The following is a 56,872-nucleotide window of genomic DNA, read 5'->3' on the forward strand; positions in this document are numbered from 1 at the left end:
GTCCTCAAGGGACATGCACAGAACGGCGCTCGAAGCGCTTCTACGAGGCGACCTTCCCCGGCCACCATCGTTGACCGCGCGGCATCGTGAGGTCAATGCAAGAAAGTCCTTGACACCGGAGGGTGGATAGGGAATCACTGCTCCGGCCCCCACACGACGAACACGGGATTCTCGGCGGCCAGCCGCAGGCCGCCGACGGGCAACCGCTCGCCCCTGGCCACGCCGACCTGGACCAGCGACCCGAGCCGGTCGGCGGCCGCCGCGGCCCGGTCGAGGGCGGCATAGGTGGCCACCACCCGGCCGGCCGGCCGCAGGCGGGCGACGACGGCGTCGAGCACGTGGATCCCACCGCCGCCGACGAAGGCCCGGTCCGGGTCGGGCAGGTCGCCGAGCGCGCTCGGCGCCTCGCCCTCGGTGACGGTGACGTGCACGCCGTGGGCGGCGGCGTTGGCGCGGATCCGGCCGGCGTCGTCCGGCCGGCGTTCGACGGCGTGGACGCGCAGGCAGGGGCGGACGCGAGCGCATTCGACGGCCACGCTGCCGCTGCCGGCGCCGACGTCCCACACCACCCCGTCGGGGGGCAGGGCGAGCTTGGCGAGGACGACGGCACGAACCTCGGACTTGGTGATCATCCCGTCCCGGTGTTCGAAGGCGTCCTCCGGCAGGCCCCACCCCGGCGACGGGTGCGCAGCGACGCCGTCACCGGCCAGGAGCACCACCACCGACAGCGGATCCCACGTCCCCGCGGCCAGGCCGTCGAGGTCGGTCCGGGTGACGGACTCCGCGTCCAGACCCAGCCGCGAGCACACGGCCACCCGTCGTGGGCCCACACCGAGGCCGAGCAGCGCCTTGCCCAGCGCCTCGGGCGGGTCGTCGGGAGACACCAGCACCGCCACCTTGGCCGGGCCGGCGGCCAGGCGCACGGCGGCGTCGAAAGGGCGGCCGTGGGCCGACACGACGGTGGCGTCGTCCCACGGGAGGCCCAACCGGGCGAACGCCAACGACACGGCCGACGGCGCCGGGTGCACGTCGAGCGCCTGGGGGCCGAAGCGGGCGGCCAGCGCCCGCACGATCCCGAAGAAGCCGGGGTCGCCCGAGGCCAGCACGCACACCGGCCCGGCGCTGGCGGCCACCGCGTCGAGCACGCCGATGACGTCGCCCTCGATGGCCGCCGTGGCGACACCGGGCGGGGCCAGGGCCAGGTGTCGGCGGCCGCCGACGACCAGGGCGGCGGCGCCGAGGGCATGGCGCGCCGCCGGCGCAAGCCCGGCAGCGTCCTGGCCCCAGAGGCCGACCACGGCGATGGGCGCCCGCTCAGGCACGGGCCACCACCGCCTCGCCGTCGAAGTCGACCATGACGACCTCGACGGCCAGGGTTCCCCCGGCGTGGGCTTCGCACGCGGCCCGGGCCCGGAGGCAGAGCACCTCGAGGGCGCCGACGCTGCCTTCAGCCACGCACACCTCGAAGAAGTGCCGGGCGGTGGCGGTGGCGGTGGCAGCCTCCACCACCGCGGGTGGGGCGCCCGAGCCCAGGGCCGCCTCCCGCAACACGGAGCCGTCGACCTGGGAGCGGTGGAAGTGGGTCATCATTACCCCGGCGGCCAGCTTGGCGATCTTGCCGGCCATGCCCACGAACAGGACCCGCCCGATCCCCGCAGCCACTGCCCGGCGGAGGGCGATGCCGGTGAAATCCCCCACCTCCACGATGGCGACCTCGGGAAGGTCGGGGCGCAGCCGCACCGCGGCCCACTCGGACCGGCTGCCGGTGGCCAGGGCGAGGTCCTGCACGCCCTGGGCGGCGGCCACGTCGATCTGCTGCACGACCGAAGCCCGGTAGGCGGCGGTGGAGAACGGCCGCACCACGCCGGTGGTGCCGAGGATGGAGATGCCGCCGACGATGCCGAGTCGGGTGTTGGTCGTCCTGGCGGCCATGTCGCCTCCGCCCGGCACCGAGAACGTAACGCAGAGCGGGCCCGGCGTCACCTCGGCGAGGGCGGCCAGGATCATCCGGCGGGGCACCGGGTTGATGGCCGGGGCACCGACGGGGAGGCCGAGGCCGGGCATGGTGACCGTGCCCACCCCGGGGCCGGCGTGCAGCTCGGTCGGCCCACTCGAGGCCGGCTCCACCAGCGCCGTCACGCGGGCGCCGTCCGTGCAGTCGGGGTCGTCACCCGCGTCCTTCACCACCACGCACCGGTTCGGGCCTTCCGGGCCGGGCTCGGCGCCGAAGCGCACCCGCCGCCCATCGGGCAGGGCCACCTCGACCTCGTGCTGGGCCACGCCGGTGAGGAGGCCCAGGGCCGCCGCCTTGGCCGCCGCGCTGGCGCAGGTTCCCGTCGTCCACCCCGTGCGCAGGCCCTTGGTGCGACCCGCCACGTCGGGGGAGAGGGGTGGTTCGGTGGTCATCACGTGCGGGCGGCCCGGCCCTCGGTCGACCCCGACGCCGAGCGGCGCCGGAACATGTGCGCCCACTCGGGCGAGTACAGGTGGCTGCGGGGCGCGGCGCCGGCCAGCGCCGGGCCGACCAGCACCATGACGGTCGTGGTGGCGCCCGTGGCGGCCAGGTCGGCGGCCAATCGGCCGACCGTGGTCGTCACCACCCGCTCGTCCGGCCAGGAGGCCCGCACCACGATGGCGGCCGGCGTGTCGGGCGCGTAAGCCGAGCCGGCGGCCAGGAGGGCGTCCTGCAGCTCGGCGGGACGGGCTGCCGACAAGAACACGGCCATCGTGGCCCCGCTGGCGGCGAACGACGCCACCGACTCGCGCGCCGGCATCGACGCCGCCGTCCGCCCGGCCAGACGGGTGAGCACCACGCTCTGGGCCACCTCCGGGACGGTCAGCTCGCGGCGCACGGCGGCGGCGGCGGCGGACACCGACGTTACCCCGGGGACGATCTCGAAGTCGCGCCCCGACGCCAGGCACCAGTCGATCTGCTCCTGGATGGCGCCGTAGACCGAGGGGTCTCCGGAGTGGAGGCGCACCACGGACGCGCCGGGATCGGTCGCCTCGTAGACGGCCAGCACGTCCTCCAGCGTCATCACCTTGGAGTCGTGGATGCGGGCGCCAGGCCGGCAGTGCCCGAGCACCTCCCCGGGCACCAGCGACGATGCCCAGACCACGACCTCGGCGCCGGCCAGGCGGTCGCGGCCCCGCAGGGTGATCAGGTCTGCGGCGCCGGGACCGGCACCGACGAAGGAGATCACGCCCCACCCTCCGCCCGTGCCGGGGGGACGATCACCGTGGCCAGGTAGGCGGCCGGGCGGGCGGCGGCGTCCGCCACCGCGCCCACGCGCTGGCCGGGGAGGCCGAGCAGCTCGCCGAACACGGCCCCGTCCAGGCGGCCGGCCCGGGCCAGCCGCTCGGCGATGGCCGGCAGGTGACGGCCCCCCTTGTACACGACGAGTGCGGCGTCCGTATCGGCCAGGGCGGCGTGGAGCGGCCCGGGCCCGTCGGCCGCGCTCACCACGGCCAGGCGCTCGGCGCCGTCGACGACCACGACCCCGGCGCGCGCCGCGAGGTCCTGGAAGGCCATGATCCCGGCCACCGTCTCCACCGCCGTGCCCGGCCGGAGCCGCTGCACGGCCGAGGCCAGGTGGTGGAACGTGCTGTAGATGTTCGGGTCGCCGAGGGTGACGAAGGCGACCCGCTGGCCGGCCGCCAGGCACTCCACCACCCGGGCGGCGGCGAGGTCGTGGGCGCCGGCGCGGGTGGCGGCATCCCCGTTGACGGCGAAGACCACCCGCTCGACGGCGATGGCCGGGTCGGCCCCGCGCACGATCGACTCGGCCCGGCCGACGGCGTCGACAGCCAGGGAGGGCGCGAAGACGCGATCGGCCTCCCGCAGCACGCGCAGGGCCCGCAGGGTGAGCAGCTCGGGGTCGCCAGGCCCAACACCCACGCCGACGAGCACCGCTGGGGTCATGGGGTTGGATGGACGGGAGCTGATGACCGCAGCACCCCGTTCTGGCTTCCCGGCGGGCCGGGATCACAGTGGCGCTCAGGAGCGCCGCGCCGGACTCGCACCGGCTTGGGTCACGCGGGAGCGGCCAGCATAGACCCGGGCGGCCTCGACGAACCGGGCCGCCGGTGCCGGGTCTGCGCCCAGGTGGAGGTGCAGATAGCCGGCGAACAGCGAGAGCCCGGCGAACCCGGCCCGGCCCCGGCCGAAGCGGGAGGCCACCTCGACCGCGTCGCCGGGCGGATCGACGGCGGAGTAGTGGAACTCGTGTCCCCGCACCTCGGCGCCGGCGACGACGACCGGGTTGTCGACCCGGGGCGTGGCCCGGCGGTAGCCGAGGGTGAGACGGTCGGTCATGCGGGCGTCGGCCGGCACCACGCCCGCCAGCCGGTGGCCGTCGAGCGAGCGGGCCAGCCACACCAGGCCGCCGCATTCGGCCCAGGTGACGAGACCGTGGCGACAGCGGGCGGCGACGTCGTCGAGCAGTGGCCGGTTGGCGGACAGAGCCTCGGCGAACACCTCGGGGAAACCGCCGCCGGCGTAGAGCCCGGCGCACCCCTCCGGCAGCGATGCGTCGACGATGGGGTCGACGGCGATCAACTCGGCTCCGGCCGCCTCCAGGGCTTCGAGGTTGTCGCGGTAGGCGAAGGTGAACGCCGGCCCGGCGGCCACGGCCACCCGCACCCGGAGCCCGCCTGCCGGCGGGTCCGGCAGCGGCGGGTCGCGCACCTCGCTGCTGGGCGCGGTCGCGGCGAGCGCCTCGAATGCGCCGAGGTCGCAGGACGCGTCGATGGCATCCGCCAGGGCGTCGAGGGAGCGGGCCACCTCGTCGCGGTGCTCGGCCACCGGCACCAGCCCCAGGTGGCGGTCACGCCATGCCCAGGCGGGGTCGCGCCGCAGCACGCCGAGCACGGGAACGCCGAGCGGCCCGAGCGCCTCCCGCAGCATCACCTCGTGGCCGTCGCTGCCGACGCGGTTGAGCACCACGCCGGCCAGGCGCAGGCGCGGGTCGAAGGTGGCGAAGCCGTGGACGAGGGCGGCGACGGACCCGCTCATCGACGACGCGTCGACGACCAGCACCACCGGCGCGTCGAGCAGGCGGGCCACCTGCGCCGTGCTCGCCGTCCCCCCGTCGTCGGCGGCGCCGTCGAACAGGCCCATCACGCCCTCGACGATCAGCAGCTCGGCGCCGCGTCCCGCCCGCCCGGCGAGGGCGGAGACGGCCTCAGCGCCGCAGATCCAGGCGTCCAGGTTGCGGCCGGGCCGGCCGGTGGCCAGGGCGTGGTAGCCGGGGTCGATGAAGTCCGGTCCGACCTTGGCCGCCGCCACCCGCACGCCGCGGCGCCGGAAGGCGGCCATCAGCCCGGTGGCCACGGTGGTCTTGCCCACACCCGACGACGTGCCCGCCACCACCAGCCGGGGCGGCAACAAGGCGGTCACACCCTCACCGCGCCACCGACGTCAGTACTCGATGCCCTTGATGGCCTTGATGCCCGAGTCGAAGGCGTGCTTGACCTTGCGCATCTCGGTGACGGTGTCGGCCACCTCGACCAGTTCGGGGGCGGCGTCGCGGCCGGTCATGACCACGTTGGTCTTCGGCGAACGGTCCCGCACCGCATCGGCCACCTCGTCGGCCGCCACCCAGCCGTACTTCACGGCGTAGGTGACCTCGTCGAGGATGAGCAGCCGGTGCTCGCCCGAGGCCAGCTTGGCCTTGGCCACCTCCCAGGCGTGGCGGCCCTTGGCCGCCGTCTCGTCGAGATCGGTCGACTCCCAGGTGAACCCGTCGCCGAGGACGTGCCACTCGATTCCCAGCGTGTCGGCCAGCTTGCGCTCGCCCGTCTTCCACTTGCCGCCCTTGATGAACTGCACCACGGCCACGTTCCAGCCCCGGGCCCACCCCCGGCCCATCACCCCGAAGGCGGCGGACGACTTCCCCTTGCCGTGCCCGGTGTTCAACAGCACGACCGATTCGGCGCGGGCCCCCATGCACGGCACGCTACCGGCCAATACAGTGGGCGCCGTAGCGCAGGGAACCCGGTGTGAGTCCGGGGCTGTCCCGCAACTGTGACCGGGAAGCCGAACCCGACATGGCCACGGCCCGAGAGGGCGGGAAGGCCGGGTGAGGCGTCGATCCGGGAGCCAGGAGACCTGCCTGCCCGAGGGCACTCGGTCGACGCGAGGACGGACAGCCATCATGGACATGCAGCTACGGGTGCGCCGGGAGGGCGGGCGGAACCTGGCGGTGCTGGTGTGGCGTTTCGACGCCGCGGTGCGCGCCATCTCCACCGCCCCGCACGGGGGCGGGCTGGGGCCGCGGCGGTGGGTGGTCAACGCCGAGGTGCCGGCCAGCTACGCCCGCCGCGACCCGGGCGACCACCTGGCCAGGCTCGGCGTGTCGCTCGGCCTGCCCGGGCGGGGTGTCGGCCTGTTGACCGCAGCGGACGTGTCGGCCCGCACCACGGGCTGGGACGGGGGCGTCGAGGCCACCGCCACCGTCGGCCTCGGGCACCCCGTGCTGGCCGCCGCCCCCGACGAGGTGGGCCGGCCGTCGCTGGTCGGCACCATCAACCTGGTGGTGGCCCTCCCCGAGCGCATGGCCGACGCCGCCCTGGTCAACCTGGTGGCCACCGCCACGGAGGCCAAGGTCCAGGCCCTGCGCGACGCCGGCCTGCACGCCACGGGCACGGCCACCGACGCCGTGTGCGTGCTGTGCCCCGAGGACGGGCGGGCCCACGACTTCGGCGGGCCCCGATCGGCGTGGGGGGCACGCGCCGCCCGGGCCGTCTACACGGCCGTCGCCGCCGGGGCGCGGCCATGATCACCCTGGTGCTCGGCGGGGCCCGCTCGGGGAAGTCCGAGGTGGCCGAACGTGCGGCCGCGGCGGCCGGTGACGCCGTCACCTACGTGGCCACCTACGTGGCCACCGGCACGGCCACCGACGCCGAGATGGCCGCCCGCATCGAGGAGCACCGCCGTCGCCGGCCGGCGGGGTGGACGACGGTGGAGAGCGGCCCCGACCTGGCCGGTGCGCTGGTGGTGGCGACGGGGACGGTCCTGGTCGACGCCCTGGGCACCTGGCTGGCGCAGTTCGAAGACGTGGCCGTGGACACCGATGCGCTGTGCGCCGCCCTGGCCGGTCGCCGAGGGGACACGGTGGTCGTGAGCGACGAGGTCGGCCTCGGCGTCCACCCGTCCACCGAGGTCGGCCGGTGCTTCCGGGACGCGCTGGGGACGCTCAACCGCCGTGTGGCCGACGTGGCCGACGAGGTGGTGCTGGTGGTGGCCGGCCGGGTGCTGCGCCTGGACCGGACGTGAGCGGTGCCGGGGTGAGCGGTGCCGGGGTGAGCGGTGCGCGGTCCGCACTCGGGTTCCTCACCGTGATCGGCGGGGCGGAGGCCCCCTCGCCCTGCGCCCTGCCCTGGTTCCCGGTGGTGGGCGCCGGCCTGGGGGCGGCACTGGGGCTGGTGTGGATGGGCGCCGCCCACCTCTGGCCGGCTCCGGTCGCCGCCGCCGTGGTGATCGCCGTCGACCTCGCCCTGACCGGGCTGCTGCACGTCGATGGGCTGGCCGACAGCGGCGACGGCCTGCTTCCCCACCTCGACCGACAACGGCGCCTGGCCGTCATGGGCGAGCCGGACGTGGGCGCCTTCGGGATGGCCGTGGTGGCGGCCGTGCTGTTGCTGCGCGTCGCCGCCCTCGGCGCCCTCGCCGCGTCGGTACCGTTGCTCGCCGGGCTGTGGTGCCTCTCCCGCAGTGCGATGGCACTTGCCATCGCCACCCTGCGCTACGCCCGCCCCGAGGGCCTGGCCTCCGGCTTCGCCCGCTCGGGTGGGGCGGTGGCCGGTGGCGTCGGGCTGGCCGCCGCCGCCGGGCTGGCCGCCTGGTGGCGGATCGGGCCCGGGCTGGCGGCCGTCGCCGGTGGCCTGCTGGGGGCCGGTGCCGTGCTCTGGCTGGCTGACCGGCGCCTCGGTGGCTACACCGGCGACGTGCTGGGCGCGGCCGGGATGGTGGCCGAGACGCTCGGCCTGCTCGTGGCGTCGGCCCGCTGGTGACTACCCGGGCCCTCGCCGTGGCCGGCGGGCTGGCGGCCGACGCGCTGTTCGGAGAACCTCCGGCGCGGTCGCACCCGGTACGCGCGTTCGGCTCCATCATGCGCATCGCCGAGCGCCGGCTCTACCGCGACTCCCGGGTGGATGGGGTGGCCCACGCCGGCCTCGGGGTGGCGCTGGCCGTCGGCACCGCTGCGGTGGTGCGGTCCACCGCGGTAACCACCTATTTCGCCGTCGCCGGCAGGGCGCTCGGCGATACCGCCCTCGAGGTGGCGCGGGCGTTGGAGGACGGCGACCTCGATCGGGGCCGGGCCCTTCTGCCCGCCCTCGTCGGACGCGACCCCACCGGGCTGGACGAGGCCGAGATCGCCCGCGCCGTCGTCGAGTCGGTGGCCGAGAACACCGTCGACGCGGTAGTGGCGCCCGCCTTCTGGGCCGTCGCCCTGGGAGCCCCCGGCGCCCTCGGCTACCGGGCCGTCAACACCCTCGACGCCATGGTGGGGCACCGCGGCGACCGCTACGGCAGCTACGGGTGGGCAAGCGCCCGCCTGGACGACGCCGCCAACCTCGTGCCGGCGCGCCTGACGGCGGCGCTGGTGGCCGGCGCCCGCCCCCGGCGGGCCGGCGAGGTGTGGCACACGGTCCACCGGGACGCCCGTGGCCATCCCTCGCCCAACTCCGGCGTGGCCGAAGCGGCGTTCGCCGCCGCCCTCGGGGTCCGCCTCGGCGGGACCAACCGGTACGGCGACCGCCACGAGGTCCGGCCGTTCCTCGGCCGCGGCCGCCCGGCGGCGCCGGCCGACATCGCCCGATGCGTCCAGCTCTCCCGCCACGTCACCATCCTCTTTGCTGCCCTGTTGGTCGGCGGCGGCCTCGTGTGGACGTCCCGGTGAGCGCTGTCCTCCGCGCCGCCATGCCCCCGCCCGGGCCCCACGGCGGCGACGGCGCCCGGCTGGCCGCGGCCCTGGGCGTGGCCCCGGGCGAAGTACTCGACCTGTCGGCCAGCCTCAACCCGGCGGCTCCCGACCCCGGGCCCGTGGTGGCCCGCCACCTCGACGCCCTCGGCCGCTATCCCGACCCGGCCGCCGCCACCACTGCACTGGCCGGCGCCATCGGCGTCGATCCACGCCAGGTGCTCCTCACCAACGGCGGGGCCGAAGCCATCGCGCTGGTGGCGGCGGAGTTGGGGGGCCACGTCGTCGAGCCCGAGTTCGCCCTCCACCCGCGCGGCGCGGGCGAACCCCGATGGCGGTCGAACCCCCACAGCCCGACCGGGCGGCTGGCCGCAGGCGACGAGGTCGCCGGGGTCTGGGACGAGGCCTTCTACGCGCTGGCAACCGGCCGCTGGACTCGCGGTGACGCGGAGCACGGCGCGGTGGTGGTCGGCTCGCTCACCAAGCTCTTCGCCTGCCCGGGCCTGCGCCTCGGCTACGTGCTGGGCCCCGAAGGCGACCTCGTCGACCGGCTCCGGCACCGCCAGCCCCACTGGTCGGTGAACGGCCTGGCCGCGGCGGCACTGCCCGATCTCCTGGAAGGGGCCGATCTGGCAGGCTGGGCGGCCGCCGTCGCCCGCCTGCGGGCCGACCTCACCGGCCTGCTCGCCGACCACGGCCTCGACCCCCTGCCCTCCGACGCCAACTGGGTGCTGTGCGCCCGGGCCGGCGGGCTCCGGGCGCGCCTGGCGCCCCACGCTGTGCTGGTGCGCGACTGCGCCACCTTCGGCCTGACCGGCCACGCCCGAGTCGCCGTCCCTGACCACGCCGGCCTCGATCGCCTCGCCGCCGCCCTGGAGGCGACGGCATGAGGGCGACGGCATGAGAGGCGGGTTGATGGTGTGCGGCACCACCAGCGACGCCGGTAAGAGCCACGTCGTCACCGGCCTGTGCCGACTGCTGGCCCGGCGGGGCGTGAAGGTCGCCCCCTTCAAGGCCCAGAACATGGCCCTCAACTCCTATGTCACCCCGAGCGGTCACGAGATCGGCCGGGCCCAGGGCGTGCAGGCGCTGGCTGCCGGCGCCGAGCCCGAGGTGGCCATGAACCCGATCCTGCTCAAGCCCACGGGGGAGCGCACCAGCCAGGTGGTGGTGCTCGGTCGCCCCGCCGGGCACCTCAGTGCCGTCGAGTACCACGACCGCAAGCCGGAGCTGCTGGCCACCGTGCTCGACTGCCTGGCCGACCTTCGCTTCCGATTCGACGTGGTCGTGGCCGAGGGCGCCGGCAGCCCGGCCGAGATCAACCTGTTGGACCACGACATCGTGAACCTGCGGGTGGCGGCCGAGGCCGGCCTCCCCGCCATCGTGGTGGGCGACATCGACCGTGGCGGCGTGTTCGCCGCCCTCCACGGCACCGTCGCCCTCCTCCCGGAGCACTACCGCCGGCTGGTGGGCGGGTTCGTGATCAACAAGTTCCGGGGCGACCCGGCCCTCCTGGGCGACGGCCTGGCCGAGCTGGAGCGGCGCTGCGGCGTGCCCACGCTCGGCGTGCTGCCCTTCGTGCACGGCGTGGCCCTCGACGCCGAGGACTCCCTCGCCCTGGCCGGCCACCGCCCGGCGCCCGACCGCCCGGCGGTGGCCGACAGCCTCGACGTGGCCGCCGTCGCCTTCCCCCGCCTGTCCAACTTCACCGACCTCGACGCCCTGGCCATCGAGCCGGGCGTCGGCGTCCGCCTGGTCGACTCGCCCGCCGCCCTCGGCGACCCCGACCTGGTGATCCTCCCCGGCACCAAGGCCACCGTCGCCGACCTCGACTGGCTGCGGGGGCGCGGGCTCGACCTGGGCATCGCCGCCTGCCGGGAGCGGGGCGCGCTCGTGCTCGGCATCTGCGGCGGCTACCAGATGCTCGGGCGCACCATCTCCGACGAGGACCAGGTGGAGTCGGGCCGGGGCGAGGTGGCCGGCCTCGGCTGGCTCGACGTGGCCACCACCTTCGGGCCCGACAAGGTCACCCGCCAGCGGCGGGGCACGGCCATGGGCCGTCACGCAACCGGCTACGAGATCCACCACGGGATCACGAGCCGGGGCGACGGTGCCGCGCCGTGGGTGCACCTCGACGACGTGCACGGCACGGACGAGGACGGGGCGGTCGACCTCGGCGACGCCGGCGTCCTCGGCACCACCCTCCACGGCCTGTTCGAGCAGGACGGCTTCCGGGCCACGTTTCTCACCGAGGTCGGGCGCCGCCGTTCCAAGACCTTCGTGCCCGCCGGCGTCTCCTTCCCGGCCGCCCGCGAGGCGCAGTTCGACCGCCTGGCCGACCTGCTCGAGGCCCACCTCGACCTCGCCGCCCTCTTCTCCCTCGTCGAAAGCGGCTCCCCGTGATCCTCGTCCTCACCAACGCCGACACCGAGATCCTGGCCCTTCGCTCGATCGTGGAAGCCCTGCCCGGCGGCTTCCCCGCCGTCCGGGCGGCCAACCCGGCCACCCTCGACCGGCCGCCGCCGCTCGACGGCGTGGAGGCGGTACTGGTGCGCCTCCTCGGGGGTCGCCGCGCCTGGGAGAGCCCCCTCGACGAGCTGCGCCGCCGGTGCGTGGCCGAAGGCATCCCCCTCTTGGCCTTCGGGGGCGAGGCGGTGCCCGACGCCGAGCTGGCCGGTCTGTCGACGGTGCCGGGCGGCACCCTGGCCCAGGCGTTCGCCTATCTGGTGCACGGCGGGCTCGACAACATCGAGCACCTGCTGCGCTTCGCGGCCGACACCGTCCTGCGCCACGGCTTCGGGTTCGAGGCGCCGCGGCCGGTCCCGTCCGAGGGCGTGCTGGGCGAGGGCGACGGGGCCGCACGGCCCGTCGACCCGTCGCGGCCGACCGTCGCCATCGTGTTCTACCGGGCCCATCTGCTGGCCGGGAACACCACCTTCGTCACCGACCTGGCCACCGCCGTCGAGGCCCGCGGCGCCAACGCCCTCCCGGTGTGGTGCTACTCGCTGCGCCCGGATGGCGACGGGCGGGTGCGGGCCCTCGAGCTGCTGGCCGAGCGGGGGGTCGACGCGGTGATCACCACCGTGCTGGCCATGGGCTCGACCCGCGGCGAGGAGTGGGATGCCTCCGCACTGGCCGCCCTCGACGTGCCCGTCGTCCAGGCCATAGCGTCCACGGGGACCTCGGCGGCGTGGGAGGCGGGCAGCGCCGGCCTGGCGCCGGTCGACGTGGCCATGCAGGTGGCCATCCCCGAGTTCGACGGCCGCATCGTCGCCGTGCCGTTCTCGTTCAAGGAGACGGTGGACGACGCCGACGTCCTCGGCGCCCCCGTCACCGCCTACCGCACCCGGCCCGACCGGGTGGGCCGCGTGGCCGGCCTGGCGGTGCGGCAGGCGTCGCTGCGGCGGACCCCGGCGGGCGAGCGGCGCGTCGCCGTCGTCTTGTCCGCCTACCCCACCAAGCGCAGCCGGGTCGGCAACGCGGTGGCCCTCGACACCCCGACCAGCGTGGTCGCCCTGCTGCACTCGCTGCGCGACCGGGGGTACCGGGTCGACCGCATACCGGTTGACGGCGACGCCCTCATGGCCGAGCTGCTCGACGGGTTCGTCTACGACAACGACTGGCTCACCGAGGCCCAGTTGGCCCAGGCACCCGGCCGCTGGCCGGCCGGTCGCTACGCGGCCTGGTTCGCCACCCTGCCGGCGGCGACGCAGGGGGATCTCACGGCTGCGTGGGGCGACCCGCCCGGCTCCGTCCACCTCGACGCCGCCACCGACGAGCTCGTCTTCCCCGGCATCGACCTCGGCCACGTGCTGGTCACCGTGCAGCCGCCGCGCGGCTTCGGCGAGAACCCGATCGCCATCTACCACTCGCCCGACCTCGCCCCGACCCACCACTACCTGGCCTTCTACCGCTGGCTCGACGACGGCTGGGGGGCCGACGCCGTGGTCCACGCCGGAAAGCACGGGACCCTGGAATGGCTGCCGGGCAAGGGCCTCGGCCTGTCCGCCGGGTGCTACCCCGACGCCGCCCTCGGCGACATGCCCCTCGTCTACCCCTTCGTGGTGAACGACCCCGGCGAGGGGACCCAGGCCAAGCGTCGGGCCCACGCCGTCATCGTCGACCACCTGCTGCCCCCCATGACCAGGGCCGAGGCCTACGACGACACGGCCCGCCTGGAAGCCCTGCTCGACGAGCACGCCCGGGTGGCCTCGCTCGACCCGGCCAAGCTGCCGGCCATCCGCCGGCGGGTGTGGGACCTGCTGGTCGAGGCCGAGATCCACCGCGACCTCGGGCTGGGCGCCGCCCCCGAGGGCGACGCGTTCGACGACCTCGTGCTCCACGTCGACGGCTACCTGTGCGAGCTCAAGGACGCCCAGATCCGCGGCGGCCTCCACGTGCTGGGCTCCCCTCCGGCGGGAGAGGCGGAGCTGGACCTCGTGCTCGCCCTCACCCGGCTGCCCCAGGGCGCCGTCCCGTCGCTGCGGGCCGAGCTGGCCCCGGACGCGCCGCGGGACGAGGTCGACCGGGCCGAGGCGGACAACCGCGCCGTGCTGGCCGGCCTCCAGACCGCCGGGTGGGCCTACGACGGCGACCACCCGACCCTGCGCTGGGTGTGTGACCGCCTCGTGCCCGCCCTGGCCCGCACCACCGACGAGCTGGCCGGCATCGCCGCCGCCCTCGACGGCCGCTTCGTGCCCGCCGGCCCGAGCGGCGCCCCCACACGGGGGATGGCCCACGTGCTGCCCACCGGCCGCAACTTCTACTCGGTCGACCCCAAGGCCCTGCCGTCGCCGCTGGCCTACGAGGTGGGCACCGCGCTGGCGGACAAGCTGATCGAGCGCCACATGCAAGAGGAGGGCCGCCCGCCCGCCACCGTGGGACTGGTGGTGTGGGGCACGGCGGCCATGCGCACCATGGGCGACGACGTGGCCGAGGCCCTCGCCCTGCTCGGGGTGCGCCCGGTGTGGGCGGCCGAGTCGGGCCGGGTGACCGGCCTGGAGCTGGTGCCTGACGACGAGCTGGGCCGGCCCCGGGTGGACGTGGTGCTGCGCATCTCCGGGTTCTTCCGCGATGCCTTCCCCCACCTCGTCGAGCTGCTCGACGACGCCGTCCGCCTGGCCGGCTTCGGTGACGACCCCCGCATCTTCGGGGCCAAGCCGGGGGCGTACGGCTCGGGCATCCTGCCCCTCCTCGACTCGGGGGACTGGCGCAGCGACGACGACCTGGCCGCCGTCTACGAGGCATGGGGCGGCTTCGCCTACGGCCGGGCTGGGATGGGCGTGCCGGCGGTCGACGCCATGCGCCGGCGCTTCTCGACCATCGAGGTGGCGGTGAAGAACCAGGACAACCGTGAGCACGACATCTTCGACTCCGACGACTACCTCCAGGACCACGGCGGCATGGTGGCGACCATCCGCGCCCTCACCGGCGCCCAGCCCAAGGCGTGGTTCGGCGACTCGGCCGATCCCGCCCGGCCCCGTGTGCGCAGCCTGGCCGAGGAGGCGGCGCGGGTGGTGCGCACCCGGGTGCTCAACCCGAAGTGGATCGGCGCCATGCAGCGCCACGGGTACAAGGGGGCCTTCGAGCTGGCCGCCACCGTCGACTATTTGTTCGGCTACGACGCCACCGCCCAGGTGGTGGAGGACTGGATGTACGAGCGGGTGACGGCCGCCTACGTGGCCGATCCCGAGGTGCGCAAGTTCTTCGAGCTGTCGAACCCGTGGGCGCTGCGCTCGATCGCCGAGAAGCTCCTCGAAGCCGATGAGCGGGGCCTGTGGGACGCGTCGGCCGGGGCGCTGGCCACCCTGCGCGACGCCCTGCTGGAGGCCGAGGGATGGGAGGAGTCGCGATGAGCACGACCGACACGACCGGCGGGTGTGTGCGGTTCCCGTTCAGCGCCGTCGTCGGCCACGACGACGTCAAGCTGGCCCTGCTCCTCAACGCCATGGACCCCCGCATCGGCGGCGTGCTCCTGCGGGGGCAGAAGGGCAGCGCCAAGACCACGCTGGCCCGGGGCCTCGCCACCCTGCTGCCCGGCCGGGCCCCGTTCGTCGAGCTGCCCCTCGGGGCCACCGAGGACCGCCTCATCGGCAGCCTCGACGTGGCCGCCGCCCTCGGGGAGGGCCGCCGCCTCTTCCGGCCCGGACTGCTGGCCGACGTGGACGGCGGCGTGCTCTACGTCGACGAGGTCAACCTCCTGGCCGACCACCTGGTCGACGTGCTCCTCGACGTCGCCGTCAGCGGCGTGAACGTGGTCGAGCGGGAGGGCCTGTCCGAGTCGCACCCGGCCCGGTTCGTGATGGCCGGGTCGATGAACCCCGAGGAGGGCGACCTGCGGCCCCAGCTGCTCGACCGCTTCGGCCTGGCCGTCGACGTGGCCACCAGCGCCGATCCAGACGAGCGGGCCGAGGCGGTGCGCCGGCGCCTCGCCTTCGACGCCGACCCGGCCGCCTTCGCCTCCGCCTGGGCCGGTGAGGAGGACCGCCTGCGGGCCCGCCTGGCCGCCCACCGTCCCGCCGACCTGGCCCCCGGCCTGCTCACCCGCATCTCGGCGCTGTGCGCGTCGGTGGGGGCCGAGGGCCTGCGGGCCGACCTGGTGATCTGCCGGGCAGCCACCGCCCTGGCCGGCTGGGACGGCGAGGCCACCGCCACCGAGGAGCACGTACGGCGAGTCGCCCCCCTGGCACTGGCCCACCGGCGCCGGCGCTCCCCCTTCGACCAGCCCGGCGTCGACCAGCAGGCGATCGACGACGCCCTCCACGACCCCCCGCCAGACCAGCGCGACCCGCGCGACCCGAGCAACGTCGAGAGCCGGGACGGTGGCGGTGACGGCCGTCGCGGCCCGGACGGTGATGGCGCAGCCGGGAGGCGGGCCGAGGCGGACGCCCCGGGCCGGGTGGTCGCCGTGCGGGCGGCCCGGACACGGTCCGACCACGAGGCCGGCGGTCGCCGTTCCACCGTCGAGGGGCCCCGGGGCCGCCTCGTGGGCAGCCGCGTGCCCGGCGGCCCACCGACGTCGGTCGCCGTCGGGGCCACGCTGCGCGCCACCGCCGAACGAGTCGCCGTCGGCGGCGGCCCGGCCGCCACCGAGGCCGGCGACCTGCGCGAGGCGGTGCGCGAGCAGCGGGCCGGCAACCTGCTCGTGCTGACGGTCGACGCCTCCGGCTCGATGGGCGCGGCCCGGCGTATGGAGGCGGTCAAGGGCGCCGTGGTGTCCCTGTTGCTCGACGCCTACCAGCGCCGCGACCGCGTGGCCCTCGTCGCCTTCGGTGGCGAGGGCGCCGAGGTGGTGCTCCGGCCGACCAGCAGCGTCGAGGTCGCCTCGGCGCGGCTGGCCGACGTGGTCACCGGGGGTCGCACCCCGCTGGCCGCCGGGCTCGAGGCCGCCCTCGGTGTGTGCACGGCGGCGGCCGGAGGGGCCCACCGGCCCCTGCTCGTGCTGGTCTCCGACGGCCGGGCCACAGCCGCACCGCCCGGCGCCGACGATCCGTTGGCCGCCGCCCACCGGGTGGCGGCATCCATCGCCTCGCGTGGCCTCGACGCCGTCGTCATCGACGCCGAGGACGGACGGACCCGCCTCGGCCTGGCGCGCGGCCTGGCCGAGGCCATGGGCGCCCGCTACCTCGCCCTGCCCGAGCTGACCACCGGCGCCCTGAGCGGCGCCCTCCAGGCGGTACTGCCATGAAGGCCCTGCTCGACGCCGTCGTGTTCGACATCGGCGGCACCCTCGTCACCGAGGCTGACCCCGGCACCCCCGTCGGTGACCTCGTGGTCGAGGTCCGCCGCGGGGCGGTCGACGACCTGAGCGCCCTGGCCGCCGCCGGCCTCGCCATCGGCGCCGCCACCAACACGGCGGTCATGCCCGAGGCCGAGGTCCGGGCCCTGCTCGTCCCGAGCGGGCTGGCCGATCTCCTGCCGGTCATCGCCACGTCGTCCGACGCCGGCGCCGACAAGCCGGATCCGGCGGTGCTCCATCTCGCCCTCGAGCGCCTCGGCGTCGCCGACCCGGCTCGGGTGCTGTACGTCGGCGACCGCGACATCGACGTCACCGCCGCCGCAGCCGCCGGCATGCCCTTCGCCCCGATCGGCGACGGTCCGGTGATGGCTGCGGTCATGGCGTGGATCGACCGAGTGACCAGCGAGGTCATCGCCGACGCCGTGGTGGCCATCCGGCCGGTCGACGTCGAAGCGGAGCGGGCGGCCACCGAGCTGCAGGACCGGCTGACCAAGCCACGCGGCGCCCTCGGCCGGCTCGAATCCCTCGGCATCCGCCTGGCGGCGCTGGCCGGGGAGGTGCCTCCCCCCGTGCCCCATCCGGCGGCGGTGGCCGTGTTCGCCGGCGACCACGGGGTGCTCGCCCAGGGGGTGACCCAATGGCCCCAGGAGGTCACCGGCCAGATGGTCGCCAACTTCCTGGCCGGCGGCGCGGCAATAAACGTGCTGGCCGGCCAGGTGGGCGCCGAGGTGGTGGTCGTCGACATGGGCGTGGCCGGCATCCTCCCGGCTCACCCCGGGTTGCTCGACCGCAAGGTCCGGGCGGCCACCTGGGACCTGGCGGACGGGCCGGCCATGACGGTGGCCGAGGCCGGCCAGGCGGTGGCCGCCGGCATCGGCGTCGCCCGCCTTCTCGTCGAGCGGGGTGCCCGCTGCCTCGTCACCGGCGACATGGGCATCGGCAACACCACGCCTTCGGCCGCCCTGATCGCCGCCTTCACCGGTCGCCCGGCGGCCGAGGTGACCGGGAGGGGTACCGGAATCGACGACCCGACCCTGGCCCGCAAGGTGGCGGTGATCGAGCGGGCGCTGACCCGGGTGGGCCCCGGCGACGGGCCGCTCGCCGTGCTGGCCGAAGTGGGCGGCTTCGAGATCGCCGGGCTGGCGGGCTTCATCCTCGGTGGCGCGGCGGCCGGGGTGCCGATGGTCACCGACGGCGTGATCGCCATGGCCGCGCTCCTCACCGCCTCCCGCATCGCCCCGACGGTGCTGCCCTGGTGCATCGCCGGGCACCGCTCCGTGGAGCCGGGTGCCACCGTCGCCCTCGCCCACCTCGACCTCGAGCCCCTGCTCGACCTCGGCCTGCGGCTCGGCGAAGGCACCGGCGCCGTGCTGGCCCTGCCCATGGTGCAGGCGGCGGCCCGCATCCTGGGAGGGATGGCCACCTTCGACGCCGCCGGCGTGGTGGAGAAGGAGGGGTGACCTGGCACCGCCCGGGAGGCTCGTCCCTGGGCACGTTGCCGTGCGGGATCCCGCCGCGATGGTGCGCCCGTGATCCGCTGCGGTGAGGGGTGGGCGCCGGGGACCTGCGGAGAGCTGGTGCAGGGCGTCCTTGCCGACGGCACCGAGTTCCAGGTGTCACTGCCCATCGACCGGGGCGCCCGGGTGGTCGTGCACGTCGAGCCAGCCGACCGGTCGGAGGTGCGGGGCCTGCCGGCGTGGTGCACCAAGGCGACCCGCGCCGCCGAGGCTGCGCTGGACGTTCTCGACGTGGGACCGCACCTGGTGCGGGTGGAGCGGTCGAGCGACCTTCCCGTCGCCAAGGGCCTCGGCTCGTCCAGCGCCGACATCGTCGCCACGGCGCGGGCCGTGGCCGCCGCCTTCGGGCGCTCGTTCGCCGCCGACGAGCTCGCTGCACTGGCGGGAGCCATCGAGCCGAGCGACCCGGTGATGCACGAGGGCGTCGTCGCCTCCCGCCGTCGCGGCGGCATCCTCTGCCGCTGGGACTGGTCACCGACGTTCACGGTGGCCGTCCTCGTACCCGTCGCCTATGCGACCACCCCCGCCCGGGCCGCGTCACGTGACCGGCCGGTCGCCGACGACGACCTGCTCCACCTCCTCGAGTCCGGGGTCAGGGACCGCGACCCGGCGCCCTTCGTGGCCGCGGCCCGAACCTCGGCGCGGCGCAGCTCCCGGGCGGCCGACCCGATCGTGGAGCGGACCGCGGCGCACGTCGGGAGGCTCGGCGCGCTGGGGTTGAACGTGGCCCATACGGGTACCGCCACCGGACTGCTGTTCCCGGACACCGGAGCCGGACGGGCGGCGGCGGCGGCGGCCGTCGATGACGCCGTCCTCACCGCCGGCCTAGCGGCCGCCTTCGTGGCCGTCACGCCGGCCCGGTACGCCGTGAGTGGGCTCGCGTGAGCAGGACCGGGCGACACCCGCCGACCTCGACGAGACGATCCACCGCAGTCGCGACGTCCTTCTCGGGTGATCCCGCCGACACTGCGGCGCTCCGCCGTGTCGTCGTCGCCCACGCGGCACCAAGCGCGGGCCTGTCCCGGCCCTGAGACTTCATCCTCATCGACGACTCGCACGTGAAGCGTAGGTTCGCAGCGCATGTGGCCGAAGAGCGGGCCGAGTCCGCCAGGCCCCGCGGCGCCGCCAGGCCGGTTCCTTCGCCGGCATCAAGATCGACGGCGTGCTCGGATCGTCGCTCCGGCGGCCGTCACACCTCATCACCGGAACTGCCGGGCGTACACGCGAGGAGGCCCGCAGCACAGGGCTGCGGGCCTCCTGTACTTCGATCAGGAGATGACTACGGACGACCGCCAGAGGCCGGCGGGACCGACTCGGGCGTGTAAGCGACGGCGGGGGTGTCGCCGGCGGTGTCGGTGCCCGTCGAGCTCTGCGAGCCGGCGTCCGCGGGCGGCGTGGTGGCCGGAGGGCCCGCCGGTACCGACTCGGGCGTGTACCCGGCGGCCGGCGTGTCGCCGGCGGTGTCGAGGCCGGTGGAGCTCTGCGAGCCGGTGCCGGTCGGCGCGCTCGGTGCCGTCGCCGGCTTGCCGGCGGGGACCGACGTGGGGACGCGGCCGGCGGCCGGGGTCTCGTTGGCCTTGTCGAGGCCGGTCTGGCCGGGGGCCTCGGGGCGGCCGGCGTCGTCGGCACGGTTCGCTTCGCCGTTCTCCTTGGCCTCCTCGCTGATCACCTCGCCGTCGACGCCCCCGTCGGTGGCGTCGGTGCTCACCCGCCCGCCGAAGTCAGCCTTGTCAGAGGCCTTGTCCGGGAACGAGAACGGCGTCATCGCCTCGACGGCGGCCGACACCGCGTTCTGGGCCGGGTCGGGCAGGACGCCCGCCGCCCCGGCGGCGGTCACGCTGGCCGCCGCCATGGAAATGCCGAACGTCGCCTTGGCGGCCACGCTCAACCCTGCAAGGAACTCACCAATCATCTTTCTCTTCCTCCACTTCGGTAGTCCGGCCGCCTGCGGCGCAGGCCCGGGGACGTTGCTCGCTGCCGTCGCCGGCAGGTCGCCCTTTTCGGTGAAGAAGCCCTCCGCCAGCATCGCCGCCAGTGCCACCGAGGGCGTCGGGACCGACCCGGCGCCTCGGCCGTACAGCTCGTCGGTGAACACCGCCAGCTCGGCGAGCTCGGCGCCGGCGTCGCCGCCGGTGCAGAGCGCCTCGATGGCGGCGTCGTCGATGGGGGTGCGTTGGAACATCTCAGCGTCGTGATCGGATCCCGAGCTCACAGGGGTACGCCCTCGCGCTCGAAAATTCTCCGGAGGGCGGCGAAGCCGCGGCGCTGGAGGGCCTTGACGGCGCCGGGGGACTTGCCCACCACCTCCGCCACCTCCTCGACCGTCAGGCGGCCGAGGACGCGAAGGACGACCACGTCGCGCTGGTCGGGCACCAGCCGCTCGCAGATCTGGCGTACGGCGTCGTCGCTCAGGCGCCGCACGGCCTCGTGCTCGGCGCTCGCCGCCGGCGAACCCTCGACGACACCGTGCTCGGGGACGAACCGCTGCGGGCGGGAGCGAGCCCGGCGGCGCTCGTCGACGAGGCGGTGGTGGGCGATGGTGAACACCCACGAGCGGAACTGCGCCTCCGAGCCGGAGAAGGAGCCGATGCGCTGGAACACCGAGATGAACACCTCGCTGGTGACGTCGTCGGGCTCGGCGGCTCCCTGCACCCTGAGGTAACCGGTCACGGCGGGCGCCAGGGATCGCCACAGCCGTTCCGCGGCCCAACCCGTTCCGCACTGCGCGGCGGCGAGCACCGGGGCGAACTGCTCGCCCAAAGGGTCAGTGATGGGCTGGCGCGTTCCGCTCACGTGTAGGCATGTCGACCATGGCCGCCGTGGTCTGAATCGAATCCAAAGGACCATACTCCGGCGCCTCGTGGGGGAGCCGACCCGGCGACCGCCGATCACGCTGGTGCGCCGGCTCGAGCTCCACAGCGCCGACATCCGCCATGTGCCGCACCTGGAACGGCGTCACCGACTGGTCCTGCCGGTGACCGGTCCGTCCCTCAACGGGTCGGGGGCCCGCTCCGAGCGCTGGGCGCTCCAGATCTGACGTTCACCGCCGAGTGAGCCAACGATGCGTGACGCGCTGCACCACGCGGAGCCCAACTTCAATAAAGCCCCAGGCGCGAACTGCCGACGATGCCGGAGCGTGGCATCCCTTGACACTCGGCGTGGGCGGAACATCGGGTTCGGTTGTCGTCGGCGCGTTCGCGGCTTGCCCCAGAGGGCTGTGCCGCTCCGGCGCCGGTCCTCGGGTCGTTCACACTCCTGCGACCGAGGGTTGCGGCCGTTGGAGCGGGTGCGGAAGGAGGTCGGCGCGGTGACCAGTTACAAAACATGGTTCCGCAGAACCAAGCGCTGCGGTGACGAGCGGGGCGCAGTGCTGATGCTGGCCGTCCCCGGGCTGATCGTCGCCATGGCCGCCTGTGCGCTGTCGGTCGACATCGGACGCCAGGCGCTCGCAAAGCGCGGCGTCCAGTCGGTTGCGGATATGGCCGCCCTCGACGCGGCACGCGACCCGGCCAACGCGCAGGCGGTGGGCGAGGCGGCCGCAGCGAGGAACGGGTTCGACCTCTCCGTGGTCGGCAACTCCTTGGCCGTCGAGGTCGGCTCGGTGGATGCCGCCAACAACTTCAGCGCCGGGGTGGAGGCCTCGGCGGTGCGGGTCACCGTCGGCTCAGTGGTCGACTACATCTTCGCCCCCGGCACCCGGGCGGTGAAGGCCCGGGCGGTGGCCAAGATCCACGACCCCAAGCGGGCCGGCTTGATGATCGGGTCGTCGCTGGCGTCGGTCGACACCACCAAGGCGCCCCTGATCGACGCCGTGCTCGGCCAGATGATGGGAGGCAGCGCGGACGTCGTGGGCTGGCAGGCACTGCTCAGCTCCCATGTCACCCTCGGTGAGCTGCGAGGCGAACTTGTCGAGGCGGGTGTGGCGGCGGGCACGCCAGAGCAGTTGCTCGACGCCGATCTGACCCTGGCCCAGCTGGCTCAGGCCACCGCCGACGCCTTGACGGCCAAGGGCGACTCCAACGCCAGCCTCTACGGCGGACCCTACGGCATCGTGGCCCAGTCCACCACCACCACCAGGTTCAAGCTGGGCAGTTTCATGAAGCTCGACGTGGCCGGCGGGGACGCGGTGCTGGACGGCGAGATCAACGCCTTCCACCTGCTCACGGCCAGCGCCATGGCGGCCAACGGCACCAACACCATCTCGATCGCCGACGCCGGCGTCAGCGTGCCGGGGGTGACCACCACCGCCCTCAGCCTGCAGGTGATCGAGCCCCCCGTGTGGGTGGCGGGAAGGGCGGGAGTGACCGCCAGCACCGCCCAGGTGCGCCTCACCGTCACCCCGCGCCTCGATCTGCCCATCACCGTGGCGGGGCTGGTGCTCCCAACGCTTACCGGCGCTCTGCCCTTGAGCCTCGAGGCGGCGGGGGCGCAGGGGACGCTGAAGCAGATCACCTGCCCCGACCCCGCCGGCGGGATCGTGGTGGGGGTCGACACCAAGCCCTTCGCCGGCGACGCCTCGGCCACGCTGCGCGTCAGCGACGCCACCGGGCCGCTGCTCGACATCCCGACCACCGGAAGCATCCCGGAGACGACGCCGGCCGCCACCGATCTGGCGTTCTCCTACGACGACGAGTTCTGGCCCACGGCCGCCAGCAAGCGGGCGGGGTCGGTGCCCATCGGGCTCGCCGGGCTCACCAGCTTCAGCCAGGACGGCGACCCCACGGTGCTGGGCCTCTTATCGGTCCCGATCATCGACGTGGTCAACGGTGCCTACGCCGCCCTCGGTCCGGTCATGGGCGACCTGGACACCACCATCCTCAGCCCGCTCCTCGCCACCCTGGGAGTGACCATCGGGGCGAGCGACGTGACCGCCATTAGGAGCGACTTCACCGGCTGCGACAGCCCGCCCTCCGGTGCTCGTCGGGTGATGCCTTCCAACCGGCCACCGACGCGCTCGCGACGCCGCCCCACGCACCTCCGCTGCGCCCCAACATCGTCGTGACGATCGAGGCACCGCGGTATTCATCTCCTCCCCGTTGGAGATCGCGGTCGTAGCGGTTGTCGCGACCCTGGCCGCCGTCGTGCAGCCGATTGAACGGACGGGGGCCCGGCGCCGGCATCGCGACGACGACGTCCTGTTCCGACGTCGTCGAGGTCCTCGCCACGGCCGGCACACCCGGTGCGCCGCTGGGGAGCCGAAACAAGCGGGAACGTCCCCGATGTACGCGCTCGCGTCGATCGCCCACTCAACCCGGCTGTCCGGGATGCCGACGCCTGTCCGTGGCCCTGGAGGTACGGATGGGAAGGCTCGGCGTCCTCGCCGTCACGATCTGCGTGATGCTCGCCACCGTCGGGGTCGCTCCGTCGGCCGCCGTGGGAGTCCCCGGCCGCGCCGCCGTCCCCGCCGACGACGCCGGGCGGGGGCTCGTCTACCGCGGGCTGCGCCCCGCCGACCCGGCCGGGCCGTGCGGCAACGGCTTCGAGGTGGGCGGCCCGGGCAGCGGGCGCTGCACCCACGGCCCCGACCCGGCGCCCGCCGGCGTGGACGTCACCCGGCCGCGATCGCTCGCCGCCCTCGCCGCCGAGGAGCCGTCGAGCGTCGCCCAGGAGGGTGCCGGCTCCATCCTGTGCATCGACGACGGCACGTCGGGGAGGCGGGTGCAGGCCATCTACGCGGTGGCCAGCGACAAGGCCGACCGCTTCGCGAGCATCGCCCCGCTCATCCCGCAGTGGGCGACCACGGTGGACGGCGTGTTCAACGCCAGCGCGGCGCAGACCGGTGGCGTGCGCCACGTCCGCTGGGTGACCAACCCGGACTGCAGCCTGTCGGTCACCAAGGTCGTGCTCTCACCCTCGGGCGACGACTCGCTGTCCGACACCGAGGACGAGCTGTACGCCAAGGGATTCAACCGGGCCGACCGCAAGTACCTGGTGTGGACCGACGCCAACGTCTACTGCGGGATCGCCGGCATCTACGCCGACGACCGCCCGGGCCAGGAGAACCACAACAACGGCGTAGCGTGGGCGAGCCCGCTGGTCGGCCGCGTCGACAGCGGGTGCTGGGGCCGGAGCAACTCCGTCGAGGCCCACGAGCTGGTCCACATGCTGGGCGGCGTCCAGCGGTCCGCCCCGAACGCCACCTCCGGCTTCCACTGCAGCGACGAGTACGACCGAATGTGCTACATGGACGAGCCGTCGACCATCCTGTCTTACGTGTGCCCGAGCACCCAGGAGAAGCTGCTCGACTGCAACAACGACGACTACTTCTCGACCGCCCCGCCGACGGGCAGCTACCTGGCGACGAGGTGGAACACCGCGAACAGCGCGTTCCTGACGGCGGCGTCGGCGCCGGCGGCGGACATGACGCCGCCCGCCATCCCGTTCGGGCTGGCGGGTATCCCGGGCGACGGACGGGCGTCGCTGACGTGGTTCGCGGTGAGCGATGCCGACCTGGCCGGCTACCGGGTGTCGCGCAACGGCACGCCGATCGCCACCACCACCTCGCCGGCGTACACCGACACCGGCCTCACCAACGGCGTGCTGCAGATCTACACGGTCTCGGCGTTCGACGCCGTCGGGAACCGCTCGCTCGAGTCGATGTCGATCGCGCTGACCCCGTTCGGCCTCACGGCGCCGGCGGCGACGACCACCACGACGACGCCACCGCAACCTCCACCGCCCTCCGCGACCACGGTGAGCGCGCCGGGGGGCTACCGCCTGGTGGGGGCCGACGGGCAGACGTTCGTGTTCGGCGAGGGCGGCGCCACCGGCTCCACCGGCCCGCTGCCCGTCGACCCGGCCCGGCCCGTGGTCGGGGCCGCCGCCACGCCCCACGGCACCGGCACGTGGGCGGTCACGTCGAACGGCTCGGTGTACACAATCGGCTTCGCCCCGTTCCTCGGGACCGCCGCCGGGTTGACGCTCGCCCGGCCCATCGTGGGCATCGCCGCCACGCCCTCGGGCGGCGGTTACTGGCTGGTCGCGTCGGACGGCGGCATCTTCGCCTTCGGCGACGCCCGCTTCTTGGGCTCGACCGGCGCCATCAAGCTGAACCAGCCCATCGTGGGGATGGCGTCCACCCCATCGGGGAACGGCTACTGGCTCGTCGCCTCCGACGGCGGCATCTTCGCGTTTGGTGACGCCAGGTTCGTCGGCTCGACGGGAGCCATCAAGCTGAACAAACCGGTCGTCGGCATGGCGTCGACCCGGGGCGGCAGCGGCTACTGGCTCGTCGCCTCCGACGGCGGTGTCTTCGCGTTCGGTGATGCCAGGTTCTTCGGCTCGACGGGAGCCATCGCGCTGAACCAGCCCATCACCGCCATGGTGCCGACGCCGTCGGGCGCCGGCTACCGGTTCGTGGCCTCCGACGGCGGCGTGTTCTCGTTCGGCGACGCCCGCTTCTTGGGCTCGGCCGCCGACAAGCGCGTCACCGTCGCCGCCCTGGTCTCCGCCCGGTAGGGCGCGGGAGGGTGTTCCCGACGCTGGACCTGCAGACCGGGATCGCTGGTCACCCCCGGTAGTCCACGCGCAGTCCCTCGAGGCCCCGGCCTGGTAGTGGCACACGGTGATGCGGAACCCCGGCCCGGGGGCCAGGCCGGCGAGGTGCCACTTCGGTGTCCCTTGAAGTAGGAGCCAGCTCGGTCCGCCGACCCGCTCGACTCCCGCACTTTCAGATGCGCGCCCTAGTCGGTCCCGCCGTTGACGACTTCCTGGCGCTCTCGCAAGGGAGATCGAAGACAGTCGCCCGTGTCCCCGCTGCGCTCGACTTCCTCCGTTTCCCCCAGGCCCGGCGCACCACACCCGGCAGTCGAGCTTCCGGCATGGTGGCCACGATCTCATCGACATCTCGGGCCGCCATCCGCTCCAAGAGCGCGTCGAGTGGTTCACGGGCGCGCACCGTCGCCGGCCCCGGCTCCATGACCTGTTCCGCCCGTGCCATGGCCGGGTGATCGCCGGGGCGGACCGGCCGAGAACCACCCGCTGATCGTTGACCACCGATGCCGTCCCGGGAAGCGTGCTCACGGCGGCGTCGGGAGCGCAGGTGAGCGGTTCGCGATCGGCCACCTCCAATGCCCGGCGCTCGCCCGGCCCGGCGCCCACGGTCGGCATCCCGGCCGCCAGCAGTGCGCCTTGCCGCCGCGTGGTCGTAGATGTCGAAGCCGAATCGCTCGAGGTGCCACGCGACCGGGGGCTCAAGTCTCACCGGGCGTCCCAGCAGTACACGACGACCGGCCGCGCCCGATCGAGCACCGCGGCGCGCTCGGGGCTCAAGCACTTGAGCGCCAGATAAAGGGCATCGGGCAGGTGCTCCTCGTCGAACTCGTGGCGGGGCAGGGCCTCGACGAGGTGGGCTCCGCATCCGAGGAGCTCGAGGCTGGCGACCCTGCCATACCGGCCGCGGCGGCATCGTCGGCGGTTCCACTGGAAGGCCAAGACGCATGCTGATCGGGGAGGTGGCCCCGGCGCTCCGGCTTCAACGCCAAGACCTTGCGCTACTACGAGGACATCGGCGTGCTCGCCCGCCCACCTGGGGACCATCGGGGTACCGGGGCTACGACGAGCACGTCCTCGACCGCCTGCGCTTCATCCGCTCAGCGCAGGCCGTGGGCCTGTCCTTGGGGGAGATCCGCGGCATCGCCCTCGCGGACGACGGCCAGCCACGGTGCGGACACGTGCTGGCGCTCCTGCGCACCCGAGCCAACGAGGTGGAGCGTACCGCCGCGCAGCTGAGGACCCTGGGACGCGAGCTCACCCGCTTGGTCGAGCGTGCCGCCCATCTCGACCCCAAGGATTGCGACACCGACGCGCGTCTGTCATCTCATCGGCCCCGAACGATGACGGGGTCGACGACCGGAGTCACCCCCGACCAAGGCGCTGGCGGACGGCGGTCGCCCTCGGCGAAATCGCGGATCATCGGCACCCCGCGTGCGCACGGTAATGACCCCTTCCTGGACTCCGCAGCGGCCCGCCGACCCGACCGGTAGCTGGCGATCCCGGACGCGTTCGCTCGTCCGACCCCTCCGCCAACAGGCAGCGAGCGGTGACGCCCAACGCCGTGGTAAGCGGGAGGGGGAGCGACCGATGGCCGATCGTCCTCACGAAGCGAGGCCGAACGGCCCTACGCACCGCGACCCCGGCTGAGGGTCCTTTCCCAAAGGCACGACGGAAACGAAGGGATGAAGGCTCCATGGTTCTCGCACTCGGCCCATCCTCACTCGGCCGAGGCGCGGGGTCGAGGCCCTGACGACGGCAGCCGTCCGAGATCACGACGACGAGGAGGCCCAGATGCGCGCACTGGTGGTGTTCGAGTCGATGTTCGGGAACACGCGGGACGTCGCCCGCGCCGTCGCCGACGGTGTGTCGTCACGGCTCCCGGTCGAGACGGTGGAGGTGGGTACGACGCCCTCGGTGCCGGGAGACGACGTGGTGCTGCTCGTCGTCGGTGGGCCCACGCACGCGCTCGGCCTGAGCCGTGCCGGCACGCGTGCCGACGCCGCCCGGCAGGCGTCGGGGCCCCTCGTCTCCACGGTGGTCGGGATCCGGGAGTGGCTCGACGCCGTCGACGCCGTCGACGCCGGCTCGCGCCGGGTCGTCGCCGCCGCGTTCGACACACGCGTCGCCAAGCCGCGGCTCCCGGGCTCCGCGGCCAAGGCGGCGGTCAGGCGCCTTCGCCGCCTGGGGTTCCCGATCGTGGCGCCCGCCGCCAGCTTCTTCGTCGACGGGACGAAGGGCCCGCTGCTCGACGGTGAGCTCGACCGGGCGCGGGCCTGGGGAGCAGAGCTCGGCGCCGCCGCAGTGCGAGGCTCCACCGAGTGTTCGCCGGGGCGGCCATAGCCAACGGCGAACCGGGGCTGGCCGCGTACCACCACGACGCCGGGGACGCCGCAGCGAGGGCTACGGAGCGCGTCGCCGAGTGCCGGGGCGGCGGCCCGGTCAGCCGCCGCGAGCGAGCGCGGCGAGCGACCGCGGGCAACGTGACACCGCGATGCCGGCGTCCCACCCCTCGCCGCTCGACGAGCCGATCGGCGGTCGCCTCGCCGGCGCCCGTTCGGCTTGCCTGTACGATGCGCCGCCGTGCCGGCGTGGAGGGCGGTCGAGGAGGCTGAACCGGTGTTCGCCCGGCGGGTGCGGCGGCTGTTCGACGCCGGTCGCCACAAGACGATCGCGACGCTGCGCAAGGACGGCTCGCCGCGCATCTCGGGCATCGAGTGCGAGTTCGCCGACGGGGTCCTTCGCTTCGGTTCGATGACCGGCGCCCGCAAGGGCGCGGACCTCCGACGGGATCCCCGGTTCGCTCTGCACGGCCCTACCTTCCACCCCGAGGAGGGGAAGGAGCGCGACTGGCCGGGAGAGGCGAAGATCGCGGGACGAGCCATCCCCGTCGGGCCGGCCACGGACGAGGCGAGAGACCAACCGGACGGCGAGATGTTCGTCGCCGACGTCACCGAGGTCGTCATCACCCGACTCGACGCCGAGGCCACCGGGCTCGTGGTCGAATTCTGGACACCCGAGCGAGGACTACGAGCCGTCGACCGGGCGTAGAGGGAGGGACGCACCCCGGTTTGCCCGCCGTCAGGCGGGCATGGGTAGCTCGACCCCCATCTGGGTGAGGATGGTCGCCTGGTCGTAGTACAGCTCGCCGGCGGTCACCATGCCGTCGGCGTCGTACGTCAGGATCTCGCAGATGTCGAACGCGAGCTGCTGGTTCGATGGCGGGAACGGACCGAGCGGACCGTCGTTGCGCCCCCGGCCCACGAAGCGGGCGACGCTCGTGTCGCCGGCATCGAGGTACCGGGCGTCGTCGCACCGGGCGTCCGACATGGCCGTCGTCCAGCCCTGGAGCCACGACACGAACTCGTCGGGGCCCTTGACGGAGATGGCCCTCGGATGGTCCACGTAGACCGCGTCGGCCCGGACCCGCTGGCGGAGCGCTTCGAACTCTCGCCGGTTGAACAGGTCGTGCAGCTCGCGGTGGATATCGCTGGTCGCCATGCCACCCTCCTCCGGATGTGCGAACCCGCCGCGGTCAGAAGAGTACGTCGCGCGCGACGTCGTTTCTAGGGGCGCGCCGGGCGCCCGAGCAGCTCCCACCCAGCGCGTCGTCCCAGGCCGCCGCTCGAGCCCGGTTCGCCCTCCCCGACGGATTTCATCCTTGACGGGGGTTTCCTTCCAGCGGTATCCAGGGGTGACACCGTGGAAAGGGGGCAGCACGCGCCGGTCCGCCCTACCGTGCCGCCGGCTTCGGGCCGAAGCTCGGCACAGCCGCCTTCCGCCGTCTCGTGCGTCGTCCCGCCCGTCAGGAGAGGATCTGCAAATGCTGACCGTCCGGCGCCTTTCTCTCGTCCTTGTCGTGTGCGTCTCGTTGCTCCTGCCCGGTGCGGCCGGCGCCCACCCCGACCACCCCGACCCCGCCGGCTCGTTGGAGACGTTCCCCGGAGAGGGGGTGGCCCGACCGGGCGACCTCCAGCACGGGACGATGGAGGGCCACCTCCCGCCGGTGCGGCGGAACGTGACCCTCGTCGGCAAGGCGGCGGTGACCAACCCGAGCGGAGCGGGCAACGAGGGCCGGGTCGCCGACGTGTTCGCCCACGGCGACCATGCGTACCTGACCGCGTTCCGCGAACCGACCTGCGAGCAGGCCGGCGTCCACGTGATGGACATCTCCGACCCCGCGGCGCCGTTCGAGCTCACCGACGCCTTCATCCCCACCACGGTGGGCTCGTACGCGGGGGAGGGCATCCAGGTCATCCCCATGGACAACCAGCACTTCCGCGGCGACCTGCTCATCCACCAGAACGAGACCTGCCCGGCCGGCCCCGCCCCGCCCGACGTGATGCAGAAGGGCGGGATCTCCATGTGGGACGTGACCGACCCCACCGACCCGCAACCGGTGAAGCGTCACGCCGGTGACCTCGTGGGCGGTCTCGACGCGGGACCGAACCAGACCCACAGCATGAGGGCGTGGACCAACGTGTTCGACAAGAGGACCTACGTCGCGCTGGTGGACGACGAGGAGGTCACCGACGTCGACATCCTCGACATCACCGACCCGTTCCATCCGGTGCTCGTCAACGACGACCTCAACCTCGACGAGCCGCCCTTCGACGTCGACCAGGCCACACCGCCCAACCTGACCGCCTCGTTCAGCCACGACATGATGGTCCAGAAGATCGGCCAGCGTTACGTGATGAACGTCAGCTACTGGGACGGCGGCTACGTCCTCCTGGACGTCACCGACCCCCGTGAGGACCGGGTGCAGCTCATCGCCGACAGCGATTACCCCGCCCTCGACGAGGAGCGGCTGGCCCGCGGCCACGCCATCTCCCCCGAGGGGAACGCCCACCAGTCGGAGCTGTCCCCCAACAAGAAGTTCCTGCTCGCCACCGACGAGGACTTCAACCCGTACCGGGTGGTCGCCACGATCACCTCCGGCCCCTACGCCGGGACCGGGTACACGGCCACGTCGGCCAGCGCCACTCCGCCCGTCGACGCCGACACGACGATCGACGGTGTCCCGACGTACGTGGGCCTCGCCTGCACCAGCCTCCCGGCCGGGACGGGTATCGCCCTGGTGGAGCGTGGCATCTGCTCGTTCCAGCAGAAGCTCGACAACATCGAGGCGGCCGGCTACTCCGCAGGGATCGTGTTCAACGCCGTCCGCGCCGATTGCATGTCCGGGGTCACCATGCTCGCCGAGGGGGACATCCCCTACGTGTTCACCAACCGCCTCGCCGGGCTTCAACTCCTCGGCGTCGCCGGGGTGACGGCGGCGAACGCCTGCACCACGGCGTCGCCCGCCCCGGGCTCGCCGGTCGCCTCCACCACCATCGAGGCGGTCTTCGACGGTTGGGGCTACGTGCGCCTCTTCGCCACGGACATCCCGAACCAGCGGGGCCGGCCCGGCTCCATCACCTCCATCGACACCTACGCCGTGCCCGAGTCCCAGGACGAGGCCTACGCGGTGGGCTTCGGCGATCTGTCCGTGCACGAGGTGGCCATGGCCTCCGAGACCGGACTGGCCTACATCTCCTACTACGCGGCGGGCCTGCGGGTGGTCCGCTACGGCCGCGGCGGGATCCAGGAGGTCGGCGCCTTCATCGACGAGGGTGGCAACAACTTCTGGGGCGTCGAGGTGTGGCACGACGAGCACGGCACGGAGTACGTCCTGGCCAGCGACCGCGACCACGGCCTCTACGTCTTCCGCTACACGCCGTAGCAGGAGCCTGCCGGCGCGGGCGGCGCGCCGCACCTGGTCGGCCTCCGTAGGGAGACGTCGCCTGGATGTACGGTTGACCTAATACCGATTCTTAGGTAGACCTAACTCATGAGCGCGCGGGCGGCCGAGCGGGACCTGGCCCGTCGTGAGGGACCTCTGGAGCCGTCGAGATCGGAGGCGACGAAGAGCCCGACGCGTTCGCACGGTCGTGACGACGGCCTGCCTCGCGGCTACCTGCGGGCCTGCCTGCTGCTGCTCGTGGCCGAAGCGCCGGTCCACGGCTACGAGCTCGTCGCCCAGCTCGGGGATCTGGGCGTGGGCAGGCCCGATGCCGCCACCGTCTATCGGACGCTGCGCGGTCTCGACGAGGAGGGGCTGGTCTCCTCGTGGTGGGCGTCCCCGGTGGCCGGCCCCGCTCGGCGGGTCTACCGGACGACGGTCGCCGGCAGGCACTGCCTCGTGCAGCTGGTCGGCGCGGTGGAGGACACCCACCTCCACCTGTCGGCCTTCCTGCACCGCCATCGTGCCCTGGGGCCCGCCGCGGGACGGACGGGCGACGCAACGTCTCCCTGTGGCGGCCGTCCCCGATGACACCCCCCGACGGCCGCTCTCGCCGCGCCATGACCGCCCCTCCGTGACCGCTGCCTCCCGTTCGCGGGCGGGATCTGCTCCGGGGCATCGTCGGGGATCAGCGCCTCCGAGTGGTCGCCGCGTCGGCGCTGTCGGTGTCGCACCACGCCGGCGAGGCGCTGGCCCGGCGCAGCTGGAGGCCGCCCCTCGACCTCGTCGTTCGCGGGGGCTCCTCTCCGGTGGCTGGGCCCGCGGCGGAGGGCTGTTCGCCGCCCTCGCCGTGCTGAGCGCCGTGGCGCTGGCGTCCATCGCCTACGGGTCCAGGCCCATGGCGCTCTCCACCGTGTGGGACGGCATGTGGGCCTACGACCCCACGGTGGGCGACCACCTGATCGTCCGCAGCCTGCGCATCCCCCGCACCGGGATGGGCCTGCTCGTCGGTGCCGCCCTCGGCCTCGCCGGCGCCGTGATGCAGGGGGTCACCCGCAACCCGCTGGCCGACCCGGGCATCCTCGGGATCGAAGCCGGCGCGTCCCTCGCGGTCGTGACCGGCATCTACGCCCTCGGGATCGGCTCGTTCAGCGGGTACGTGTGGCTGGCGTTCGTCGGCGCCGCCGTCGCCAGCCTGGTGGTCTACTTCCTCGGCTCCCTCGGCCGCGGTGGCGCCACGCCGGTCAAGCTGGCGCTCGCCGGCGCCGCGCTCTCGGCGCTGCTCGGGTCCGTCACCACCTCGGTCCTGCTCCTCGACGTGGCCACGCTCGACCAGTTCCGCTTCTGGGTCGTCGGCTCGATCGCCGGCCGCGACGCCGGGATCGTCGCCGACGTCGCCCCGTTCCTGGCCGTCGGCGCCGTCCTGGCGCTGCTGTCGGCACGGTCGCTCAACACCCTCGCCCTGGGCAACGACGTCGCCCGCTCCCTCGGCCAACGCGTCGGGCTCGCTCGCGCCATCTCCGCGCTGGCCGTGATCGTCCTCGCCGGCGGCGCCACCGCGGCGGCCGGCCCCATCGGGTTCCTCGGTCTCACCGTGCCCCATGTCGCCCGGGCGATCTGCGGGCCCGACTACCGGTGGATCGTCGCCTGGTCGGCGGTGCTGGCGCCCATCCTGTTGCTCGGAGCCGACGTCCTCGGCCGGCTCGTCGCCCGGCCCGGCGAGGTGCAGGTCGGCATCCTCACCGCCGTCATCGGCGCGCCGTTCTTCGTCGCCCTGGTGCGCCGCCGGAAGCTGGCCGAGCTCTGATGACCGTGCCCGGTTCACTTCGGCGCGCCGGGCAGGGCGGTCTCCTCGTCATCCGCGTCCCCCCGCTCGGCTGGTCGACGAGGGCCCACGCACGGTCGTTCATCGTCACGCTGGCACTGACCGCCGCCGCCATCGCCATGTTCGCATGGTCACTGGCCGTCGGCGACTTCCCGATCGCGATCAGCGACGTCCTCGCCACCCTCGCCGGTGGCGGCTCGGAGGACGGCGACTTCATCGTGCGGACCCTGCGGCTGCCGCGGGCGCTGGCCGCCGTTCTGGTGGGTGCCGGTTTCGGGCTGTCCGGCGCCATCTTCCAGCGGCTGGCACGCAACCCGCTGGCCAGCCCCGACATCATCGGGGTCACCGCGGGCGCCGCCGCCTCGGCGGTGTTCATGATCGTGGTGGTCGGCGCGACCAGCATGCAGATCACCCTCGGCGCCCTGGCCGGGGCCACCATCACCTCGCTCGGCATCTACCTCCTGGCCTACAAGCGGGGCGTCTCCGGCTACCGCCTCGTCCTCGTCGGCATCGGCATCACCGCCGTGCTCACCTCCGTCACCCAGTACCTGCTGACCAGGGCCGAGATCTTCGAGGCGCAACGCGCCGTCGTCTGGCTGACCGGGAGCCTCAACGGGCGCGGCTGGGAGCACGTACGCCCGATGGCGCTGGCTCTGGTCGTGCTCGTCCCCGTCGCCCTGGGCCTGACCCGTCACCTGCGCGTGCTGGAGCTGGGCGACGAGACCGCCCGGGGGCTCGGCGCCCGCGTGGAAGGCATTCGAGCGGCGCTGTTGCTCACCGGCGTCGCCCTCGCCGCGGTCGGCACGGCGGCGGCCGGGCCCATCGGGTTCGTCGCCCTGGTCTCGCCGCAGATCGCCCGTCGCCTCGTGGGCGAGCGCTCCCTGGCACTGATGCCGGCCGCCGCCTGCGGCGCCGTGATCGTCGTCACCGCCGATCTGGTCGCCCGCCGTCTGTTCGCGCCGACCGAGCTGCCGGTCGGGGTCATCACCGCCATCGTGGGGGCCCCGTACCTGCTGTACCTGCTCGCCCGCGCCAACAAGATCGGAAGTGGCGGATGACCCGGCACAGCCTGCGCGCCGAACACCTGTCGCTCGCCTACGACGACCGCCCGATCGTCGACGACCTCACGGTGACGATCCCCGACGGGCGCATCACCGTGATCGTCGGCGCCAACGCCTGCGGCAAGTCGACGCTGCTGCGCGGCCTGGCCCGCCTCCTCAAGCCCCGCGCCGGCTGCGTGCTGCTCGACGGCGCCGACATCCGGCGCCGCCCGACCCGGGAGGTGGCCACCCGCCTCGGCATGCTGCCCCAGCAGCCGGTCGCCCCCGAGGGCATCACCGTCGGCGACCTCGTCGCCCGCGGCCGCCACCCCCACCAGCGGTGGCTGCGGCAGTTCTCCGGCGACGACGAGGCCGCCGTCGGCGCCGCTCTGGCGGCGACGGGCACCACCGACCTGGCCCAGCGGAGCGTGGACGAGCTGTCGGGCGGGCAGCGCCAGCGGGTCTGGATCGCGCTCGCCCTGGCCCAGGGCACGCCCCTCATGCTGTTGGACGAGCCCACCACCTTCCTCGACCTCGCCCACCAGGTGGACGTGCTCGACCTGCTGGCCCGCCTCAACGAAACCGAGGGCCGCACGATCGTCGCCGTCCTGCACGACCTCAACCTCGCCTGCCGCTACGCCCACCACCTCGTCGCCATGCGCGACGGAGGGATCGTGGCAGAAGGCGCACCGGGCGACGTCATCACGCCCGAGCTCGTACGCGCCGTGTTCGACCTCGACGCCCACGTCATCCCCGACCCGCTCACCGGGACGCCGCTGGTGCTGCCGGTGCCGGCCGCCGGCCGCCCGGCCGCCGCACCGCCGGTCGCCGTCGTGCACCTGGTCGCGAACAACGGCGACCGGGACGCCGTGGCGCCATGACCGCGCCGTCCGGTCCTCTGGCCGAGACGCTCGAACGTCTCGCCGGCGTCGGCCCGTGGTTCGGCGGCCACCTCGGCGAGCCCGAGGGTGACGGCTGGCACCGCTTCAGCGACGTCTTCCACGACGACCGCCTCGCCGTCTGGGTGGACGACCTGGCCGCTCACCACGACGGTCGTCGCGACGTGGCCGGTTCGTACCTGGGCGGCTGGCTGGCCGGCGCCGCCACTGCCGTCCCCACCGCCGCCCTCGTGCTCGAACGCCGCCTTCCCGATCCGGCCGGAGAGCTGTGGTTCCACCGCCACGAGGAGGGCTGGTTCGACCGGGTCGCCTTCGAGGGAACCGGCGTCTTCGCCACATCGGCCGACCCCGCCGCCTCCCATCCCGACGTCGTCGTCGTGGCCACAGCCGACCTCCCCCGGGTGTTCGCCCGCGGGCTCGTGGACCGGCTCACCCCGGTCCTGGACGCGGTGCGGGGCGCGGCCCCGTTCGGTCGCAGCGGCCTGTGGGGCGGCGTGGCCGACGAGCTGGCCAGCGCCGCGCTGGGGGCGGCGCGGGCAGCGGGCACCGACACCGGCGACGCCTGGCGCCTCGCTGAGGCCGTCACCGACGCCATCGCGGAGGAGAGGCGGTGGCTGCGCGCCCGGCCGCGGCCGTTCGCAGTCACCACCGGCCGGGGCACCACCGCCTTCATCGTCAGGGGGACGTGCTGCCTCTACTACAAGACGCAGCCGCAGCCGCCCGATGCCTCCGGCGACAGCCACTGCAACACCTGCCCCTTCCGTGACGACGACTCCCGTCACCGGCGCCTCGCCGCCGACGCCGAGGCTTGAGATCCGGCCACGGCGCCGGATGGTCCTCGGCGTGGCCGACCCGGTCGGCCGCCGTAGCCAAGCCAAGAGGCTGCTCGGCGACTTCGAGTCGAGTCGAAGCCGTCGCCGCCCTCCGCGCGGCAGGCGGCGGGCGGCGGGCCTGCCGCCCTCCGCGTCGCTCACGTCGGGTTCTACGAGACGGGCAGCCTCTCGTACCGCGGGTGACGCTCCGTTCCGGTACCGGTACCGCTCCCACCCCGCCACCCCGGTGCGGGCGACGAGCGGCTCACGAGGGCGCAAGCGGGCGTAGGCGTCGAAAGTCGCTCCGCGCTTAGTCGCGTCGGTGGATGAGTCGTACCCTTCACCCGGGAGGTGGGGCATGCAGGGCAACGAACGGGTCCTCGACCTGCTCAACGACGTGTTGACGGCCGAGCTGACGGCCGTCAACCAGTACTTCGTGGACGCCAAGATGTGCCAGAACTGGGGCTACGACCGGCTGGCGGCGAAGTTCCGGGAGGACTCCATCGACGAGATGAAGGACGCCGACTCGCTGATCGAGCGGATCCTCTACCTCGACGGCGTGCCCAACATGCAGCGGCTCGGTCCGGTGCGGGTGGGCGAGAGTGCCCCTGAGAAGCTGAAGCTCGCCCTCGACGTGGAGAGCGAGGCGATCGCCCGCCTCAACGCCGGGGTGGCGGTCTGCGTGGAGCTGGGCGACAACGGCAGCCGCGAGCTGCTCGAGCGCATCCTCGTGGGCGAGGAGGAGCACGCCGACTGGCTGGAGGCCCAGCTCGAGCTCGTCCGCCAGGTCGGTGAGGCCCACTATCTCGCCCAACAGATCCGCGACTGACCGCCCGCCGTCGGGTTCGCGGCGACAACGCGCCCGGCGGGGCGCGATCCTGGCGCGATGGAGCAGCGCCTCTCCCTGATCACTCTCGGCGTCGCCGACGTGGCTCGGGCTCGTGGGTTCTACGAGCGCCTCGGCTGGTCAGGAGAGTCACCCGACGGCGAGGTGGTCTTCTTCCAGGTCGGCGGCATGGTCCTCGCTCTGTGGGGACGCGACAAGCTCGCGGAGGACAGCGTCGTCGAGGACGGCGGCGGTTGGGGCGGCGTCACGCTCGCCTACTGCGTCGACTCGCCGGCGACGGTGGACGCCGTTCTGGCCGAGGCCGCCAGGGCCGGCGCGACGATCGCTCGACCGGGGGCGCCGACCTTCTGGGGCGGCTATTCGGGGATCTTCCTCGATCCGGACGGGCACCCCTGGGAAGTCGCCCACAACCCGGGCTGGGTCCTCGAGGGCGACGGCTCCGTTCGCCTCCACTGACGCAGCGAGAGGGCGCGCCGCGGACGCCGTGGCGGACGGGGCTTGCCAGGCCTCCCGCACATGCGCTGGGGTCACCGCCCGCGCACGGGCGGCAGCTGCCGGAGCCCGTGCCGGCGAGTTGGCGCTTCGGAACGCGATGCATCAGGAGGCTGTCGCCAAAATGGAGACGGACGCTATCGTGCCCGGATGACCACTCCGCTGCACCTGAGCGCGGATCAGCGTCGCGAGCTCAGGCGTATCGCGGCGTCGTATTCGCAGCCCTACCGACGAGTGGTCATCGCGCGTGCACTGCTTCTCGTCGCGGACGGTGTTCCAACCGCTGACGTCGCCCAGCGCTGCGAGACGACGCCCACGACGGTTCGACGGTGGAGCTCACGTTTCGCAGCGGTCGGCATCGACGGGCTCGGCACAGTAGGACCCGGAAGAGGCCGCAAGCCGTCGCTCCGCCGGGCGGTGGCCGATGCGATAGCTCGGGACACCGAGCACACCGAGCCGCCCCCGGGGACGTCTCGCTGGACATTACGCACGATGGCGAGCCGGCACGGGGTGAGCAAGGACACGGTCGCCCGTGTGTGGCGCGAGCGCGGACTACGCCCGTGGGAGAAGCCGCCGAGACCGACCAAGGCGAGGCCGACCGAGCGTCGCCGCCGCCCGTCAGAGGCTCGCGAGAGCGAGGTCATCGAGGTCTTGTCCGCGCTCAACGAGGCGACCGGCCTGGCCCTGTCGCGGTGTCGACCCCGCGACGTGCACCGTGACTTCCTGTTCTTCGTGAAGCTCACCGAGGCGATCGAGCTGTGGGTCGAGCACTGGGACGATCCGAGCCGGCCGTTCCACTGGCAGAGCCGAGAGGAGGTCGTCAGCAGTACGAAGCGCGCCCGGGAGGCTTTGACGAACTACGCCAAATCGGCGCCAACTCGCAGCCACCAGGCCAGGTAGGTGACGCGGCGCACTCTTGCGGCGCCGCGCCTCGGGCGATTTGACTGGACCCGTGCGGCGATCACGGACGCCAGGGAGTGGCGGTTACGGATCCGTGGGCCTCCGTCGACGGTGCGTTCCGCTCCTGTACGCATCGATCGGCGCCACGATGCTCCTGGGTTGCTCCAGCAACGACACCGACGAGCAGGGAGGCGGCGGTGAGCCTTCCGTGGTGGCCTTCTCGCCGCCGGCGGTGTCCGGCCCGTCGCCGCGCTTCGGGGTTCCGCTCCCGGAGGGCGCGGCGCTCGACCAGGGGGCGTCGAACGCCGAGGCCGAAGTGTTCACGGTCGCGTCGCCGACCACGTTCGGCGACGTCAACGCGTTCTACAAGCAGGAGATGGACGGAAAGCCGTTCCGCGACTTCGAGTGGTGTGGGCCCCGCGTGGATGCCGCCAGCGAGACATACCTCCGGATCTGGCGCCGCCCGGGGACGTCCGACCTCATGGTCGTGGGCCTGACCTACAAGGCGCCGAGCGAGCCGACCACCATCAGCATCACGCAGGCGAGTGGCGTCATGGTCGACGCATGTCCACCAGCGGCATCGGGGTGACAGGGGGGTTCGGTATGGGAAGGCACCGTCGGGCGCCGGGGGGCCGAGCCGGCGAGGGGGGCTTCACGCTCATCGAGCTGCTGGTCGTGGTCGTGATCCTCGGGGTCCTCGCCGGGGTCGTCGTGTTCTCCGTCAGCGGGATCAACGACAAGGGCGAGGAGTCGGCTTTGCGGACCGACGCCCGTACGCTCGTCAGCGCTCAGGAGGCCCACTGCGCGCAGAAGAGCGGCTACGCGTCGGAAAGCGGGCTCGTGACCGCCGGCCTGCTGTCCAACGAGTCCGTGAACCACGACATCGTGTTGAACTCGGCCGGCCGGTGCGGCGAAGGGATGGGATCGGGCTTCGCCATCGAGTGCGTCGCCGACGCCCAGGTGTGCGCCGCCGAGGGCATAACGGTCGTGGACTCGGCCGGCGTGGCGGTAACCGTCCCGTCTCCTCCGCAAAGGGTCGTGTGTCTGGTGGGGGCCTGCGAGGATGTCCTCGCCGCCCTTGGCGCCACCGACCGGATGGTGATCCGATCGGTCGACTCCACCAACACGCCCGCCGCCATCGCGGCGTACGGAACGGCGGGCATCCCAACGATCAACAGCGCCGGGTTCGGCTTCCAGGACGAGGATCTGGAGCAGATCGCGGCGGCCGACCCCGACCTGGTGATCGGGCTCGGGCCGTTCCAGGGCTACCTGCGCCCTGCGCTGGAGCCGATCGCTCCGTTCTTCGACCTCGACATCGGCTCTTACCAGATGGCGATCACGAACCTCTACCGCGTCGGACAGCTCCTCGGGCTCAATGAAGCGGCCGAGGCTGGGGCGCAACTACTCCGCGACCAGATCGACGACTACGCCGATCTCTCCCCCCGCAACCGCACACCGATCGACGTCTACCCCTTCTTCTTCTTCGGCATCGAGATCCTGGCCGACAGCACCGAATCGCAGGGTGGTTCATTGTGGGCGACCCAGGGCCCCTATCCCTGGCCGGCGTACACGTCGAATTCCTCCTACCACTCCGGTGGGCAGATCACCTTCGACCTGGCGCGGGTGGCCGAGGTGGATCCTGACGCCATCTTCATCATCCGCTCCAACCGGTCGACGACCACGGCGAACGACGACTTCCGGCCCGCCAACCCGGCGGTGTGGGACAGCCTCGCGGCGGTCCGGAACGGCCGCGTGTACGAGGGGCCCGACGTGAAGAGCTGGCCCTGGGCAACGGGCGGCACCATCTCGGCCAAGGAGACGCTCGATCGGGGAATGAAGCTGCTGTACCCCGAGGTCGGGGCCTTCCCTCTTCCCTAGGATGCACCGTGGCGTGACCACTGCCTCGCAGCGCCCTGCCGCCGGCGGTCGCGCGGCGCGCCCACCGAGAACCCTGTCGTGTCGGAGCCCATACGGTCGCCCGTCGGGCCACGCGAGGGGGCGGCGGCGGCTGTCCCCGGGAGCCTGACACGCCGGCCACCCGACCCGCCGGCGGGACAGAGGGCGAAAATGCCCGCTTCGTCGCGTGGATGATCGGGCTGATCGCCGCCCTGGCGACCGTGGCACTGGTCACGCTGCTTGCCGGGATTCCCGCCCTGTCGCTGCCCGAGCTACGCGATGCGCTCGCCGGCACCGGGGACGAGCGGGCCGCGCTGGGAGTGCGTCACCTCCGCCTGCCCCGTCTCGTGCTGGCCGTCTGCGGAGGCGCAGGACTCGGGCTCGCGGGTGCGCTCGCCCAGGACAGCCTGCGCAATCCCCTGGCCGGCCCCGAACTGCTCGGCATCTCGTCCGGAGCGGCCACCGTGGCGGCGGCGGTCATCGTGTTCGAGATGCCCGTGCCCTTCACCGTCCTGCCCTTCCTGACGCTGGCGGGCGGGCTCCTCAGCGCCGGCGTGGTGCTCGCGGTGATGACCCGTCTGCGGTGCCCACCGAGCTCGCCCGTCCTGGTGCTCGCCGGCGCGGCCCTGTCGGCGGCCTTCGGTGCGGCGGTGACGATGATCGTCACCTTCGGGGAGCGGCAGGAGGTTGGTGCGGTACTGCGCTTCCTCACCGGGAGCCTGGCCGGCAGCGGGTGGCCCAGCGTTCGCGTGGCGCTGCCATGGCTCGCTGTCGGCATCCCGGCGGCGCTGATGCTGGCCCGACCGCTCAACCTGCTCCGCACCGGAGACGACCTGGCCGAGGGCGCCGGCCTCGCGGTGGTGCCGGCTCGTGCCGCGGCGCTGGGCCTCTGCGCCGTGCTGACGGCGGCGCTGGTCGCCGTCGCCGGTGCCATCGGGTTCGTCGCCCTGTCGGCGCCTCACATCGCCCGGCGCCTCCTCGGGACCACCGATGCCCGCCGGGTGCTGCCGATGGCCGCCGTCGTGGGCGCGTTGCTCCTCGCGGGCGCCGACCTCGCCGCCCGTCTTGCCTTCTCGCCCGTCGAGGTTTCGGTCGGGCTGTGGACGGGCATCGTGGGTGGTCCCGTCCTGCTGGCCGTGCTGAGGGCTCAGCTCCGGGGTTCCGGGGAATGACCGGCGGTCCGGACCTCACGTCTGGAGGGCCTCGTTCCTCCGTGCCTTCACCTGGCGAAGCCGGCGGATCGGCCGGGGAGCGGCCTCCGGCGTTGGTCCGGCACTTCGGCCTGGTGATGGCCGGCGGCATCGCGGTGACCGGCGTGCTGGTGATGCTCTCGGCCGCTGTCGGGACGACGCGGGTGAGCCCCGCCGACGTCGTCGCAGCGCTCGTCGGGCACCCGGTGTCGGAGCTCCACCGCCAGGTGGTCCTCGAGCTGCGCCTGCCCCGGGCCCTGGTCGCCGTCGTCGCAGGCGGCTGCCTGGGGTTGGCCGGCGCACTCTCGCAGGCCGTCACGCGCAACCCATTGGCGTCGCCCGATCTCACCGGCGTCGCTGCCGGTGTCGTGTTCTGCACCGTCTCGTGGATCGCGAGCGGCCCGACCCTCGGCGCCACCCCCGATCAGCTGCTCCTCCAACCCACGGTCGTGATCGTCGGTGGCGTGGGTGGGGCGGGAACCGGTTGGGTCGTCTACGCGTTGTCGGCTCGGCGGCGTGGTGACCCCGTCGCCCTGGTGTTGACCGGCGTCGTCGTCGCCCTGTTGCTCGGGACCGCCACCGCCTTCGTGTTGATGCTGTCGCCGACCAGCGCCACCCTGAGCGCCTATTACTGGTTCGTCGGCTCCCTCAACGCCCGGGCATGGGCCCACTGGGCGGTTCTGTGGCCCTGGGCGGCGATCACGGTCTGCGCCGCCCTCGTCGGCTCCAGCCGAGCGAACGTGTTGCAGCTGGGCGACGACGTGGCCACCGGTCTCGGTGTCGACCCCGAGCGGACCCGCCTCGGGCTCTTCCTGATCTCAGCCGTCATGACCGCCGGCGCCCTCGTCGTCGTCGGCGCCATCGCCTTCGTCGGCCTCATCGCTCCCCATGTGGCCCGTGGCCTCGTCGGCCACGACCTACGCCGCGTCCAACCACTCAGCTTCGTGATCGGCGCGGCATTGCTGTGCGGCGGAGACTTGGCGGCGCGGTCAGTGGCTCAGCGACCGCTCCCGACCGGGGTCGTCACGGCGGTCCTCGGCGCCGGCTTCTTCATGTTCCTGCTGTTGCGCCGCCCGGTTCCGGGACCGTCGGCATGACCGAGAAGCCGACCGGCGGGCCCAGCCTCGCCGCCGAGGACGTCGTCGTCCGCTACGGGCCGAGAACGGCCCTCGGTCCCGTCGCGCTGGAGTTCGAGCCGTCGACCACCACCGCCGTCGTGGGGCCGAACGGTTGCGGCAAGTCGACCCTGCTCCGATCGCTGGCTCGCCTCGTGACCCCTTCGGTCGGGACCGTCTACCTCGACGGTGCCGCCATCACCAACCTCCCGACCCGGGCCGTCGCCCGCAGCCTCGCCGTGCTTCCGCAGGCTCCTTCGACCCCCGACGGGGTCACGGTCGCCGAGCTGGTCGAACAGGGCCGGTACGCCCACGTCGGGCCGCTGCGGATGCTGCGGCGCCGCGACTACGACGCCGTCGAGCGGGCCCTCGAGGTCACCGGGGTGGCGAGGTTCCGGCACCGCACCATGGACCGGCTCTCCGGTGGCGAGCGCCAGCGGGCCTGGATCGCGGTGACGCTCGCCCAGGAGCCCCAGATCATGCTCCTCGACGAGCCGACCACCTTCCTCGACATCCGCCACCAGCTCGAGATCCTCGAGCTGATCAGGAGGCTGAACCATGAGCGGGGGATCACCATCGTGGTCGCCCTCCACGACGTCAACCACGCCGCTCGGTACGCCGACCGCCTGGTCGCCCTCAAGGGCGGCGCCGTCGTCGCTGATGGACCGCCCGCGGCGCTCCTCACACCCCAGCTCATCGAGGCCGTCTTCGACGTCTCCGCCACGGTTTTGCGCGATCCCCGTACCGGTGTTCCGGTGTGCATCCCGTACCTGCCTGCCGGCCGAGCGACCTCCATGCCGGACGACCGCCCCGGAGCCATGGCGTGATCCGAGAGACCACCCTGAGGGTCGTGACGTGGAACGTCTGGCTGCGCTTCGGGCCCTGGCGGCGTCGCCAGACGGCGATCGAGAGCACACTCGCCGGGCTCGCACCCGACATCGTGGCGCTCCAGGAGGTCTGGCGGGAGCCGGGTGGGACCGATCAGGCACGGCTGCTCGGTGAGGCGCTGGAGATGTACCACCACTACAGCCACTGCTCCACGCTCGACGGGCTGGAGATCGGGAACGCGGTTCTCTCGCGCTGGCCGATTACCTGCGTCGAAGAGTTGGTGCTGCCCGGGCCCCGGGACAGCGGTGAGCGGCGCCGTTGCGTCACCCTCGCCAGGATCAGCGGGCCAAGGGGTGACGTCCCCTTTTGCACCACCCACCTCGCCCACGACTACGCGGACAGCGGCCTGCGCCAGCAGCAGGCGCGCGCCGTCGCCCGGTTCGTGGCGTGCCATGCCAACGGCGGCTTCCCGTCGGTCCTTGCCGGCGACCTCAATGCCGACCCCACGTGCGACGAGGTCCGGATGCTCACGGGCCGCTGCGCGGTGCCCGTCCCGGGGCTCGTCTTCCACGACGCCTGGGACATCGCGGGGTCCGGTGACGGGCACACCTGGTCGAATGACAATCCGCATGCACGGTCGAGCCTGGCCCCGTCACGTCGGATCGACTACGTACTCGTCGGGCTCACCGGCCCCCATGGAGTCGGCCACGTCGTCAGCGCCACTCTTGCGGGCGTGAGCCCGGTCGACGGCATGGTCGCCTCCGACCACTACGCCGTCGTCGCCGATCTCCGGTACTGAAGTGACGCCGGCGGTCCGAGCCGAGACGTCCGGCCTGCCGGCGTGAGGTTCGCCGCGAACGTACGAGCCCCCCTTATCCCATGGATTCAAACATCAAGCGGTGGTTCTCGGGCTCTTCCGCCGCCAGGCCGTCGTCGACGCCGCCGGGTGGGACACCAACACGGTGGGGGAGGACGCCGAGCTCGTCCTGCGGCTGCACCGCACCCGGCGCGAGCAGGGAAAGGCGTGCCGGATCACGTTCTTCCCCGACCTCATCTGGTTGGACCGAAGCGCCCGGCGACTTGAAGACGCTCATCCGACAGCGAAAACCGCTGGCAGCGGGGGCTGACCGAGATGATCGTGCGCCATCGCACCATGGTCGGCAGCCCGCGCTATGGCCGGATCGGCCTGGTGGCGCTGCCCTACTTCGTGGTCTTCGAGCTCCTCCGGCCGGTGATCGAGCTGGCGGGCTAACGCCGCCCTGATCGCCAGCGTCTGCTTCGGTCTCGCCTCGCTCCGGCCGGCCGAGCTCGTCAAACTCCGGTAGCGGCGCCAGCTGGTTCAGCGCCAGGAGAGGGCGGCCTCTCGGTGTAGTTGTCGCCGAGGGGAGCGCAGCCGGGGACATTCACGACCGGGAGCCCGGCGGCGGAGCGGTACTCGTCTCCGAGAAAGGCTCCCACGCCCATCGCTCCCGTCGGGTTTCCCTTCCCGGAGGGGACTCCACCCCACGCCCCGCACGTGCCGACAGCGACGAGAGCGGCCGCTCGAGGGGCGAGCCGGCGCAGCCAGTCGTTGCTCGTGCCCTGGCCGCCATCGCCGGAAGTGCCCAGGCCCGACCAGAACCCGTCGCCGACGGTGCGCTCGTCGCACACCGAGCCCTCCCAGGTGATGACGTAGGGGGCGTCGAGCTCGCCCCGCTCGGTCAGCTCGAGGTGCACCAAGGCGGCGAACGGGCGCCCGAGGAGGCCCTGCGGCCACCGGCCGAGCATGGTTTCCAGGGCATGGCTGCCGTACTCGACCGTGCCGTCGTCAGCGAGCAGGGCGGTGATATCGGGCGAACGCTCGACCACGGCGACCAGTGCCGCGTGCGCGCGCCGCCAGGACTCTGCGGTGTCGGTCACGGCCGGACAGCGACGGCTCGGGTCTGGTGGCACCCCGTGGCGGCACGCGCCCCATTCCGGAGGACGCGGCCTCCCTCGAGGATGCGAACCCGACGGCGAGGACCCGCGGGGGCCGCTCCATCAGTCCGCATCCACCTGTATCGGCAGTTGCGCGCCGTCGCTGAAGAGGAGAACCGGTCGTACTGAGACGCTCGCCGTGCGCCTGCGCCAGTCAGCGCTCGAGCCGATCCGTCCCTGCCCCGTCGTAGGCGCCCTCGCCCCTACGATCACGCGCCGTGGTTCGGTGCCCGGGCTGCGGCGCAGCCGTGTCGGAGTGGGCTGCTCGATGCCCGGAGTGCGACGCCGATGTCCGGGCCGCTCCGGTGCTGGAAGTGCCGGTCGAGCGTGCACCCGCTTCCCGCCTGCCCCGCGTCCCGCCGGCGAGTGTCGTCGTCGCCGTCGTCGTTGTGGCCGTCACCGCGGCTGTCGTTCGACAGGGTGACGACGCCGCGCCGCCGGCGGGCGGCTCGGCGTGGGCCGAGACGAGTACGGCTGCGCCTACCACGACCGGCCCGGGCCGCGGAGAGGCCAGATCCTTCGTCGAGCCTCCCCGGACGTTCCGGACGGGGCGCTCCGTCATGTCGGAACTGCCCGTCGAGGCCTATCCCGAGCATCCGCTCGCGCTCGGGGCGTCCTTCGTCTTCACGTCGGCCGGCCAGGCGCGGCTCGCCGGCGCCGTGGACCCGGCCCCGGCTCCCGGCTCGTCGTGCGGATGCTCGGCGCTGCTGACTCGGTCCTTCCCGCCGATCACCCCGGGGCCGTCCGGCTCGTCCGCGGCCAGCCGCCCTCGCCGGTCGAGGTCGAGCTGGTCAGTGGCGGCGGGGACCGTCTGGCGCCCCCGTCGCGCTCCCGCCGGTACGGCGCCCGTCGTCGCCGCCGGGCCGGACCGGCTCGTGCTGCAACGAGTCGACGGGACGCTCGTCCCTACGACACCCGGCCCGACGCATCAGCGACGGCCTCGGGCGTGCCGGTGACGTCCTCGATGCCCACGGGCGCGTGGTCGCGTGGGTGACCGAGGCCCATGGACGGTGCGTCGGAGCGACCGCCTGCGCGCTGCACCTGCCGACGTCGACTCGGGCCGTGACCGGGTCGTCGCCGCGCCGCCCGGGTCGGAGTAGGTGCGCGGCGGAACGTTCTCTCCGGACGGGACGAAGCTGGCCGCGTTCGCAGCGGCCGCCGGCGCCGCAGAGGCGGGTGCCGCTCGTCTCGGGACGATCGACGTGGCCACCGTCGGCACGCTCGAGATCCCCGGCTCGGAGGTCCCCGTGGGGGAGCCAGTGGTGGCAGCGGCGTGGTCGCGCACTTCCGGCTGGCTGTTGTACTCGGGCCTCGGCGGATCCCTTCGCGCCCACTTCCCGGGGTCCTCCTCGGCGCCATCACTCGACCTTCCGTCCTCGTACACCTTTGCTGCGAACTGAGAAGTGCTGGGCCGCCCTGCCGGGGTCCACGCGACGCGCCCCATCGGTCCGATCGGTCCGGTGCGGCCGGCTCGGCAGCGACGCGGCGTACGGGACGATCACGGCCGTCACCCCGGGGAGCGGTTGAAGGAGATGGGCGATGCGCCGGGCGCTGCGCCGGTGCAGCAGTGGGTGCCACCACCGGTCGAAGTCCAGCTCCGGCACGACCACCGTCACGTGCCGGGCTGATGCCGATTGCTGCCCGACGGCGGCGCGGAGCGAGTCGCCGAGGGCCTCGGCCGATGCGTCGTGGACGTGGAGGGGCAGCCAGGTGAGGCCGAGCTCCATCCAGTCCCCGGCCAGTCTGCGCGTCTCGGCAGCGTCGACCGAGACGTGCAGGGCCCGCACGTCGGTGTCGGGAAGCCGGGACACGAACCGCAGCGCCGGAAGGATGCGGCGGTCGACCACCGACACCAGCACGATGGCCGTGTGGCGCCGATCCGCCGGGCGCTCAACGACCGGGTCGCGCTTCGCCATCGTCGGGGCCGGAGCTCTCGATGTGGTACGGCACCGAGGTCACCACGGTGCCCTGGCGGAACAGGAGGGCAAGCTTGAGGGCGGCCGCGCTCTGGTTGTGGAGCAGCTGGGTCGGCGACAGCAGCCGCCCGGTGACGAACTCGGGGATCACGATGGTGACCGTGTCGCCCCGCCAGCGCTCGTCCAGGTCGTCGAGGTAGCGCTCGACCGCCGGGGTGAGCTCCCGGTAGGGGGAGGGGACGATCTCGAGCGGGATGTCGAACTTGAAGGCTGCCCAGTCCCGCTCGATGGCAGCCACGTCGCCGTCCTGGGAGGACACGTGGACGGCGGTGAGGTGGTTGGGGCGCAGTGACCGGGCGTAGTCCAGTGCCTCGATGGTGCCCCGGTGGACCCGGCCGACGAGGACCACGACGGTGTGGTCCATGGACCGGGGGCGTACCGGTCCGGGCTCGACGGCCAGGATGGCCTCGACGCGGGTGTAGTGGCGCTTGATGGACACGAACAGGGCGATGATGAGCGGCACCACCACTATGGGCAGCCACGCCCCCACCGCGAACTTCGTCACGGCGACGATCGCGAGCACCACGGCGGTGGCCACCGCGCCCACCGCGTTGACGGCCACCCCCCGCTGCCACCCGCGCTCTCGCAGGCGGAGGTGGTGGCGCACCATGCCCGACTGGCTCAGGGTGAACGACGTGAACACCCCGACGGCGTAGAGCGGGATGAGCAGCGTGGTGAGGCCGCCGAAGGCGACCAGCAGGGCGCCGGCCGCCACGGCCAGGAACAGGATCCCGTTGGAGAACACCAGCCGGTCACCCTGGTTGGCGAACTGCCGGGGCAAGTAGCCGTCCCGGGCCACGATGCTGGCCAGCCGGGGGAAGTCCACGTAGGCGGTGTTGGCGGCCAGGATCAGGATGCCGGCGGTGGCGAACTGGAGCAGGGTGTGCAGCGGGCCGACTCCGAACACGGCCCGTCCCAGCTGAGAGATGACCGTCTCCTCGTGGGTCGGGTACGGGGCGAGGTGATGGGCGAGCACGGTCACCCCGAGGAACAGCGTCCCCAGGATGAAGCCCATGACGGTGAGGGTGGTGGCGGCGTTCTTCGACTCCGGCCGCCGGAAGGCGGGAACGCCGTTGGAGATGGCCTCGACGCCCGACAGGGCGACGGCACCCGACGAGAACCCCCGGAGGACCAGGAACAGCGACAGCTCCCCGCCCGCTCGCCGCACGTCCTCGGCCCGCTCGGCGTCGAACGGCACGGGGGCGATGTCGCCGAAGAACTCCCGCGCCAAGCCGTAGACGACCATGGCGGTGAGCATCACGATGTAGATGTAGGTGGGTGCCGCGAAGATCTTCCCCGACTCCTTGACCCCCCGCAGGTTCCCGGCGGTGAGGAGCACCACGAAGAACAGGCAGATGGCGACCCGCTGGTCCTCGAGATGGTGGAAGGCGTCGAGGGACACGAGGGCGGCGACGCCGGCGGACACCGACACGGCCACGGTCAGGATGTAGTCGACCAGCAGGGAGGCGGCCGCCACCAGCGACGGGTACTCGCCCAGGTTCTCCCGGCTGACGATGTAGGCGCCGCCCCCGCTCGGGTAGGCGAAAATGGTCTGTCGGTAGGAGGTCACGACGATGGCGAGGAGCACCGCCACCGCGATCGCCATCGGAACCAGCTTCTCGAGGCCGAGAGCGAGGCTGGAGGCGCCCACGGCGGTGACGAAAAGGATCTCCTCGGTGGCGTAGGCGGTGGAGGAGATCGGGTCGGACGAGAAGGTCGCCAGCGCGATCGTCTTGGGCAGCCGCTGGTGGTCGGCGTCGGCCGAGGACAGGGGCCGGCCGACGAGCAGGCGCTTGGCCATGGCGAGCACGGAACCACTGTCACCCGTCCCGATGTCAAGAAGGCGTAAAAACGGCCCGGTGGGCATCAGGAAACCGTAAAGATCAATCCGTGGCCGCCGGCAGGATTGCTCTCCGCCCCCGCCCACTGTGGGGATGCGTCGCCGGCGTGGTCCTCGTGATCGGCCTCAGCGCCGCACTGGTCCCCTTCCGCTCGGACATCACCCGCGCCTCCCCCGCCCTGGCGCTGGTCGTGGCCATCGTGGTGGCCGGGCTGGTCGGCGGCCGGCTGGCAGCCCTGGTGGTCGTGCCCGTCGCCGTCCTCGCGTACAACGTCGTGTTCATCCCGCCCCACTGGACCCTCACCGTGGACGCCCTGGACGACGGCGTGGCGCTGACCGTGTTCGGGCTGGTGGCCGTCGTCGTCGGCTCGCTGGTGGCCAGGGAGGGCGAGCGCCGACAGTCAGCCGAGGAGCGGGCGGCCGAGCTGCAGATGCTGAACGCCGAGCTCCAGAAGGTGCACCACGAGCGGGAACGCCTCGGCGAGGAAGCAATGCGGGCGACCGTGCTCGAGAGGATCGACGAACAACGAAGCGCACTGCTGCGGTCGGTGTCGCACGACCTGCGCACACCCCTCGCCACGGTGCGCGCCGTGGTGTCCGACCTGCTGGGCGGAGCGCCCTACGACGACGCCACCCGCAGCGAGCTGCTGGGGCTGGTGGCGGACGAGGTCGAGCGCCTGGACCGGCTGGTCGCCAACCTGCTGAACCTGAGCCGGATCGAAGCCGGAGCCCTCCGTCCCGACCGCCAGGCGGTGGTCATCGACGAGCTGCTGGCCCACACGGTGAAGCGCCTGGACCGGCTCTTCGTCCATCGCCGGGTGCAACTGGAGGTCCCGCCGCTGCCCATGGTCGACGGCGACTACACCCAGCTGGACCAGGTCGTGAGCAACCTCCTCGAGAACGCCGCCCGCCATGCCCCGAGAGGCTCGACGGTGCGCATCGGAGGCCGGGAGACCGACGAGCACGTGGAGATCTGGGTCGACGACGAGGGGCCGGGCGTGGCGCCGTTCGAGCGCCGGCGCATCTTCGAGCCCTTCAGCGCCGGCGACGGGAGCTCGTCGAGCGGCATCGGCCTCGCCATCTGCAAAGCCATCGTGGAGGCCCACGGAGGTTCCATCACCGCCGAGGGCTCGCCGGGGGGAGGGGCCCGTTTCCGGTTCAGCGTTCCGAAGAGCCATGCCCGGCGAGACTGAGCTGATCCTGGTCGTCGACGACGAGCCCGGCATCCTGCGGGCGCTCTCGGCGGCCTTGCGTGCCCGCGACCACCGAGTGGCGGTCGCCACCACCGGGGCGGAGGCGCTCACCGAGGTCGCCACCCGGCAGCCGGCCGTGATCATCCTCGACCTGGGCCTGCCCGACATCGACGGGATCGACGTCTGTCGGCAGTTGCGGAAGTGGACCGACACCCCGATCATCGTGCTCACCGCCGAGGGCGCCGAGTCCCGCAAGATCGAGGCACTGGACGAGGGAGCCGACGACTACGTCACCAAGCCGTTCTCCACGCCCGAGCTCCTCGCCCGCGTCCGGGTCGCTCTCCGCCGCCACCGCCCGGCCGACGGTACCGGTATCGACGTCACCCTGACCGTGGGCGACATCGAGATGGACCTCGCTCGCCACCAGGTTCGCGTGCGCGGCACCGAGGTGGAGCTCACGCCCAAGGAGTTCGCCTTCCTCGCCGCCCTGGCCCGCCACCCGGGCCGGGTGTTGACCCATCGCATGCTCCTCCACGAGGTGTGGGGGCCCGAATACGCGAAGGAGACGCAGTACCTGCGGGTCTACGCCAGTCAGGTCCGCAAGAAGCTCGCCGACGACCCTGCCCACCCCGCCCTCGTCACGGAGCCCGGGGTGGGCTATCGCCTCGTCGATCCGGCCGACCAGCTGGACAGCGGGCCGCAGCAGTAGCGCGTAGGCCGCGGGGGCGAGTCGCGCCGGACGTTGATTGAGAACGGTTATTGTTCTATGTTTGAAGGCCATGCGAACAGTTCCCACCCGTCCCCGGCCCCGCCATCGGCCGCGCCGCGCCGTGGCAGCCATCGTGACGGCGCTGGCGTCGGCCGGTCTGGTGGGCTGCGGGAGCGACGGTGACGCCGCCGCCGCCGGCGGAGCGAACGGCCGGCTCGCCGTGGTGGCGAGCTTCTACCCGGTCGCCGAGGTCGCCGGTCGGGTGGGGGGCAACCGGGTCCGCGTCTCCAACCTGACGCCGGCGGGGGCCGAGCCCCACGATCTCGAGCTGACCTCGCACCAGCTCGACCAGCTCGAGGACGCCGATCTCGTCGTCTACCTCGGCAACGGGTTCCAGCCCGGCGTCGCCGAGATCGCCTCCCGCCGGGACTCCGCCACCCTGGACCTTCTCGACACGATCTCGCTGGAGGAGGGCGCCCACGATGCCGTCGATGCCGACGAGGGGCACGTCGGCGAGGCCAACGAGGGCGAGCACGCCGAGGGCCGCGGTCTCGATCCCCACTTCTGGCTCGACCCCACGCTGATGGCACAGGCCGCCGACGCGGTCGTCGACGCCCTGGTCGAGGTGGACGCCGACGGTGCCGGCACGTTCCGGGCGAACGCCGAGGCGTACAAGCGCGAGCTGGCGAGCCTCGACGCCGACATCCAGGCGGGGCTGGCGACATGCGAGCGTCGAGACATCGTCACCGCCCATGCCGCCTTTCACTACCTCGCCCGCCGCTACGGCCTCGTGCAGCTCCCCATCGCCGGGCTGTCGCCCGAGGCCGAGCCCGATCCCAGGCGCCTCGCCCAGCTCACCGATCAGATCCGGGAGAAAGGCATCACCACCGTGTTCTTCGAGGAGCTCGTCTCGCCGGCGGTGGCCGAGGCGCTCGCCCGCGAGGCCGGCGTGGCGACCGCCGCGCTCAGCCCCCTGGAGGGGCTCAGCGTGCCCGATGCCGAGGCCGGGAAGGACTACCCAGCGGTGATGCGCGAGAACCTGGCGGTGCTGCGCCGGGCCCTCGGCTGTCGCTGAGGTCGTCGGCACCCGACGCCGCTCGGCCGGCAACGGCGGGCGCGGCAACCCGTCGCGACGCCGTCGCCCGGCCGGGGGCCGCGGCTCTCGCCGTCGCGCGGTACGGCCGACGGGACGGGCCGACGACGGGCCGACGCCGTCAGCCGAGACTGAGGTCGAAGCGTCGGAGCGTGCCGTCGAGACATCCGACGGCCAGGTGCCACCCCGATGTCGACCATGCCAGGCTGGCCACCCCCGCCGGCAGTTCGGCCTGGGCCAGCGCTCGCTCCTCCCGGTCCGCCGCCAGCAGCAGCAGGCGCCCGGCGGCGTCTCCGGCGGCGACGACGTTGCCGCCCCGTGAGGCGAGCGCCGCGATCGGCCCGTCGTGCGCGAGCAGGCGAACGGGCGCGTCCACCGCGACGTTCCCGTCGGCCGTGACCGGCCAGCTGTTCACCTCATCGAGGTCGCAGACGACGAGGTGCTCCCCGGCCCACGTCAGGCGGCGCACCGGCGTCCCGTAGCCGTCCACGCCGGTCCCCAGGCCCGACACGAGGTCGACGACGTGCACGGACCCGCCCGCCTCGCCCACGGCGAGGCGCTGACCGTCGGCCGACAGGGCGAAGGCGCAGGCCATCGACGTCCTCCGCTCGGCGTCCACCGTGCCGTTCTCGTGGTCGACGATCACCAGGCCGTCGGCCGTACCGAGGGCCACCCGGCTCCCGGGGAGCAGGCAGGCGTCGACGACGTGGCCGACGTCGCATCGGATCGGCGCCAGCTCCCCCGGCCGGCCGCCGTGGACCCCGGCCGAGGTGACGGCGACCAGCCGCCCGGGGTCGGACCACCACACCCGCCGGCCCCAGCCGCCGAGGCGCTGGGCCGCCTGCCCGACCCGGACGTCTCCGCGGTGGTCGATGGTGGCCATCTCCCACGCCGGGCCGCAGGCCACGGCGACGACCACCCCGGGCCCGGGGGGGCGGCGGAGGTCGGGCCTCCCGTCCACGTGCACGGACCCGTCGGCGCACGTGCAGGCGAGCGACGAGCCGATCCACGCCAACCCGACCACCGCCTCCGGCAGGCAGGCCTCGCCGACCGGCCGGAGCGACGCGGCGGCTGGAGTGTTCACGGCGCAGCGTGGGATCGCAGGCCGGCCGCCAGGTTCGCCCGGTCGAGCCCCCACCCCACCAGCGCCACCTGCGAGGCGGTGCCGTGAAGCCTCCTGCCTGGCTGCGTCATCACGATCGACCGCATGCCGAGGCAGTCGACCGCGCTCTCCCGGTCGACCAGGCACAGCTCGCCCTGGAGCCGGAGCAGGCGTGAGGCGTGGTCGTCGAGGACACCGTCCAGCCAGGCACGGACGCCCTCCGCCTCGAGCGGCCCGTCGGCGTCGACGACGACGGTGGCCGGCGCCTCGTGGGGCGCCGGGCGCGCGTCGTGCACCGAGGCCATGCGGCCGTGCCACGCCCGGCGGTCGAGGAGCGAACCGAGCATTGCAGGGCTCCCGACCCACGCCCGGACGGGACCGGTCCGGTTCACACCGCGCACGGCGTGGCGCACGCGGCGCACGACGGCGGGCCGCAGCCGGTCGGCTCGGGCCACGACCACGGCGTCGGCCATCGCCAGCGTCTCCATCTCCGCCTCGGTCCCCAGCCGGCCGCCGGTGGCGAGCCGGGTGGCCATGGCGGGGCCGTCGCACGTGGCGATGACGGCGTCGAGGAAGGTCTGGCCGGTCAGGTCGGGGTCGGTGAGCAGCGTCTGGGCGACGCCGACGGCGTCATGGTGCGTGACCAGGAGGGCGCGGCGCGGCGGGTGACGGCGCCGCAGGGACAAGCGCAGCCCGTCGACGACGTCGACCCGGATCGAGCAGCACTCGCAGCCCGTCGTGCGGTAGCCGGTCGCCGCCTCCGCCGGCACGGTGAGCACACCCTCGACGGCTGGCCCCTCGACCGCTCCGTGTGGGCCGATCAGGCACACCGCTTCGGCTGCGGTGAAGGCGGCCAGGTCGAGCGCCAGCTTTGCCGCCTCGGGCCCTCCGGCGACCACCGTGACGGCCACCGGTCCGCCCCGCTCGGCGGCGCCCGCCCCGGCGGGCGCGGAGGGCAGTTCTTCAGGCATGCCGCGTACTATAGAATGAGACTTGTTCTCACACCAACTGCCCCGCACGATGTGGGTCGAGACGAGGGAGGATCAGCCGCCGTCTCCGCAGCGACGGCACAGGCCCTCGAAGTCGAGGCGGTGCCCGGTGACCTCGAACCCGGTTTCGGCCACCGCCTGCGAGGCAGCCTCGCGCAGCACTCGTTCGAGCCGCGTGGCCGCCACCAGATCCGTCACCGCTCCGCACCGCCGGCACACGAGGTGGTGGTGGTGACCGGCCAGGTCCTCGGCCAGCTCGAACCGGCCGTACTCGTCGGCTCCGGGGAGGCGGACGGCGATCCCGGCGTCACACAGGACGGTGACGTTCCGGTAGGCCGAGCTCTGTGGGACGCCCTCGGTCCGGCGCAGGATCTCGCCGATGGTCAGGGGGTGCCCCGCCCGCTCCATGGTCTCGACCAGCCGGCGCCGGCTGGCGGTGTAGCGCAGGTCTAGGGCGGCGAGGCGCTCCTCCGCCACCACGTGCAGCCGGCCATCCGTCTGATCCGATCCGCGGCCGGGATCGTCGAGCGGTCGCCCGGACGGGAGGCTCAGTGCTCGTCCCAATGACCGTCGTGCGAGGCGTGGCGGTGCCCGTCGTGCAGGTAGTCGGTGTGGCCGCCGTGGTCCAGCGCATCGTGGCCGCACCCCGAGCCGTGCTCGTGGTCGTGGCCGTCGTGGGTCACGTGGGCGACAGGTTCGCACTCGTCCCAGTGGTCGTCGTGCTCACGATGGGCGTGGCCGTCGTGGAGGTAGTCGGTATGGTCGCCGTGGTCCACGGCGACGTGCCCGCATGTCGAGCCGTGCGCGTGATCGTGCTCGGCGTGTGTCGTATGGGTCATGGTCACTGTTCCTCCTCGGTGGAGAGCTGGCGGGACGGCCGCAGCTCGTGGGCGTGAACGATGGCATCGTGGACGATGTGGGCGACGTGCTCGTCGCCCAGCGAGTAGGCGATCTCCCGGCCCCGGCGCTCGGTCCGGACCAGGTGGGTCGACCGGAGCACCCGGAGATGCTGCGACACGAGCGGCTGGGAGAGCCCCAGGGCGTCCACCAGCTCGTGGACGCATCGGGCGCCGGTCCCCAGTTCGTGCACGATGGCAAGCCGGTGGACGTTCGCCAGCGCCCGGAGCAACTCGGCGGCTGCTTCGAGGTCCGGCGGCGGAGCGGTCAACACCTCGCCTCCACTGCCAGCCCCGGGACGCCGCACCCACGTATCATATCATGCGCATGGCTGCATGTGTCGCGCAGCCTACGCACCCTGCCCGCCCCGCTCGCACCGGGGGTGAGAATCGTTCTCATCGTGTGGTACGGTGAGGGGATGGCGAGCCAGGCGAACCGACGAGCCACGGTCCCCATCACGGTGGTGACCGGCGCCTGCGAGGCCACCCGGTGGGCCATCGCCGACGCCCTGGCGTCGCCCGATGGCGTCGTCGTCAGCGCCCACGCGCCTCCCGTCTCCGTCGGTGCCCGGGTGGTCGACGTCGCCGAGGAGACGTTCCGGACCAACCCCGACTGTCCTTGCTGCGCCGTTCGCTTCGACCTTCTCTCGGTGATCCCGGTGCTGGCGTGTTCGCACCGGCCGTTGACGCGCATCGTGGTTGCCGCAGGAGAGGACAGCGACGTCGCCCTCGTCGCCCAGACGCTGCTGGCCAGCTCGGAGGTGGAGCGGCTGGCGGAGCTGGACGCCGTCGTGGTCATCGTCGACGGGCGCCGGGCGTCGGCACGCCTGGCGACAGCCCAACCACTCGCCGGCTCCGCCGGTGCGGCCGACCAGCTGGCCCTCGCCGACCACCTCGTGGTGACGGGATCGGAGGACCTGACCGCCGACGCGCTGGCCGCGGTATCGAGCGAGCTCCGCAGGTGCAACCCCCTGTCGCTCCTGTGGCTGACCGAGGCGAGCGAGCTCGACACGACCCGGCTGACCGGTGTGCGCTCGTTCGACCTGGCGACGGTGGCCCAGCGGTCGAGCCGCCCGGTGCCGCCGGCTCCTCCGCTCGACCCGGACCAGCCGGGCACCGTCGTCATCGAGCTCGCCGGCGATCTCGACGGCGACTTGTTGCGCGGGTGGTTGGGCCGGCTGATCGAGCACCACGGCCACGACCTGCTCAGGTTGCAGGCGGTCTTCCAGGTCCGGCAGTCGGCCAGCCGTCGGGTGTGCTCAGGCGTGCGTACCACCATCGCGTGGGGCGACGAGGCTGCGTCGGCCCCGGGCGGATCGGGCAGCCGGGCCCTGCTCGTGGGCCGCCGGCTCGACGCCGACCTGGTGCGAACGTGGCTGGCCGAGGCGCGGGCGTGAAGGCCGCAGGGCAGCGCACCGACGACTGGGCCCGTCCCTGGCTCGAGGCCGAGGCGAGCGACGCGTTCACCGACGCCATCACCGCGGTCTCGTGGGCCCCTTCGGGTGACGCCCTGGCGGCGGGATCCCTCGGCGGCGAGGTACGGATCGTCGCCGGCGGCGGGCACGAGGCGCCGGCGCCGGCGTCGTCGCCCATCGCGCTCCACCCCGGCGGGGCGCTGTGCCTGGCCTGGTCCCACGACTCGGCGTGGGTCGCCAGCGGCGGCACGGATGCCCGCCTCGTCGTGCGCCACCGCCGGATGGGGACGGGCATGGAGGTGGAGCTGGCCGGATGGGTCCGGTCGGTGGCCTGGAGCCGGGACGGCTGGCTGGCGGCAGCGGCCGGCCGGGAGGTGTACGGGGCGCACCTCGACGACGGCCGGTGGCACACCCTGGCGCCCCATCCCGGGCCCGTGACCGCCCTGGCGTGGAGCGACCGCTCA

Annotated in this window: 54 protein-coding genes and 1 riboswitch (1 of these 55 cut by a window edge); of the genes, 36 read left to right on the plus strand and 18 right to left on the minus strand. The window is 73.5% G+C overall.

The features are described 5' to 3' along the window. Positions 1-134: 134 nt before the first annotated feature. From cbiE to cobO, 6 genes are all read right to left on the minus strand, one after another. Complete coding sequence (gene cbiE / locus VM242_13380; protein HVM06152.1) at positions 135-1,322, minus strand: precorrin-6y C5,15-methyltransferase (decarboxylating) subunit CbiE; 1,188 nt, start codon at positions 1,320-1,322, stop codon at positions 135-137. Then, positions 1,315-2,406 carry a cobalt-precorrin-5B (C(1))-methyltransferase gene (locus VM242_13385; GenBank protein HVM06153.1) on the minus strand — a complete coding sequence of 364 codons (1,092 nt, stop codon included), beginning with the start codon at positions 2,404-2,406 and terminating at the stop codon, positions 1,315-1,317. The genes cbiE and VM242_13385 overlap by 8 nt, the downstream gene beginning before the upstream one ends. Continuing rightward, positions 2,406-3,203 (minus strand): precorrin-4 C(11)-methyltransferase, encoded by a 798-nt coding sequence (gene cobM, locus VM242_13390; protein ID HVM06154.1) that lies wholly within the window; start codon positions 3,201-3,203, stop codon positions 2,406-2,408. The genes VM242_13385 and cobM overlap by 1 nt, the downstream gene beginning before the upstream one ends. Further along, positions 3,200-3,922 (minus strand): precorrin-2 C(20)-methyltransferase, encoded by a 723-nt coding sequence (gene cobI, locus VM242_13395; protein ID HVM06155.1) that lies wholly within the window; start codon positions 3,920-3,922, stop codon positions 3,200-3,202. The genes cobM and cobI overlap by 4 nt, the downstream gene beginning before the upstream one ends. A 75-nt stretch (positions 3,923-3,997) precedes the next feature. Next, positions 3,998-5,398 (minus strand): cobyrinate a,c-diamide synthase, encoded by a 1,401-nt coding sequence (locus VM242_13400; protein ID HVM06156.1) that lies wholly within the window; start codon positions 5,396-5,398, stop codon positions 3,998-4,000. Between the two features lie 21 nt (positions 5,399-5,419). After that, positions 5,420-5,947, minus strand: a complete 528-nt coding sequence (cobO, locus tag VM242_13405; protein ID HVM06157.1) for a cob(I)yrinic acid a,c-diamide adenosyltransferase — start codon at positions 5,945-5,947, stop codon at positions 5,420-5,422. A gap of 10 nt (positions 5,948-5,957) precedes the next feature. Beyond that, a riboswitch (cobalamin riboswitch) is annotated at positions 5,958-6,132 on the plus strand. Positions 6,133-6,155: 23 nt separating this feature from the next. Here cobO and VM242_13410 point away from each other — a divergent pair. From VM242_13410 to VM242_13455, 10 genes are all read left to right on the plus strand, one after another. Continuing rightward, the gene (locus VM242_13410; GenBank protein HVM06158.1) at positions 6,156-6,779 is read left to right on the plus strand and encodes an adenosylcobinamide amidohydrolase; all 624 of its coding nucleotides are present in this window, start codon (positions 6,156-6,158) and stop codon (positions 6,777-6,779) included. Then, positions 6,776-7,276, plus strand: a complete 501-nt coding sequence (locus VM242_13415) for a bifunctional adenosylcobinamide kinase/adenosylcobinamide-phosphate guanylyltransferase (protein ID HVM06159.1) — start codon at positions 6,776-6,778, stop codon at positions 7,274-7,276. Before VM242_13410 ends, VM242_13415 begins: the two co-directional genes overlap by 4 nt. Before the next feature lie 26 nt (positions 7,277-7,302). Further along, complete coding sequence (locus VM242_13420; protein ID HVM06160.1) at positions 7,303-8,013, plus strand: adenosylcobinamide-GDP ribazoletransferase; 711 nt, start codon at positions 7,303-7,305, stop codon at positions 8,011-8,013. Continuing rightward, complete coding sequence (gene cbiB, locus VM242_13425; GenBank protein HVM06161.1) at positions 8,010-8,903, plus strand: adenosylcobinamide-phosphate synthase CbiB; 894 nt, start codon at positions 8,010-8,012, stop codon at positions 8,901-8,903. Before VM242_13420 ends, cbiB begins: the two co-directional genes overlap by 4 nt. Further along, on the plus strand, positions 8,900-9,814 hold the full coding sequence (locus VM242_13430) for an aminotransferase class I/II-fold pyridoxal phosphate-dependent enzyme (protein HVM06162.1): 915 nt from the start codon (positions 8,900-8,902) through the stop codon (positions 9,812-9,814). Before cbiB ends, VM242_13430 begins: the two co-directional genes overlap by 4 nt. Before the next feature lie 10 nt (positions 9,815-9,824). Continuing rightward, positions 9,825-11,327, plus strand: coding sequence for a cobyric acid synthase (locus tag VM242_13435; GenBank protein HVM06163.1), 1,503 nt, complete (start codon positions 9,825-9,827; stop codon positions 11,325-11,327). Continuing rightward, on the plus strand, positions 11,324-14,779 hold the full coding sequence (locus tag VM242_13440) for a cobaltochelatase subunit CobN (protein ID HVM06164.1): 3,456 nt from the start codon (positions 11,324-11,326) through the stop codon (positions 14,777-14,779). The genes VM242_13435 and VM242_13440 overlap by 4 nt, the downstream gene beginning before the upstream one ends. Beyond that, positions 14,776-16,611: a VWA domain-containing protein gene (locus VM242_13445; GenBank protein HVM06165.1), complete on the plus strand. Its 1,836-nt coding sequence runs from the start codon at positions 14,776-14,778 to the stop codon at positions 16,609-16,611. The genes VM242_13440 and VM242_13445 overlap by 4 nt, the downstream gene beginning before the upstream one ends. Then, on the plus strand, positions 16,608-18,122 hold the full coding sequence (cobT, locus tag VM242_13450) for a nicotinate-nucleotide--dimethylbenzimidazole phosphoribosyltransferase (GenBank protein ID HVM06166.1): 1,515 nt from the start codon (positions 16,608-16,610) through the stop codon (positions 18,120-18,122). The genes VM242_13445 and cobT overlap by 4 nt, the downstream gene beginning before the upstream one ends. Before the next feature lie 69 nt (positions 18,123-18,191). Continuing rightward, a complete protein-coding gene (locus VM242_13455) occupies positions 18,192-19,064 on the plus strand; it encodes a hypothetical protein (protein ID HVM06167.1) in 873 nt (290 codons plus the stop codon). Between the two features lie 394 nt (positions 19,065-19,458). On the opposite strand, the gene VM242_13460 is transcribed toward VM242_13455, so the two are convergent. Together VM242_13460 and VM242_13465 are read right to left on the minus strand one after the other, a co-directional pair. Continuing rightward, positions 19,459-20,361 (minus strand): hypothetical protein, encoded by a 903-nt coding sequence (locus VM242_13460; GenBank protein ID HVM06168.1) that lies wholly within the window; start codon positions 20,359-20,361, stop codon positions 19,459-19,461. A 26-nt stretch (positions 20,362-20,387) separates the two neighbouring features. After that, positions 20,388-21,107 carry a sigma-70 family RNA polymerase sigma factor gene (locus tag VM242_13465; GenBank protein ID HVM06169.1) on the minus strand — a complete coding sequence of 240 codons (720 nt, stop codon included), beginning with the start codon at positions 21,105-21,107 and terminating at the stop codon, positions 20,388-20,390. Between VM242_13465 and VM242_13470 the strand changes: the two genes are divergently transcribed. The 3 genes from VM242_13470 to VM242_13480 all read left to right on the plus strand — a co-directional run bounded on the left by VM242_13470 (position 21,040) and on the right by VM242_13480 (position 25,637). Next, positions 21,040-21,216 (plus strand): hypothetical protein, encoded by a 177-nt coding sequence (locus tag VM242_13470; protein ID HVM06170.1) that lies wholly within the window; start codon positions 21,040-21,042, stop codon positions 21,214-21,216. The two genes, VM242_13465 and VM242_13470, sit on opposite strands and share 68 nt — an antisense overlap. Before the next feature lie 270 nt (positions 21,217-21,486). After that, positions 21,487-23,181: a TadG family pilus assembly protein gene (locus tag VM242_13475; GenBank protein ID HVM06171.1), complete on the plus strand. Its 1,695-nt coding sequence runs from the start codon at positions 21,487-21,489 to the stop codon at positions 23,179-23,181. Positions 23,182-23,477: 296 nt separating this feature from the next. After that, positions 23,478-25,637, plus strand: coding sequence for a hypothetical protein (locus VM242_13480; protein HVM06172.1), 2,160 nt, complete (start codon positions 23,478-23,480; stop codon positions 25,635-25,637). A 741-nt stretch (positions 25,638-26,378) separates the two neighbouring features. On the opposite strand, the gene VM242_13485 is transcribed toward VM242_13480, so the two are convergent. After that, positions 26,379-26,612, minus strand: a complete 234-nt coding sequence (locus VM242_13485) for a hypothetical protein (GenBank protein ID HVM06173.1) — start codon at positions 26,610-26,612, stop codon at positions 26,379-26,381. An 852-nt stretch (positions 26,613-27,464) separates the two neighbouring features. On the opposite strand from VM242_13485, the gene VM242_13490 reads away from it, so the two are divergent. Next, the gene (locus tag VM242_13490) at positions 27,465-28,013 is read left to right on the plus strand and encodes a hypothetical protein (GenBank protein ID HVM06174.1); all 549 of its coding nucleotides are present in this window, start codon (positions 27,465-27,467) and stop codon (positions 28,011-28,013) included. 240 nt (positions 28,014-28,253) lie between these two features. Continuing rightward, complete coding sequence (locus VM242_13495) at positions 28,254-28,721, plus strand: pyridoxamine 5'-phosphate oxidase family protein (protein ID HVM06175.1); 468 nt, start codon at positions 28,254-28,256, stop codon at positions 28,719-28,721. A gap of 30 nt (positions 28,722-28,751) precedes the next feature. On the opposite strand, the gene VM242_13500 is transcribed toward VM242_13495, so the two are convergent. After that, entirely contained in the window at positions 28,752-29,171 is a 420-nt protein-coding gene (locus VM242_13500; protein HVM06176.1) for an ester cyclase, read from the minus strand. Positions 29,172-29,493: 322 nt separating this feature from the next. Here VM242_13500 and VM242_13505 point away from each other — a divergent pair, with 322 nt between their 5' ends. The 16 genes from VM242_13505 to VM242_13580 all read left to right on the plus strand — a co-directional run bounded on the left by VM242_13505 (position 29,494) and on the right by VM242_13580 (position 44,366). After that, positions 29,494-31,395, plus strand: coding sequence for a PA domain-containing protein (locus VM242_13505; GenBank protein HVM06177.1), 1,902 nt, complete (start codon positions 29,494-29,496; stop codon positions 31,393-31,395). Between the two features lie 108 nt (positions 31,396-31,503). Next, positions 31,504-31,986, plus strand: coding sequence for a helix-turn-helix transcriptional regulator (locus VM242_13510; protein HVM06178.1), 483 nt, complete (start codon positions 31,504-31,506; stop codon positions 31,984-31,986). 259 nt (positions 31,987-32,245) lie between these two features. Continuing rightward, positions 32,246-33,202, plus strand: a complete 957-nt coding sequence (locus VM242_13515; protein ID HVM06179.1) for an iron chelate uptake ABC transporter family permease subunit — start codon at positions 32,246-32,248, stop codon at positions 33,200-33,202. Further along, positions 33,202-34,278, plus strand: a complete 1,077-nt coding sequence (locus tag VM242_13520; protein HVM06180.1) for an iron chelate uptake ABC transporter family permease subunit — start codon at positions 33,202-33,204, stop codon at positions 34,276-34,278. The genes VM242_13515 and VM242_13520 overlap by 1 nt, the downstream gene beginning before the upstream one ends. Further along, the gene (locus tag VM242_13525) at positions 34,275-35,141 is read left to right on the plus strand and encodes an ABC transporter ATP-binding protein (protein ID HVM06181.1); all 867 of its coding nucleotides are present in this window, start codon (positions 34,275-34,277) and stop codon (positions 35,139-35,141) included. Before VM242_13520 ends, VM242_13525 begins: the two co-directional genes overlap by 4 nt. After that, the gene (locus VM242_13530) at positions 35,138-35,971 is read left to right on the plus strand and encodes a (2Fe-2S)-binding protein (GenBank protein ID HVM06182.1); all 834 of its coding nucleotides are present in this window, start codon (positions 35,138-35,140) and stop codon (positions 35,969-35,971) included. Before VM242_13525 ends, VM242_13530 begins: the two co-directional genes overlap by 4 nt. Positions 35,972-36,329: 358 nt before the next feature. Then, complete coding sequence (gene bfr / locus VM242_13535) at positions 36,330-36,800, plus strand: bacterioferritin (GenBank protein HVM06183.1); 471 nt, start codon at positions 36,330-36,332, stop codon at positions 36,798-36,800. Positions 36,801-36,857: 57 nt separating this feature from the next. Beyond that, positions 36,858-37,274, plus strand: coding sequence for a VOC family protein (locus tag VM242_13540; GenBank protein ID HVM06184.1), 417 nt, complete (start codon positions 36,858-36,860; stop codon positions 37,272-37,274). Between the two features lie 186 nt (positions 37,275-37,460). Then, positions 37,461-38,210 carry a helix-turn-helix domain-containing protein gene (locus VM242_13545; protein HVM06185.1) on the plus strand — a complete coding sequence of 250 codons (750 nt, stop codon included), beginning with the start codon at positions 37,461-37,463 and terminating at the stop codon, positions 38,208-38,210. A 148-nt stretch (positions 38,211-38,358) separates the two neighbouring features. Further along, the gene (locus VM242_13550; GenBank protein ID HVM06186.1) at positions 38,359-38,799 is read left to right on the plus strand and encodes a hypothetical protein; all 441 of its coding nucleotides are present in this window, start codon (positions 38,359-38,361) and stop codon (positions 38,797-38,799) included. Positions 38,800-38,813: 14 nt separating this feature from the next. Continuing rightward, complete coding sequence (locus tag VM242_13555; protein ID HVM06187.1) at positions 38,814-40,088, plus strand: ABC transporter substrate-binding protein; 1,275 nt, start codon at positions 38,814-38,816, stop codon at positions 40,086-40,088. A gap of 209 nt (positions 40,089-40,297) precedes the next feature. Then, positions 40,298-41,278 (plus strand): iron ABC transporter permease, encoded by a 981-nt coding sequence (locus tag VM242_13560; protein ID HVM06188.1) that lies wholly within the window; start codon positions 40,298-40,300, stop codon positions 41,276-41,278. A gap of 92 nt (positions 41,279-41,370) precedes the next feature. Next, positions 41,371-42,393: an iron ABC transporter permease gene (locus VM242_13565; GenBank protein HVM06189.1), complete on the plus strand. Its 1,023-nt coding sequence runs from the start codon at positions 41,371-41,373 to the stop codon at positions 42,391-42,393. Further along, positions 42,390-43,238, plus strand: coding sequence for an ABC transporter ATP-binding protein (locus tag VM242_13570; protein ID HVM06190.1), 849 nt, complete (start codon positions 42,390-42,392; stop codon positions 43,236-43,238). The genes VM242_13565 and VM242_13570 overlap by 4 nt, the downstream gene beginning before the upstream one ends. A 23-nt stretch (positions 43,239-43,261) precedes the next feature. Then, positions 43,262-44,038: an endonuclease/exonuclease/phosphatase family protein gene (locus VM242_13575; protein HVM06191.1), complete on the plus strand. Its 777-nt coding sequence runs from the start codon at positions 43,262-43,264 to the stop codon at positions 44,036-44,038. A gap of 100 nt (positions 44,039-44,138) precedes the next feature. Beyond that, the gene (locus tag VM242_13580; GenBank protein HVM06192.1) at positions 44,139-44,366 is read left to right on the plus strand and encodes a hypothetical protein; all 228 of its coding nucleotides are present in this window, start codon (positions 44,139-44,141) and stop codon (positions 44,364-44,366) included. Positions 44,367-44,550: 184 nt separating this feature from the next. On the opposite strand, the gene VM242_13585 is transcribed toward VM242_13580, so the two are convergent. The 3 genes from VM242_13585 to VM242_13595 form a co-directional block, all read right to left on the minus strand. Continuing rightward, a complete protein-coding gene (locus VM242_13585; protein HVM06193.1) occupies positions 44,551-45,138 on the minus strand; it encodes a hypothetical protein in 588 nt (195 codons plus the stop codon). Between the two features lie 1,415 nt (positions 45,139-46,553). Further along, complete coding sequence (locus tag VM242_13590) at positions 46,554-47,111, minus strand: hypothetical protein (GenBank protein ID HVM06194.1); 558 nt, start codon at positions 47,109-47,111, stop codon at positions 46,554-46,556. Then, a complete protein-coding gene (locus tag VM242_13595; protein ID HVM06195.1) occupies positions 47,086-49,038 on the minus strand; it encodes an APC family permease in 1,953 nt (650 codons plus the stop codon). Before VM242_13595 ends, VM242_13590 begins: the two co-directional genes overlap by 26 nt. A 23-nt stretch (positions 49,039-49,061) precedes the next feature. Between VM242_13595 and VM242_13600 the strand changes: the two genes are divergently transcribed. From VM242_13600 to VM242_13610, 3 genes are all read left to right on the plus strand, one after another. After that, complete coding sequence (locus tag VM242_13600) at positions 49,062-50,204, plus strand: ATP-binding protein (protein ID HVM06196.1); 1,143 nt, start codon at positions 49,062-49,064, stop codon at positions 50,202-50,204. Then, a complete protein-coding gene (locus VM242_13605) occupies positions 50,188-50,913 on the plus strand; it encodes a response regulator transcription factor (GenBank protein HVM06197.1) in 726 nt (241 codons plus the stop codon). The genes VM242_13600 and VM242_13605 overlap by 17 nt, the downstream gene beginning before the upstream one ends. A 121-nt stretch (positions 50,914-51,034) precedes the next feature. Beyond that, positions 51,035-51,988, plus strand: coding sequence for a zinc ABC transporter substrate-binding protein (locus VM242_13610; protein ID HVM06198.1), 954 nt, complete (start codon positions 51,035-51,037; stop codon positions 51,986-51,988). Positions 51,989-52,127: 139 nt separating this feature from the next. Here the strand turns inward: VM242_13610 and VM242_13615 are convergent, their stop codons facing one another. The 5 genes from VM242_13615 to VM242_13635 all read right to left on the minus strand — a co-directional run bounded on the left by VM242_13615 (position 52,128) and on the right by VM242_13635 (position 55,301). Next, on the minus strand, positions 52,128-53,090 hold the full coding sequence (locus VM242_13615) for a WD40 repeat domain-containing protein (protein HVM06199.1): 963 nt from the start codon (positions 53,088-53,090) through the stop codon (positions 52,128-52,130). Beyond that, a complete protein-coding gene (locus VM242_13620; protein HVM06200.1) occupies positions 53,087-54,079 on the minus strand; it encodes a GTP-binding protein in 993 nt (330 codons plus the stop codon). The genes VM242_13615 and VM242_13620 overlap by 4 nt, the downstream gene beginning before the upstream one ends. 72 nt (positions 54,080-54,151) lie before the next feature. Beyond that, positions 54,152-54,574 carry a Fur family transcriptional regulator gene (locus VM242_13625; protein HVM06201.1) on the minus strand — a complete coding sequence of 141 codons (423 nt, stop codon included), beginning with the start codon at positions 54,572-54,574 and terminating at the stop codon, positions 54,152-54,154. 71 nt (positions 54,575-54,645) lie between these two features. After that, positions 54,646-54,936, minus strand: a complete 291-nt coding sequence (locus VM242_13630) for a hypothetical protein (GenBank protein HVM06202.1) — start codon at positions 54,934-54,936, stop codon at positions 54,646-54,648. 2 nt (positions 54,937-54,938) lie between these two features. After that, the gene (locus VM242_13635) at positions 54,939-55,301 is read right to left on the minus strand and encodes a metalloregulator ArsR/SmtB family transcription factor (protein HVM06203.1); all 363 of its coding nucleotides are present in this window, start codon (positions 55,299-55,301) and stop codon (positions 54,939-54,941) included. A gap of 111 nt (positions 55,302-55,412) precedes the next feature. On the opposite strand from VM242_13635, the gene VM242_13640 reads away from it, so the two are divergent. Then, the gene (locus tag VM242_13640; protein ID HVM06204.1) at positions 55,413-56,390 is read left to right on the plus strand and encodes a GTP-binding protein; all 978 of its coding nucleotides are present in this window, start codon (positions 55,413-55,415) and stop codon (positions 56,388-56,390) included. Then, positions 56,387-56,872, plus strand: the start of a protein-coding gene (locus VM242_13645; protein HVM06205.1) for a hypothetical protein. 636 nt of this gene lie beyond the right edge of the window; 486 of the gene's 1,122 nt are visible here — the first part of the coding sequence; the start codon lies at positions 56,387-56,389; its stop codon lies beyond the right edge, outside the window. The genes VM242_13640 and VM242_13645 overlap by 4 nt, the downstream gene beginning before the upstream one ends.

Source organism: Acidimicrobiales bacterium (assembly GCA_035540975.1).
GTDB lineage: Bacteria > Actinomycetota > Acidimicrobiia > Acidimicrobiales.

What these genes read in the sequence shown, in the direction of transcription:
- VM242_13595 (HVM06195.1), bottom strand. Translation starts at nt 49,038, where the DNA reads ATGCCCACCGGGCCGTTTTTACGCCTTCTTGACATCGGGACGGGTGAC.
- VM242_13520 (HVM06180.1), top strand. Translation starts at nt 33,202, where the DNA reads ATGACCGTGCCCGGTTCACTTCGGCGCGCCGGGCAGGGCGGTCTCCTC.
- cobI (HVM06155.1), bottom strand. Translation starts at nt 3,922, where the DNA reads ATGACCCCAGCGGTGCTCGTCGGCGTGGGTGTTGGGCCTGGCGACCCC.
- VM242_13630 (HVM06202.1), bottom strand. Translation starts at nt 54,936, where the DNA reads ATGACCCATACGACACACGCCGAGCACGATCACGCGCACGGCTCGACA.
- VM242_13640 (HVM06204.1), top strand. Translation starts at nt 55,413, where the DNA reads ATGGCGAGCCAGGCGAACCGACGAGCCACGGTCCCCATCACGGTGGTG.
- VM242_13415 (HVM06159.1), top strand. Translation starts at nt 6,776, where the DNA reads ATGATCACCCTGGTGCTCGGCGGGGCCCGCTCGGGGAAGTCCGAGGTG.
- cobT (HVM06166.1), top strand. Translation starts at nt 16,608, where the DNA reads ATGAAGGCCCTGCTCGACGCCGTCGTGTTCGACATCGGCGGCACCCTC.
- VM242_13590 (HVM06194.1), bottom strand. Translation starts at nt 47,111, where the DNA reads ATGGCGAAGCGCGACCCGGTCGTTGAGCGCCCGGCGGATCGGCGCCAC.
- VM242_13605 (HVM06197.1), top strand. Translation starts at nt 50,188, where the DNA reads ATGCCCGGCGAGACTGAGCTGATCCTGGTCGTCGACGACGAGCCCGGC.
- VM242_13620 (HVM06200.1), bottom strand. Translation starts at nt 54,079, where the DNA reads ATGCCTGAAGAACTGCCCTCCGCGCCCGCCGGGGCGGGCGCCGCCGAG.
- VM242_13555 (HVM06187.1), top strand. Translation starts at nt 38,814, where the DNA reads ATGGGAAGGCACCGTCGGGCGCCGGGGGGCCGAGCCGGCGAGGGGGGC.
- VM242_13560 (HVM06188.1), top strand. Translation starts at nt 40,298, where the DNA reads ATGATCGGGCTGATCGCCGCCCTGGCGACCGTGGCACTGGTCACGCTG.
- VM242_13465 (HVM06169.1), bottom strand. Translation starts at nt 21,107, where the DNA reads ATGTCGGCGCTGTGGAGCTCGAGCCGGCGCACCAGCGTGATCGGCGGT.
- VM242_13480 (HVM06172.1), top strand. Translation starts at nt 23,478, where the DNA reads ATGGGAAGGCTCGGCGTCCTCGCCGTCACGATCTGCGTGATGCTCGCC.
- VM242_13385 (HVM06153.1), bottom strand. Translation starts at nt 2,406, where the DNA reads ATGACCACCGAACCACCCCTCTCCCCCGACGTGGCGGGTCGCACCAAG.
- bfr (HVM06183.1), top strand. Translation starts at nt 36,330, where the DNA reads ATGCAGGGCAACGAACGGGTCCTCGACCTGCTCAACGACGTGTTGACG.
- VM242_13505 (HVM06177.1), top strand. Translation starts at nt 29,494, where the DNA reads ATGCTGACCGTCCGGCGCCTTTCTCTCGTCCTTGTCGTGTGCGTCTCG.
- VM242_13460 (HVM06168.1), bottom strand. Translation starts at nt 20,361, where the DNA reads ATGTTCCAACGCACCCCCATCGACGACGCCGCCATCGAGGCGCTCTGC.
- VM242_13500 (HVM06176.1), bottom strand. Translation starts at nt 29,171, where the DNA reads ATGGCGACCAGCGATATCCACCGCGAGCTGCACGACCTGTTCAACCGG.
- VM242_13545 (HVM06185.1), top strand. Translation starts at nt 37,461, where the DNA reads ATGACCACTCCGCTGCACCTGAGCGCGGATCAGCGTCGCGAGCTCAGG.
- VM242_13540 (HVM06184.1), top strand. Translation starts at nt 36,858, where the DNA reads ATGGAGCAGCGCCTCTCCCTGATCACTCTCGGCGTCGCCGACGTGGCT.
- VM242_13410 (HVM06158.1), top strand. Translation starts at nt 6,156, where the DNA reads ATGGACATGCAGCTACGGGTGCGCCGGGAGGGCGGGCGGAACCTGGCG.
- VM242_13445 (HVM06165.1), top strand. Translation starts at nt 14,776, where the DNA reads ATGAGCACGACCGACACGACCGGCGGGTGTGTGCGGTTCCCGTTCAGC.
- VM242_13510 (HVM06178.1), top strand. Translation starts at nt 31,504, where the DNA reads ATGAGCGCGCGGGCGGCCGAGCGGGACCTGGCCCGTCGTGAGGGACCT.
- VM242_13570 (HVM06190.1), top strand. Translation starts at nt 42,390, where the DNA reads ATGACCGAGAAGCCGACCGGCGGGCCCAGCCTCGCCGCCGAGGACGTC.
- VM242_13435 (HVM06163.1), top strand. Translation starts at nt 9,825, where the DNA reads ATGAGAGGCGGGTTGATGGTGTGCGGCACCACCAGCGACGCCGGTAAG.
- VM242_13530 (HVM06182.1), top strand. Translation starts at nt 35,138, where the DNA reads ATGACCGCGCCGTCCGGTCCTCTGGCCGAGACGCTCGAACGTCTCGCC.
- cobO (HVM06157.1), bottom strand. Translation starts at nt 5,947, where the DNA reads ATGGGGGCCCGCGCCGAATCGGTCGTGCTGTTGAACACCGGGCACGGC.
- VM242_13490 (HVM06174.1), top strand. Translation starts at nt 27,465, where the DNA reads ATGCGCGCACTGGTGGTGTTCGAGTCGATGTTCGGGAACACGCGGGAC.
- VM242_13550 (HVM06186.1), top strand. Translation starts at nt 38,359, where the DNA reads ATGCTCCTGGGTTGCTCCAGCAACGACACCGACGAGCAGGGAGGCGGC.
- VM242_13525 (HVM06181.1), top strand. Translation starts at nt 34,275, where the DNA reads ATGACCCGGCACAGCCTGCGCGCCGAACACCTGTCGCTCGCCTACGAC.